Genomic DNA, 41,596 nt, shown 5'->3' on the forward strand with positions numbered 1-41,596 from the left:
TGGACAAGCCAAACCGGGCTCGAATCTCGTAGTAGCAAAGGGATTGCAGCTTGACCGCGTTGACGATCTTCTCCGGCGTGTTCTGGTTGACCCAATTCAAGGCTTGGCCAAAAGCCTCCAAAGTCGCGTCCAATTTGGCGGCTTGCGACTGGGACACCTTGAGCTTGCAGGAGACGGTCAGGACTTGGGTCATGGTTCTATTGTAACCTCGCATTCCTCCCGGCACTGACCCTACGGGTACAGTGCGGGGCTCCTGCGATTTTTAGCTGAGAAGGCAAAGGCGAATTATACAGCTTGAGCTCTGAGATGCGGCTGAAGAGATACCCAACCTGCCAAAACCTGGCCAGACAACTCCACAGACAACGGGCAGACAAGGGAGCCTCCAACTTTGCGCACTGCTTCCTACACAATACTTAACCTAGACTTACCCAAGCTGACTCTCTAACTGGATCCTACAGGATGAAAACTATGATAGAACTATGATAGCATTTAGTGGTCCTCGGAAAGACTGTGGCTGCGGTTCCCTCATGTTGGTGAGAGTGGTGAGTTTATATGTTCAAAGATGATACTCATTCGGAATAGTTCCGGCACAGTTCTTATGTAATGAAGATTTCCCCAGACATAGGTTTTGGATCCAGACATAGGTTTTGGATCAAGAAAAATTTGAGCCTGCTCAGCAATGATTAAGGTGATTAGATGGCGAAGTCAAGAGCTCTTACCGGTACCTATTTTAGGTGGTCTAATCCTGTCCAGACTCTGAGTTAAATCTAGGTATAGAGAATGGTAGCTACATCTTTCGAAACAGGCTCAACCTGGAACACCCTTGGGATTAATCAAATTCGCATAGCGGCGACAGCTCCCACGTCCAAGGAAAGAAGAAATGCTTGGTCAGTAGCGCTTTACTACTGGAACCAAGGCGCTGACGTTGAACCAAATCATCTGCCTTGCTTATTAAATAGACTCCATTCGCTTTGGGTTCTAGGGGTCTCTTTCACTGTTATGGAAGAAGCAGTAAAGCTTCTGAACCAGCTAGAGCTAGACCCAGAGAAGTGGAGAGATATTCCCCCTCCCAACACAGAAGGTTACGAACTAGCATGGCGGATTGATTCTCCTTACTTTCAGCTAGAAGACGATTTTGGTCTGGCTCTTCCGTCTGTAGATCAGTACCTGTACTACCTAGCTCGTTGGATAGCTGAAAGGATAGCATTATACTACCAACCTCAGGCGATGCCCTTCTGGCGCATTGCCGCAGCCATTTACCCAAAGGATTTACAAGCCCAAGCAGTCGTAGGTCTTGGATTATCCAAAAGTTTGCAGGTCGAAGGTATACATTACCTGAGGCAAAATCAAGCCCAAGCAACCACAAAAGCCATTAGAAAGTGGACTGAGGCTTGCTTTCAAGTATCTGTGAGTTTCTTTCGAAGAAAAACGGATAATCCAAAGCTATCAAGTCAAAAGAACTCAATAGAAGTTATTGATGTGCCATATGAAAACCACATCATGAGTCTGGAAGGCAGTCTGGATTCGGTCGTTACCCATTGTCATTTGGCCCAAGGAAGATGGTTTGAGGCGGAGATTGACTTTGTCAAGTCTTACCTAAAACCGGGAATGACATTTATAGATGTGGGGGCAAACGTAGGTTCATACACTCTTGTTGCGGCTCAGGCAGTAGGTTCTGAAGGAAAGGTAGTTGCATTTGAGCCGACTCAGGCTTGTGTGGAAATACTGAAACGCAATGCAAAGATGAATCAGCTACCACAAGTTACAGTAATCCCTTGTGCGCTGGATAGTGAGTCAGGAAAGGCATACTTCCTAGAAAGTGATGATAGCGCGTGTAATCGAGTAGTAAAAAGTCTAGTTGGAATAACTCATCCTGTAAAAACCGTTCAAAAAGTTACACTAGACGAATGGTGGCGCTCTATGGAATGCCCCTCAGTTGATATGATCAAGGTGGATGTTTTTACCGACTCCTTTGACGTTATACGAGGTGGCCGAGAACTCATAAAGAGTTGTAGCCCCATCATTCAAGTAGAGGCAAAAGGTGATTTAGGATCTGCATCACGAGAAGTTTCTTCTTACTTATCAGAGCTAGGATATACTTTCTTTGCATATAACCCCGCTTTGAATGAGTTATCAATGGCTCGCAAACAAGCTCGCAACCTCTCGACTGTAAACTTAGTGGCGGTGCCGGAAGCTCGCTACGTGAACCTTAAGAGAGAGGGTATCTTAGAAAAAGGCTCATTCCCCTCCAAAGAGCTTGATCCAAGCCTGTCTTCTTTACTTTGATCCAAGCCTGTCTTCTTTACTTTGGGATCTGGTTGAGGAAAAGCAATGATCGTTGTTGATGGTGTTGCCCTACAGCCTAATTTAGAGACTCCACCCTCTATTACAAGTTTCTGGTGCAACGTCATAGGTGAGTGGGTAAGGCTTGGATATACTCGAGACTTTATAGTCTTAGTGAGAGAAAGCCAACGTATAGGTTTTCCAGGCGACACTGTTGTGGCCCTAATCCCTGATTACAGCTATGAGAATGCTGAGTCTGATCATATAGGTCTGCAAAGTGTCTGTGATCAAGTCAATGCATCCATTTTTATCTCAACTTTGTATACGTATCCCCTCAAAACCTCAAGCGTAGCTATGGTTTATAGTATGGACGAAGTCCAAGAGTTCTTACCAAGCTTAGCAGCACAGGAGAAACATAATACCATTTTGGCTGCATCGGCATTTATATGTCCTTCCAAGTGGGTGTCATCAGATTTAATGAGGAAATATCCAGGTATTTCTAGTGAAGATATTGAGGTTATCTACCCAGGTCTGCACAGTGACTTGATGCCATCGCCCCCTCTAAAGGTAAGAAAGTTTCGGGAAGAAAAAGACCTAACTCGTCCCTATATCATTTTTAGAGCGGGAACGGGGGAACGAAGAAAGATAGCTCTATTTGCTCTCTTGGATAGTGTAAGCGAATTAGTATCTGGACAAGTCCCTGAGCTTGTTTACCTATCAGTTGATGGAAGTAAAGTTGATGTGCCACTAGAATCTGTTATGGATTTATCCAAGCCAATTCGATCTCGAATCCATAACCTTAGGCTTTGTTCTGATGATTTACCACTGCTTTACACAGGAGCTGTTGGATTGTTTGAGATTGAACCTGAACTTGGAATGGGCAATTACGCTTTCGAGGCAATGAGATGCGGTTGCCCGGTCATTATCTTGAGAGAATCTGAAGATCATCAATTAAGGCAGCCTACAGAAACTGACCCTTGGATTGAGATATCCATGCAGCCGCATGTCATATCGCAGACTATTGATCAGCTAAGAGATACAAGGTATAGAAATACCATACTCTCACGAGGATTAGATTATACGAAAAGCATGACCTGGGAACAGGCCGCTAAGCGAATGTGGTCTTTCCTCAAATCAAAGGCAAAAAGTCTAAGATCCTAGAGCTTTGAAATGTAGATGTCGTAAAATGAAGTACCTTCTATCTCATCATGAGTTCTGAGAACGTGAGAGCATAAGTCATAAGAACGATAGACCTCATGGAGGATCGTGGCAAGCGCTAGCCGCTTTCTTGATGTCAGCTCTCCCAATCGCGTAAAGTCTTTTGCATAAATAAAGTCTGTCCAAGATGCCTGAGTGCGCAAAGACGTAAGTCTCTTCGGAAATGACTTCATAAGTGGACAGAAAATCCCGGTTAAGCTATGAATTAGAAAGCCGCATTCTCTCAGAGCGATATCTATATCAGAGAACAACGGCTGGCCGATGTAGTGAGGGATAAATAGAACCTCAGTTTGAACTACTACAATGCTCTCCTCTAGGAGACGTCTAGCTCCGCGAATAATATTTAGCTCACTGCCTTGAGTATCCATAACAAGCCAGTCAGCGTCTCTGAGACAACTTGGTAAAGCTCAGCCAGATCGTGAAACTTTTCCAACAGATGATAATTGGGTCTAAACAGAAAGGATGTCATTCCGCTGTTGGTCAGGTAAAGGGTGGATTCAGAACCATCGCCAACCGCCATAGGAAGGTATAAGACGTTAGAACTGCCATCACCTTGTCGAATTCTCTCAATTAAGCGGTTGTAAGCCTCAGGATCAGGCTCGAATCCAATTAACTCTCCATAGTCCTTCCGAATGATTTCGGCATATATCTCAGGAGCTCCAACATCAGATGCCCCTACGGCAATTACTTTAATCCGAGGCATTGAGGTTCCCAAAACAGAGGCTATGGACAGCTCAGACATGGTTCCCCTCACTCTTTGTGGGCAATTACATTTAGGCTGATAAGTTCGTTGCAGTAGACAATTGTGCTTGCATCTCTAAACATGCCAAATTGGTCTACTTGAATGATAAAGTCAAAACCAACGGTCTTAAGCAGGTGAGTCAGGTTTTCAATGGTATAGCCGTATTTATGGAAGTCATACTGGTCAATTTGACCGCCGTAAATCATGCTAATAACACCTATCAATTCGTCGTACGAGAGATCATCTCTTAGTATAAGCTTGGACAGCGTCTTTAGATTAGGTACAGAAACAAATAACTTTCCTCCTTTCTTGAGGACTCGATACCACTCTGTTAAGGCCACACCTGCTTCTTGACAACTAAGATGCTCAAGAACATGAGAGGCATATATTTGATCTACGCTCTCGTTCTCAAACATACTGAGATCTATTGCGTTTGCAACATAGTCAACCTCAGGAGAGGGCGAAATATTAAGTATTTTCCAGTCAGGATGTGGTTCTTTACCACCGATGTGTAGATTAAGCATTCTCGTCGTCTGCTCCTACTAGCTAACTTACTTTCTGAGTTGAGCTAAGTTTGGGTGCTTGCGAAACTTGAACGGCAAGTCTGTAAACCTAATTCTAGCTTTTCTATCTTGGCAATACTGTTCCCACATTAGGATGTAAGCCTTCTCTAAGAAAGCTGTAAAAGTTTTGCCGTTAAGAAGTGGTGATTGCGAGAGTCGCTCCCGCATGGTTCTCCTTATCCAGACCAAAAGATCTATGTCTTCAGACAGCCTTGAGGCAATGCGAATGTAGTCTTGCTCCGTCTGTGCGATTAATTCCGGCAAGTCCACTGTTCTCAAGATAGATACTCCAACTCTGGAAACATGTGCTAGACCTTCCAGAGTGATTACCGGAACTCCCATCCATAATGTTTCGCAGGTTGTCGTTGTTCCGTTGTAAGGGAAGGGATCCAGAGCAATATCCACTTCTCCATAGGCTGCGTAATGCTCGGCAAAGCCCTGTCTATCATATTCTAGCTTGACTCTCTCCTCTGGAATGCCGTGTCTTCCAATTCTTTCCAAAAAGAGTTTACGGGTGCTTTCATCTCTATATCGCTGATTTTTCAGGCGCAGAACTGAATGGGGCACTGCCTTCAATACATCTGCCCATAACTTAATGACTCTGGGAGTGATCTTGGAAGGATTGTTGCAGCATCCAAACGTGATAAAGCCGTTTCTAACCACAGGAGGATCCACAATCTCCGGTGCCTCACAAGAGGGCTTGTAACAAAGAAAGCTATGAGGCATCCTTATCAATTTCTCTGTGTGCAGACTATCGGTTACATCATAAGGATCGGCAAAGCTATCTGTTATCCTGTAGTCCACGACGGTCATACCTGTGGTGTCGGGGTAGCCAAGGTACGTAACTTGTACAGGGGCCGGACGCAAAGCCATTAAGTGTACTCTTGTGCCGCCGGTATGGCCACTTAGATCCACCAGAATATCAATCTGATCTTCTCTGATTAACTTTGCAGCTTTCTCGTCACTTAGCTTGTGAATATCTCGCCATCCCGTTGCCCATTTGGAGAGCTGCTCAGTTACTGTGTCAGGTTGATCAACATTTGAGTAGCAGTAGATTTGGAATTTTTCCTGGTTGTGGCAATCGTAGATTGAGCTCATGAAAAAATGTACCGAGTGCAATCGAAAATCACCCGATAGATAGCCAATCTTGAGGGGACGCTGGGTAGTTCGCGAGTTTGCATAAGGTCTCCAGTGGCTTTGATACTGGCTTTGGTAGGAAATACCCCACTTTTGATGCTCTATAAATGTTTCCACAGGGTCAAACTTCTCAGAATAATGTGAAGCCATTAGGATACACGACATTGCAGCTGCGAAGCCAGGAGCAACTTCCAGGGCTTTCCTGTAGTTCTCTAGAGCTTCGTCCAGTCTGCATTGCTCTAGATAAGCACCACCCAAACTCTGATATGCAGCAGCAAAGTTTGGCTTCCTCTCGATAGCTAGCAAATAACTATCTATCGCGTCTTGAGTCCGGGATTGCTTGCTAAGGGTTAAGCCCTTGTAAAAATAGGCATCGGCTAGCTCAGGCTTAAGTCTTATCGCTTCCTGGAAGTGCTCCAGAGCATCATCGTACTTTTGCTGCTCGAAGAGTCTGACTCCGATATTGCAATAAGCTTCTGCAAAGTCCGGCGAAAGCTCTGCAGCTCTGTGAAAAGCGAACTCTGCTTCCTCTCTATTTTGCAGTAGTCGATGAGCAAGACCCAAGTTGTTATATGCTCGAGCAGATGTTGGATCTAAGTCGATCGCTCGCTCAAAACATCTAACTGCCTTGTCGGCTATGGACAAGTCTAAGTAGCAGCATCCTAAGCTGTGCCAGTAATCTGATTCTTCTGGGTTGATCTCAATAGCAAGGCATATATGATATCTGGCTAGATCTAGCCGCTTTTCTGCCCTGTAGAGAATACCTAGGTTGTGATGAGCTTCAGCGTATTCCGAATCTAGAGAAATAGCAATCTGAAAGCAGTCTCTTGCAGCTTGAATAATTTGGCATTGACTTTCAAGATCTTTTTTACCTCCCAAGCTTAGTTCCTGTGCAGCTATCTCTGTTGCAGTTTGGTGTCGTATCTTTCGGCTTAGTGCCGCCCCCAAGTTATTGTAGGCTTTCGCATAGGTTGGATTGATTGCTATAGCTTTTTTGTAGTGCGCTATTTCCTTATCTTCTTGACCAATTTCGCCATAGATTTTCCCAAGATTTAGATGAATAACAGCAGAAGACTTGATCATCAAGGCTTTCTCTAGGGCAACAATCGCATCTTCATACTGCATCGACTCTGCCAGCAATAAACCTAGCTTAAGCTGTAAATCAGCACTAGCCGGAAATTGCGGTTCTGCTTGTCTCGCGTGTTGAATTGCCTCTTCTTTGTTTCCAGCTAAAGAGAGGGCATCAATCAACTGAAGATGAGCCTCAACGTAATCCGGCTTGTCCTTTACTGCTTTTTTTAGGATGCTGATGGCACTATTGACCTGACCTAACTTCAGCAAGACTTGCCCAAGAAAATAAGCTGCCTCATACTCTTGAGGGTTCAACTCTAAAACTTTTAGAAAGGCTTTCTGGGCTTCTTCCCACTGCTCGAGTTGAATTAGAGCCAGACCTAAGTTAAAGTTTGCGTTGAGACTTTCTGGATCTATTTGGGTAGCTTGTCGGTAGCATTCTAGGGCCTTTTCTAGCTGATCTAGCTTCTCGTAGACTGCACCTAAGTTGACATACAACGATGCCGACCTTTGACCAAGACCTATACACCGTTCTAAGTATTCTACAGATTTGACATACTGTTGTTGTTGGTAGGCCAGTATACCCAAATACTGAGTAGCATCAAGATGGTTGGGTTCTAGCTTTAAGATTTCTAGGTAGCATTCCTCGGCCTGATCCCACTCGCCCGACTGATGATGGCCAAATGCTTGCTTAAGGAGCTTTTGAATTTCGGTTCCCATATCCCTGAGTCTCAACTTAGACAATTCTATCAAACGAATAGTGCTTCACCTGCCTTTGGTAGGCTTAACAGCCTAGAAAAGTGGGTAGGCACTTAAGACCCACCCACCTTTTCCATCTGAACGTCTGCTGCCTAAAAGTCAACAGACCCAGCCCTAAAGCCAGATAGAGTGTATGGACTACCGCGGGACAGTGAAGGTGATGTCCAGCCGTGGCCCGCGAGCCGTGGTGATGGGGGCAGCACCCGTGCCTGTAGCCGGCTCTTTGTCGAACTCGGCGCGGCAGGTGCCCGTAGCCCCCTGGCTGATCTCAAAACCAACCGTGTCAGCTGGCGCTTCTGCCGTTGACGTGGACGTGGCTGCGATGACGTCGCTGACGGTGAAGCTAGTCGAGACGCTGGCCGTGTAGGAGAAGGTCTGGGAGAACGGGTTGGCACCTGCTAAAGGGCCTGCTGTGAGGGTTGTTGAGGCGGCAGTAGGAAGTGGTTGGTCGGTGACCGAAAAAGAAATAGTCTGTCCAAAAAACTGGCTAAATGCCAGGCCAGTTTGGCTAATGGTCGTGCTGGTGGTGGGCAAGAAGGCCGAGAAGGTTCTGCCCTCCGCACTGAAGCTCACCGTGATGGAGGTGATGGGAAAAAAGGCAATCGTGACCGTAACAGGGTTGGTCGAAGCAACTTGGTAGGTAGTTTGGTTCTCGGCTCGAGACCCTGTAACCCCAACCGTGACGGGACCCACCCCCTGGAAGAAAAGAGATCCACTGACCGTGCCACTGACCGAGTTGGTGACGGTGATGGAGGAGGTGAAGGCGAAGGTGGTGACGAAGGTGGAGCCACTGGGGAACACAGGGGTAGCCTGGTTGTTCCACACCTCCTTGGCACACTGCAGCCGCACCTGGTAGAAGCGGGAGCCCGACACCGCCCGCTGCACCCCAGGTCGCACATCTGCTGTACGCGGCCCAGCCGATACATCGTTGCCCAGCACGTTGCCGCTGATGCTCAGAGCCACAAAGGTGGGGCTGGAAGCCGGCGCAAAGAAGTCGCTGGACACCACGTTGTTGGGCGCACCCAAGGTCACTTCCTGGAACACCACGTTGTTGGACGGCAGGTTGTGCGGTGTCGGATCCAGGAAGAAGAAGCCCCGCCCCCGGTTGCCAAAACCAGGAATGGTGGCTGAGTCGTTGGAGGGCAACTGCACCAGCGTCAACTGGGCTGCCTGCACCACGGCGTTGGACGGAATGCTGGCCGGGATCGCAAACGACAGCACCGCGCGGTAATCGGTGTAAACCCCCACCGGCGTGTTCTCTGCTACTCCGCTGCGGCGAATGCCATGCCCCACCGGAATCACGTTGGGGTTGGAGAACACTTGCCCATTGGGCGTCACCGCCGCCAGTTGCGTCGGCAGCAGGCTAATCGGGTCGCTCGAAACGGCCACGTTGCCGGTGGTAAAGGTGGCCACAAAGTCTTCGGCCAGGCTGCGGCCCGAGGCAAACAAGTCTGGCACCGCCCGCGAGATGGTGACCCGATAAACAGAGTCGTTGCTTAGCGGCGTGCGGAAGGTGATGGTGACTTGGGTGCGGTCGGCGTTGAAGGTAAGATCCCGAGCCGGCACAGCTCCAGCCTGGGGCGCCACCGAGGTGATGCTCAAAGCCTGCGTCAGAGGAGCCTCACGCACCGGCTCGCTGAAACGGATGACAATCGAGGTGTTGATGGAAACGTTGGTAGAGCCGTCCGAGGGGCTGATGCTGATGACGCGGCCTACGGGTGTGGGAGTGGGAGTCGGCGTGGGGGTAGGAGTCGGCGTGGGGGTAGGAGTCGGGGGAGCTGGCGGCGGGGGCGGGGGCGGTACGGGCACCGCAGTGCCGGAGCTATCTTCGCCGCAACCGGTGAGCAGCATGGGCAGCAGCACCACCGTCGAAGCCAGAGACAGAGACCCGAGTGACTTGAGCAGCCACTTGTGCATTGTTCCGTTCATGTTTCTCCTCTTAACCAAAAAGCAGGGTTTGGCTGAACACTTCCCTTAACTTACTCGATCGGCTTACCCAGGGCAACCTATGCCCTTTGGGGAGTGGCCAATCGAGGGGAGACGCAGACACGCCGCTTGGCGGTTGGTCTGCTTCTCCGTCAATCATACAGGTAGATTTGTCGGTTTTGGCAAGGGTTTTCTCCTTTTCGCAGGCTGAAATGAGAGTGATCTGGGTCACAGACGGAGAACACGAGCTTGCTCGTGGCTCACGATCCGGTGGCTGCTGCTTCGGAGAGCCCTGGTTCAAGGGTGCTGGATTGCAGCAGGGCAGGCGAGGTGGGACATGGCCGGGATCTTTGTCTGGCAAGGCTTTCCCGGATCCAAGTGCCCAAAACCCGAAGATTTGCCTATTTCCTGGCCCAAGAGGGCTTGATCCGGGGCAGAAGGGTGGCAGGATGAGGAGTGGATGTTTTTTCTGGAGATCCAACCAGGATGGCTGTCTACAAAGTTCGGTTGATCAACGAAGAGCGGGGCTTGGACGTCACCATCGATGTGCCGGACGACGAGTACATTTTGGATGTGGCGGAGGAGCAAGGGATCGAGCTGCCCTATTCCTGCCGTGCCGGGGCCTGTTCGACCTGTGCCGGCAAGCTGGTGAGCGGCACGGTGGATCAAAGCGATCAATCCTTCCTGGATGACGATCAGATCGAGCAGGGCTATGTGCTGACTTGCGTGGCCTACCCCACCTCCGACTGCACCATCATCACCCACCAAGAAGAAGCGCTGTACTGAGCCCTCACCTCCGATCCCTCACCCCTGGCCCCTCTCCCATGGGGAGAGGGGTTTTTGTTTTGGGTGGTTCTTTCCGGCAGCCTCAAGCGCTGTGCGCCGCCGGCGGCCCTCACCCCCAGCCCCTCTCCCAGCCCAAGCGCTCCGCGCCGCTAACGCGACCACCCCCAGCCCCTCTCCCTGAGGGAGAGGGGAGTAGGATTTTTTTATCCTCTGTAGAACTTTTTGACGATGACCCCAGAACAAGAAGAGTGGTTAATCCGAGCTGTCCAGGAGCTGCAGGCTGCCCAAAAAGAGCTGCAAGCTGCCCAGCAGGAGCTGCGCCTTGTCCAGCAAAACCAGGAGGTTTTGATTCGAGAGCTGCAAGCGGGCCAGCAAAATCAACAGGTTCTGATTCAGGAAGTGCGCGAGGGGCAGGCGATGCTGGCGCAGTTTTTCCGCGAGGCGCTAGATCGCTTTGACGAGCGCACCCGCGCTATTGAACGCCGCACCGAAGCCCTGGAACGGCGCACAGAAGCCTTGGAACGGCGCACGGAAGCCCTAGAGCGCCGCACTGATGAGATGGCAGCGGAGATGAGGGATCTGCGCCGCGATTTTTTGGAACGGCGGTAGCAGCCTCAAGTGCTCCGCGCCGGCCCTCACCCCCAGCCCCTCTCCCTGAGGGAGAGGGGGGTTAGGATGGCAGCAGAGCAGCCTTTGGAGGTGGCTGTGGCTTTGACGATCGGATCCGTTTCTGCTTCTGGATCGACAACGGCTCGCCTGAGTTTGGCAGAGTACCTCAAGTATTCCGATGGCGGCGATACCCGCTATGAGTTGGTGGCGGGGGAGTTGGTGCCCATGGCCCTTCCAACCGGACGGCATGTCCAGATCCAAAAGTTTCTCAGCCAGGTTTTTGAGGCGGAGATCGCCAGACGGCAGTTGCCTTGGACAACAATCCAGGGCGGCCTGGGGATCCAGTCGCCGCGGGGCAACCGCTGGGAAACGGTGCGGATCCCGGATGTGGTGGTGCTGCCTTTGGAGCAGTGGCAGGAGATGGGATCCCGAGAGGCTTTGATTCGCTTGGAGGATCCGCCGCCGCTATTGGTGGTGGAGGTGGTGAGCGAATCCAGCCGGGCGGCGGACTACCGGGCCAAGCAAGCAGAGTATTGCGTTTTGGGGATCGGCGAGTATTGGGTTGTGGATCCCTTGGAGGAGAAGGTGAGCCTGCTGCTGCTTCATGAAGGCTGGTACGATGTGCTGGAGCTGAAGGGATCCGATCCGGTATCCTCAAAGGTCTTTCCCAAGCTGGAGTTGCAGGCGGGGGAGATCTTGGCTGCGGATTCGGGTTATTCTGGTAAAGCTACGGGGAGTTAGCTCAGTTGGTAGAGCGCTGCGATCGCACCGCAGAGGTCAGGGATTCGAGTTCCCTACTCTCCATCGCCCTCACCCCTGGCCCCTCTCCCAGCAGGAGAGGGGTGGTAGGATTTCCTTATTCCGTAGTGCTTCAGTAACCATGACGCCCGAGCAAGAACAGTGGCTGATTCAAGCCATCCAAGAGTTGCAAGCCTCCCAAAGAGAGCTGCAAGCCTCCCAAAAAGAATTGCAAGCTGCCCAGCAGGAGCTGCGTCTTGTCCAGCAAAACCAGCAGGTTTTGATTCAAGAGCTGCGGGAGGGACAGGCGATGCTGGCGCAGTTCTTTCGCGAGTCAATGGATCGGTTTGACGAGCGTACTCGGGCCATCGAACGCCGCACAGAAGCACTGGAACGGCGCACTGACGAGATGGCCCGAGAGATGCGGGAGATGCGGCAAGAGATTCGGGATCTGCGCCGCGACTTTTTGGAACGGCGGTAACTTGGGCCCAAGCGCTCTGCGTTGCTAATGTAACCATCCCCGGATCCTTCTCCCAGGAGTAGCATGACTCTAGTCAATAATAAGCTCAACTATACTGAAAATAATGTATAATATGTTCAGTACGGATTACTACCAGTTGATCTTTCTGTTTACTTTCGAGTCTGCCAACATGGTAGCCAAAGCAAAGCAGAAAATTGGTAGTAAGACGACACGGAAACTGCGCTTTGGGTATTCTACTCAAAGCTTTGCGGGATACCGCCATTCTGTTTGGAAACAAACAGAATGCTATCGCTGCATAGTTGAACAGTGATGTTCAGCAATGTTCGGCGTAAATGTATCAGATTTAGGGTGGTAGGATTTCCTTGTTCTGTAGCGCCTTGGTAACCATGACACCTGAGCAAGAGCAGTGGCTGATTCGGGCCGTCCAGGAGTTGCAAGCTGCCCAGCAAAACCAGCAGGTTTTGATCCAAGAGCTGCGGGAAGGGCAGGCGATGCTGGCGCAGTTTTTCCGGGAGGCGCTGGATCGGTTTGATGCGCGCACCCGGGCTATTGAGCGCCGCACCGAGGCGCTGGAGCGCCGCACCGAAGCGCTGGAACGGCGCACTGACGAGATGGCTCAAGAGATGAGGGAAATGCGGCAGGAGATCCGGGATCTGCGCCGCGATTTTCGCGATTTTTTAGAACGACGGTAGCCCCTCACCCCCGGCCCCTCTCCCTCAGGGAGAGGGGAGTTAGTAGGGAGCCGCGCTGGATTACTCTAGAGGGAACTTTCACTGAGCTGGATCAGCCTTTTCCCTTCCTTGCGAGTTTGTCTATGTCTGTTATCCGTGCCCTGCATACCCAGTTGGTGAACAAGGAGCGCTCTGCTGAGGAGATCGCGCGCGAATACCTGGAGCGCCTGCAGCAACTGGAGCCGCAGCTGAGGAGCTTTATTACCGTGACCGAAGAGCTGGCCCTGCAGCAGGCTAGAGCGGTGGACGCCCGCATTCGCGCCGGGGAGACGATCGGCCCCTTGGCCGGGATCCCGTTGGCGGTGAAAGATAACCTTTGCACCCAAGGGATCCGCACCACCTGCGCTTCCCGGATGCTGGAGGGGTTCATCCCGCCCTACGAGTCGACGGTGACGGCGCGGCTGGCGGCTGCCGGCATGGTGACGGTGGGCAAGACCAACCTGGACGAGTTTGCCATGGGCAGTTCTACGGAAAACTCGGCCTTTCAGCGCACCGCCAACCCCTGGGACCTGACGCGGGTGCCGGGGGGATCCTCAGGCGGGTCGGCGGCGGCGGTGGCGGCAGACCAGGCGGTGGTGGCCCTGGGATCGGATACGGGGGGATCGATCCGCCAGCCGGCGGCCTTCTGTGGCGTGGTCGGCCTCAAGCCCACCTATGGGCTGGTCTCCCGCTATGGGCTGGTGGCTTTTGCCTCCTCTTTGGATCAAGTGGGGCCCTTTGGGCGCACGGTGGAGGACGTGGCCCTGCTGCTGCAGGGGATTGCCGGCCATGACCCCCTGGATTCCACCAGCCTCAAGGTGGAGATCCCGGACTATAGCCAGGCCCTGATCCCCGAGATCAAAGGCTTCAAGATTGGAGTCATCCGCGACCTGCTGGGAGAGGGGTGTGGGGAAGAGACCCGCGCTGCCGTGCAAGCAGCCATCCAACACCTAGAGGAGCTGGGGGCGGAGATCCTGGAGATCGACTGCCCCAGCTTTCGCTACGGCCTGGCCACCTACTACATCATCGCCCCTTCGGAAGCTTCTTCCAATCTGGCCCGCTACGACGGCGTCAAGTACGGCCTGCGGGAACCCGCCGACTCGCTCTTGGCTATGTACGGCAAAACGCGCGCCCGCGGCTTTGGGCCGGAGGTGAAGCGGCGCATCATGATCGGCACCTATGCCCTCTCTGCCGGCTACTACGACGCCTACTACCTCAAAGCCCAGAAGGTGCGCACCCTGATCAAGCAGGATTTCCTCAGGGCCTTCGAGAAGGTGGATGTGCTGGTCAGCCCCACCACCCCCACGCCGGCCTTCAAGGCGGGGGAGCGGGAGGATCCCTTGAGTATGTACCTGTGCGACCTGATGACGATCCCGGTCAATTTGGCGGGCCTGCCGGGGCTGAGCCTGCCCTGTGGCTTTGCCAACGGTCTGCCCATTGGCCTGCAGATCATAGGCAACGTCTTGCAGGAGAGCAAGGTGCTGCGGGTGGCCTATGCCTATGAGCAGAGCACCGACTGGCACAAGCGGCGACCTCCCCTGGGACAGCCCCCCCTTGAGCAGGCCCAGGGAACCGCTCAACAGCCCAAAGCCAAGAGCAAGTCCACCAAGGGGAGCAAAAAATCCAAAAGCTGAGCCCACTAGGCCATGCCCATCTGGTTGGCTGCCGAGAAGCGCTCCATGAAGCGCAGGAAGCGCTCCCATTCTGCTTCTGTTTCCATGTCGTAGATCACTTCCAAGGCCTTGAATTCCCCGTTCAAGAACTTGGCTTTGATGTTGCGGGTGGTCAGCTCCCCTTCCTCGTCGATCATCCGCATGCCAAGGATGCTTTGCGTGTCGGACTTCAGCTCCTCAAAGCGAAAAATGGCGGATCCCCGCTTGCCGGTTTTGGATTTCAGCAACCGCACCTGCGTTGGCACTTCTGGAATACCGGGAGAAAACTCAATAGTGGCCATAATTTTTAAAAAAACTCATTCAAGTCATTATAGTTGTTCCAAACACGATGATTAAGACACTTTGTCGCTGACCCAAGCGATCCCCGCCCCTAGCGGCCCTCACCCCCAGCCCCTCTCCCAAGGGGAGAGGGGAGCTGGAGATCGATGGATAAGCTGTTTCCCAGCCATTTGCTAGGTGGGGATCGGATCCCCGGCCAGAAACTTTTTCAACTCCCAAGCGGCCATCTGCTCCAGGTGGTAACCGGCCTGGCGCTGCGCCTCGGCCACATCCGGGATCCGGTCACAGAGGGCAGCAACTCTAATGGGAAGGGGTCGGGCGGCCAAGTCGGCCCGGGCTGCCGGGGTGGCCTGGCCACAGAGAATCAGCAGGGGCTTCTGGGCCACCATGGCCTGCTCCAGCACCGCCCCCACTACCTTGCCCATGCTGCTCTGTTCGTCAAGGCGGCCCTCGCCAGTTACCACCAGATCGCAGCGGCGGAGACGCTCCGGCAGGGCCAAGTGCTGGGCCAAGAGCTGGATCCCGGACTCCAGGGTGGCGCCCAAAAAAGCCACCAATCCTGCCCCCAGCCCGCCGGCGGCGCCGGCCCCTGGGATCCCCTCCACGGCCCGGCCCAGATCCCGCTCCACCACCCTGGCCCACTGCTGCAGTGCCTGCTCCAATTGCCGCACTTGCTGGGGAGTGGCGCCCTTCTGGGGGGCAAAGACGGCAGCCGCCCCCAACGGGCCAGTGAGGGCGTTCTGCACATCGCAGAGGCCGCGGATGCGCTTGCCTTGCCAAATGCGCTGTTTAGGTGGCTCGATGCGCGCCAGGCGGGCCAGCTCCCCTCCCCCCCAGCCGATGGGATCCCCGGCCCCATCCAAGAGGCGATAGCCCAAGGCCTGCGCCATCCCCGCACCCGCATCGACGGTGGCGGATCCGCCCAGCGCTATCCAAATCTCGGCGATGGGATCCCGGCAGACGGCCCGCAACAGCTCCCCCAGGCCATAGGTGGTGGTGCGGGTGGGATCCCGCTGCTCAGGGGGCACCAAGGTCAGGCCGGCCACCTGGGCTACTTCCAGCAGCGCCCGCTCGCCTGCCACCCCGTACTCGGCCCAGACGGGATCCCCCAGCGGGCCAGTGACCCACAGCCCTCGTTTCTCTCCCCCCAGCGCCGGCAACAAGGTCTCCAGCGTGCCCTCGCCCCCATCGGCCAGGGGGAGTAGCTCCACCTTGGCCTTCGGCAAGACCTGGCGGATGCCCCGGGAGATGCTCTCCGCTGCTGCCTTGGCTGTCAGGGATCCTTTGAAGCTATCCGGGCAGATCAAAACCCGCCGAGGTGGGCGGCTGAACTCAGATCCCTGGTCTGGTGAACCCATACCCAGCATCAGCCCTAAAACGTCCTCGGCGGCAACAGAGAGGATGGATTGAACTTGGCTGCGGGCCCGCAAGGCTGAGCCCGGAGCTATTGGGCACTGCCCCCCTCCGCTGTTGGAGGTTGATCCGGTGTTGAAGGTTGGGGAGAGGGGACGGCGGCGGATGAGTTGCCCAAAGACTGCTCCAGGGCCAGACGCTGCTCCATCACCCGCAGAAAGTAGCCACCCATCATCGCCCCGGAGAGCATTTTTGCCAAGCTCTCGCGGTTGGTGATGATTTGAACGCCAAATTGGTCTGGCGGCAAACTGCCCACCAAGCTGCGAATGTTGTGGCCCAAGATCTCCAGCACCTCCGGCGACGAGTTGCGGGCGATGTCTTGAAAAACGCTGGGATCCTGAGACTGCAGATATTGCCAGAGCCGGTTGTTGGGGCTGGGTGTTTGCGCGGCCTCAAAACCAGGAATGAAATTGATCGGGCTCGACATGGAGTCACCAAGCTCCCCAAACACAGCAAATCTAGCCCAACTCGGAGCTGTTGGCCCCATTCCTTAGGCCTTCGCAGCTCCGCCAATTGGGCTATGTCAAACCTAACACCCGAGCCTCGCCGCCTTCGGTACGGGATCCCACCCCTTTGAGGCGGCAAATGCCGTACCTCGGGAGGCGCCGCCTCGGAGATCAACCGTCGGCCTCGGGGATCCCCTCTGCCGGCTCCTCTTCAGCTTCCGCCGGATCCCTGATAAACGAAGCGGGCACCACCGTCACTCCTACAATGCTGTCCTCCGGATCCAAGCGCTGCACCAGCACCCCTGTCGCCTCGCGAGACTGAGTGGGGATGGCCTTGGCCAACTGGCGCATGACAATGCCTCTGGCAGTTACCAACAGGATCTCGTCCTCGGCATTGACGATGCGCAGGGCAGCCAGCTCATCCGACTCCTGGCGGAACTTAGTGGCGATCACCCCCTTGCCGCCCCGGTTTTGCCGGCGGAAGTGGTCGATGGCCGAGCGCTTGCCCCGCCCTTCTTTGGTAATCACCAGCACCCAGGGGTTGGCCAGCCTCTCCCCCTCTCGCTCAGCGGCCATCACCGACTCGGCAAAGATGATGTCCATGCTGACGATGTCGTCGCCGGGGTTGAGGGTGATGGCCCGCACGCCGCGGGTGGCTCGCCCCAGGGGGCGCAGTTGCTCGTCATCTGCCCGGAAGCGGATGCACATGCCCTGGCGGGTCGCCATAACCACATCGTCGCTGGAGCGGGCGCGGCGCACCCAGCGCAGCTCATCGTTTTCCTCCAGAGAGATGGCAATCAGGCCGTTGGAACGCACATTGGCAAAGGCGCTGAGGGCCGTTTTTTTGATGTAGCCCGCTCGGGTGAGCATCACCAAGTATTCGTCGTCGCTGAACTCGCTCACGGGCACCATCGAGGTAACCCGCTCTTCCCGAGTGATGGGCAGCAACTGGACGATGGCGCTGCCGCGGGCGGTGCGGCTCCCCTGCGGGATCTCGTAGGCGGGCAGGGTATAGACCATCCCCCGATCCGTGAAAAAGAGGATAGTGTCGTGGCTGCGACAGGCAAAAAACTGCTCGATGGCATCGTCGTCTTTGATGCGGGCGCCGGCCTTGCCGCGGGTGGCCCGCCCCTGCACCTGGAACTCTTCAAGGTCCATGCGCTTGATGTAGCCCTGCTCGGTGAGGAAGATGACCGTCTCGCGGTTCTCGATCAGATCGGCAACCTTGAGCTCACAGTCTTCCAGGCAGAGGCGGGAGCGGCGCGGGCTGGCAAAGCGGCTCTTGAGCTGCTGCAGCTCTTCGCTGATGATCTGCATCACCCGCTCCCGGCGGGCCAAAATATCCCGCAAATCGGCAATTTGCCTCACCAAGTCTTCGTGTTCGGCCTGGATTTTCTCCGCTTCTAGGGCGGTGAGGCGGCGCAGTTGCATCTGTAAAATGCCATCGGCTTGCGCTTCGCTCAGGCCCAACGTTGCCTGCAACTCAGCTCGGGCTGTGGCGGCATCGGCGGCTCCGCGGATGAGGGCGATCACCCGATCCAACTGCCCCAAAGCCAAAAGGTAGCCCTGCAACAGGTGATCCCGCTCTTCGGCTTTCTGCAGCTCGTAGCGGGTGCGCCGCTCGATCACCTCTGCCCGAAAATCCAAGAAAGCCTGCAGTGCGTCCCGCAGCGTCAGGGTGCGCGGCTCGCCGTTGAGGATGGCCAGCATGTTGACCCCGAAGTTGCTCTGCAGGGGGGTTTGCTTGTAGAGGTTGTTGAGCACCACCTGAGGCTGAGCATCCCGCTTCAGCTCGATCACCACCCGCATGCCCTCGCGGTCGCTTTCGTCGCGGATGTCGGCAATGCCCTCCAGTTTTTTCTCGTTGACCAGCTCGGCAATTTTTTCAATCATGGCTGCCTTGTTGGTTTGGTAGGGCAGCTCGGTGATGATGATGGCCTCCCGCGTCGGTCGGCCCCGCTGCTCGATGGTCTCCACCGTGGCCACCCCCCGCAAGGTGATGGAGCCGCGCCCGGTGGTGTAGGCTTCGCGGATGCCCTCTTGGCCCATGATCAGCGCCCCGGTGGGGAAGTCGGGGGCCGGGATCCACTGCATCAACTCCAGGCTGGTCAGGTTGGGGTTGTGGATGAGGGCAATCAGGCCGTCCACCAATTCGCCCAAGTTGTGAGGCGGGATGTTGGTGGCCATGCCCACGGCGATGCCGGAAGAGCCGTTCAGGAGCAGTTGCGGGATCCGCGCCGGCAGTACCAGGGGTTCTTGCTGGGATCCGTCGTAGTTGCCGACAAAATCGACAGTGTTGGCGTCAATATCTTGGAGCAGGGCTTCTTGGGCAAAGGCAGTCAGCCGACACTCGGTATAGCGCATGGCTGCCGGCGGATCGTTGTCCACAGAGCCGAAGTTGCCGTGCCCATCCACCAGCCGCTCCCGCATGGAGAAATCTTGAGCCATGCGCACCAGCGCATCATAGACGGCCTGATCCCCATGGGGATGGTATTTCCCGATCACATCCCCCACCACGCGGGCACACTTGCGGAAGGGGCGATCCGCCGTCAGGCCCAACTCGTGCATAGCGTAGAGAATGCGGCGGTGCACCGGCTTCAGGCCATCCCGCGCATCTGGCAAAGCCCTCCCGACGATCACGCTCATGGCGTATTCCAGGTAGGACTGCGACATCTCCCGCTGCAGGTCGGTGGAGATGATGCGCGCCGTCGATTCGTTGTCGCTCATGGGGTTGGGTTATCCGTAAGGGATCCCAGTCGGCCTTGGCGCAGTGGGTTCATGGAAGTTTATCGAGAAGCCAACCTTGGCCGTGGCAGAGTAAACTACCCGACCCTGACTGCTTCGCAGTACGGGGCGGGCTTTCGGTAGCCCTGCAGTTAGTAAACTAACCACGAGCCTCTGGGCTGGTTTACGGGCAGCCCCAATCGACCGTTACCAGTGCCCTAAACAGCCGTTTCTGGTGTCCGCAGAATTATTATAGCATTCCTCCCGACACTGACCCTACGGGTACAGTGCGGGGCTCCTGCGCTAGTAAGCTGAAGGTGATTGAATTGAGCAGAAAGCTTTTGTATTCCCAGTCTACCATTCGCCCTTTGTGAAGGCTGGCTGACTTCCAGTAGGAGAGGCTCGGTGGTTCATCGGCGGCCCTCTCTACAGCCTCATGGATCGAGATTTACAGGTGGGCCAAGCGGAGCTGATCATTACCTTGACCGGCATCGACGACACCTTATTCCCAAACCATCCATGCTCGCCACTCCTACTTGGCCGATGAGATTCTCTGGAACCACCGATTTGCCGATATTCTCCACCTGGACAGCAATGGGCATCGCTATGTGGACTACTCTCACTTTCACACAACTCTACCGGCTCAAGCCCCATGCCCTCGCTTGGAGGGGAATCCTTGAGGGAAACTATAGAAGAAAATCTATTCTCTAGCATGATCTCTATAGTAACGTTCAATGATAGGCTGCCCATAGCGTGGAGGGCTTTGGGGCATGCTGAGCCAAGCGAAAGAACAACAGTCCGGCGGCAAGAGATTTCTGGATTGGCACCGACGTCTGAGCCTAGACAACTGGCGCGGGGATCTCTTCGGCGGGCTGACGACAGCGATTGTTTCCTTGCCGATGGCCTTGGCCTTTGGGGTGGCTTCGGGGGCAGGGCCGGTGGCGGGCTTGTACGGAGCAGTATGCGTGGGCTTTTTTGCGGCTCTGTTTGGGGGTACGCCCACGCTCATCTCCGAACCCACCGGGCCGATGACTGTGATGATGACAGCGGTGGTTGCTAATGTTACAGCTCGTTACCCGGAGCAGGGGCTAGGGCCGGCCTTCACCGTGGTGATGCTGGGGGGCTTATTTCAGATCCTGTTTGGATCCCTGAAACTGGGCAAGTACATCACCCTCATGCCCTACAGCGTTATTTCCGGCTTTATGTCCGGGATCGGCTGGATCATGATTTTGCTGCAGATCCCGCCGCTTTTGGGCCACGCCAGCCAGGGGGGAGTGATCGGGGCGGTGCAGAACCTGCCGACCTACCTGCTCAACCTCAAGATGCCAGAGCTGGGGCTGGGGCTGCTGACGCTTGCCATCCTTTTTGGCTATCCCAAGCCCTGGCGACGGGTGGTGCCGCCGCAGTTGGTGGCTTTGGTGTTGGGAACGCTGGTGGCCAGCTTGTTCATGGCCGATTGGGATTTGCGGCGCATTGGCCCTATCCCCACCGGTTTGCCGCAGTTGCAGTGGCCGCAGTTGCCCTTTGCTTCCCTGGCCAACTTGGTGCTGGATGGGGTGGTGCTGGGGATGCTGGGCTGCATCGACACCCTCTTGACGGCGGTGATTGCCGACAACCTCACCCGCACCCGCCACGACTCCGACCAAGAGCTGATCGGGCAGGGGATCGCTAACTTGGTGTCCGGCTTCATGGGAGGGCTGCCGGGAGCAGGGGCAACCATGGGCACGGTGGTGAACATCCAGTCGGGCGGACGTACCCCTCTAGCCGGCATTACCCGAGCGTTAATCCTGCTGATGGTGGTGCTGTTTGCCGCTCCCCTCACGCAAGGGATCCCAATGGCGGTGCTGGCAGGGATCGCCTTTAAGGTGGGGGTGGATATCCTCGACTGGAGCTTCCTCAAGCGGGCCCACCGCCTTTCCCTCAAAGGGGCAGCCATCATGTACGGGGTGATGTTCATGACGGTATTTGTGGATCTCATCGCTGCCGTGGGGGTGGGGGTGTTTGTGGCCAACTTGCTCACTATCCAACGCCTCAGCGAGATCCACTCCGAAGAGGTGAAAGCCATTACCGATGCCGATGATGCGGTGGATCTCACTCCCCGTGAGAGGGAATTGCTGCGCCAGGGATGCGGGCAGGTGTTGCTGTTTTACCTGAGCGGGCCGATGATCTTCGGGGTTTCCCAAGCCATTTCCCGCCAACATCAGGCGGTGGCCTCCTGCCAAGCCTTGGTGCTGGATTTGTCGGATGTGCCGATGCTGGGCGTTTCCGCAACGCTATCCCTGGAAAATGCCATTCGCGAGGCCCTGGATCGGGGCAAACAGGTGTGGATTGCTGGGGCCAAGGGCCGGATCCGGCAGCGCCTGGAAAACCTACATTTGCCGCTGCCCCCAGAGCGGTTTGTGGACAGCCGTGAGGTGGCTTTGGCCGAGGCTGTTGCCCAGTTGGGCTTGCCGACAGAGGCCAGTCCCCTGGTTTGAGTAACCCCAATTGGCCTGAGCCACAAAGCTGCGGGATCCGTTTGCCAGATCTAGGTTAAGTCTGAGTCTATGCAATGGAAGGGTCGGGTCGCCTACTTGGCAACCATGCATCGCAAAGAGCAGGTCATCGGCCCTCTCTTGGCCGAACATTTGGGGATTCAAGTCCAAGTAGCAACTTTTGACACCGACCAACTGGGCACCTTCTCGCGGGAGCGGCCCCGACCGGGGGATCCCATCCACACTCTGCGCCTGAAGATTGCAAGGGCTTTGCAGGATCATCCTGAAGCTCTGGGCTTGGCCAGCGAGGGATCCTTTGGCCCCCACCCCCAGATCCCTTGGATCCCTTGGAATCAGGAGTGGGTCATGCTCAGGGTTTTTGAACCCGGCGCGGAGCCCTTGGAGCTGGTCGGCTATGCAGAGAGCACCCAAACCAATTTCAGCCATCGCTGGGTGCAGAGCTGGGCAGAAGCGCTGGACTTTGCCCAAAGGGCGGGTTTTCCCCAGCACGCCCTGATCGCCCTCGACCAGCCAGAAAAGCCCCAGGTTATCCACAAAGGAATCCAAGACGAAGCAACCCTGAAGCAGGTGGTGGGGGAGCTGCTGGCTCGGCAGGGTGGCCTGCATCTGGAAACCGACATGCGGGCCCTGTACAACCCAACCCGGCTCCAAGTCATCGCAGCCGCCACCCAAAACCTAATCGCCAAAGCCCAAAGCCTGTGCCCGGCCTGCGGCACTCCCGGCTACTGGCAGATCCGCTCGGTCTCTGGACTGCCCTGCGGCCAATGTGGCGCCCCCACCCCCGTGGCCAAGGCTTGGGTATATGGCTGTTCCCGCTGTTCTCACACCCACACCGAGCCTGTGGCAGAGCCCTGGGCAGATCCCGCTCAGTGTGCTTTCTGTAATCCCTAGCCTTGTCTTGAGCCCGACCTCAGGCTCTCCAGAGCCGGCATTGTCATCCCCGCAGAGGAGTTGTAGTCGTTTCAGGTTAGGGTGAGACACCTGGGCTATAGAGAAAAAGCCCTTCGCTGTATGCACTCAACGTTTCAGACGTGGGTGCAGTGTCCTAGTCTGAATCGAAATGACCATAAAGGAAGGTTTGAACCAAAAAAGGGATCCACTGCAGTGGATCCCCTAACCAGCTATGAACCTGCAAAAGAGGTCAACTCATCAGAAGTTGAACACAGCCCGCAGAGCACCTACACCAATGGTTGGGTCGTTGTCCCCAGGTAGAGCACCATTGGGGTTGCTCACAAAGTAGGCCGCCGGGGTAAGGGTGAGGTACTCGTTCACCGGGAAGCTGTAGTAAACATCCACAATGAACGGGCGGGTATCCCAAACTCCTTCATTTTTGGTGGTCACAATTGGCTGGCCAAAAACCACACCCCCTTGAGCACCCTCAATGAACAGATCTGGGAAGGCGAAGCCAAACAGGAATCCGTTAAAATCTTCATCACCCGGATCGATGGTGCCAGCCGGTACCACATTGGGCAAGTTGTAATCCACATTGCCAGCAGTAAACCAGCCAGATACGATGACGCGGGGGGTAATCTCCCAGTTGGCAGCCACAGAAAAGGCGTTCACCCGTGCAGAGGTGGACACATTGGTTACTCTCAGAGGGCCACGGAAAAGAGCTGTACCGTTGGCTAAGAACTCAGGGCCATCGTTTGCCGTCTGCAGATAGGTACTGGCAAACTGCAGGTAAATCTCTAGATTTTCATTCGGCAGGAAGCCCAGCTCCACCGCGTGGGCACTGTCGCTACCGGTTATACCGCTGTCGCCGAAGCCGTTGCCCAAGGCTTGAGCGTTCCTGCTGCTGTAGCTGTAGGCCAAGCGCAGTTGATCGGAGAGGCGGTAGCGGAAGCCAAACAGAGCTCCACCTGGCACATCCGCCGTGGAGTTGGGAGCATCAGCAAAGTCGGAGAGAGCTTCGAAGGGTGTGCTGTAGTTGAATACATCGAACACACCTGAGCCAACGATACCCGTGTAGATGGTAGCTGCTCGGTTGAAAGCTGGGAATTGGTAGATCAGCTTGGCCAGGGTGAAAGTGCCGCCGCCACGGCCGCCAAACTCAAGGCCGGGATCCCCATCAAAGAACTCAGTCACAGCATCGCGAGCTTGGAGACGAATGCGCAGGCGATCGCGACCCACAAAAGAAGCATCGAAGTTCAAGCGTACCCGATAGGGAAGAGTCATGTTGGCTTGGTTTTGCTCTGCCACTACCTTCCCATCAACAACTCTGTCTTCCGTGAGAGCGCTGCCTACAACAGCGGCGATGACTTGGGCATTCAACTTGGTAACCGGGTTGAAGACCTTCCCTTTCAAATCAGTAACATCGGCCTCCAGGGCATCCACCCGCCCGCGTAGGGCTGCCAGCTCAGCAGCAAATTCCTCTTGCAAGCGCTGCAGAGTGGCCAAGTCTTCCTTGGAGACTTTGTCGGCCAAACCGGCTGCAATCAACTCATTGATGCGATCCAAGCAGGCGTTCATACCGGCGGCAAACTCAAAGCGAGTCATGGCCCGGTTGCCGCGGAAGGTGCGGTCAGGGTAGCCGGCAATACAACCGTAGCGCTCCACCAAGGATTGCAGGGCTTGGAAGGCCCAGTCGGTGGGCTGCACATCCGAAAGCTCAGAGATGGAGGTGACCGGCCCGGTAGCTTGGGCATAAGCCACTCCAGGGGTCAGGATCGCTGCTGCACCCAGAGTGCCGGCCAGCAGCGTTTTCCAGTAGTTCGCGTGTTTCACGGGCATGTTTCTCTCCTTGTTCTTTTCCTCACACCTTTTTGGCTGTAGGGATGTCTTCTAGAGGTAACCAATTGCCTAACTCAAGAACAAGTCTGGCAACTGCGGACTTCGGTGAAGACATGATGTGGAGATTATGATACAGCCGAAGTCCACATCCTCTTGCTGTCCGGCCTGCCCTACAGTTAATGCGGTGTCCCCACATCTGTGGCCAAGACATGGGTATCTGTTCCCGCCATTCTCACACCTACACCGAGCCTGTGGCAAAGACCTGGGCAGATCTCACGCAGTGCGCTTTTTGTAGCCCATGGCCTCGTCTTAAGCTCAACCTCAAGCTCTTCAATGTCAGCATCCTTATCCCCACAGAGGAGTTGATTATTCTTATTCAATGAAGGGATCCAACCCAGTGGATCCCTACTTAGCAACTTGGATGTCAGCGCAGGGATTTTAAGAACTAGAAAGTAAACACAGCTCGCAAAGCCCCCACGCCGATGGTTGGGTCGTTGTCTCCGGGTCTGCCGCCATTGGGGTTGCTCACAAAGTAGGCAGCAGGCGTTAGAGTAATGTACTCGTTGACCGGGAAGCTGTAGTAGACGTCCACAACGAAGGGGCGAGTATCCCACACTCCGTCGTTGTCTGTGGTCACGATTGGCTGCCCAAATACAATCCCGCCTTTGGCACCCTCCACAAAGAGGTCAGGGAAAACAAAGCCAAAGAGGAAACCATTAAAGTCTTCCTCTCCCGGATCAACAGTACCAGCCGGTACCACATTGGGCAGGTTGTAATCCACATTGCCAGCCGTAAACCAGCCAGACAAGGTAATGCGAGGGCTGATTTCCCAGTTGGCTGCGACTGTAAAGGCGTTTACCCGCGCAGAGACATTGACCTGCGTTCTTCTTACCGGTCCACGGAAGAGACTTTTACCCGTGGCCAGGAAGGTGGGGCCGTCGTTCGCCTGCTGCAGGTAGGTGGAAGCAAATTGGAGGTAGAACTCCAGACCCTTTGTCGGCAAGAAGCCCAGCTCGACGGTGTGAGCGCTATCATCACCTGTCAAGCCACTGTCGCCAAAGCCTCTCCCCAGAGCTTGACCTCTTCTGGTGCTGTAGGCGTAGGCTAAACGAAACTGGTCGCTCAAACGGTAGCGAAAACCAAATAGGGTTCCGCTGGGCACATCTGCCGTAGAGTTGGGAGCATCGGCAAAGTCCGACAGGGCATCAAAGGGCGTGCTGTACTGCAGAACGCTCGACACTCCCGTACCCGTAATGCCCGTGTAGATAGTAGCAGCGCGGTCGAAAGCAGGGAATTGATAAACCAGCTGGGCAAGGGTGAAGGTACCACCTGCACCCCCCTGGAAGCCAACGCCTGGGTCACCCTCAAAGAAGGTAGTAACCGCATCGCGAGCTTGTAGGCGGATACGCAAGCGATCCCGGCCAACAAAGGAGGCATCGAAGTTCAGGCGTACCCGATAGGGAAGAGTCATGTTTGCCTGATTTTGCTCGGCTACCACTCTTCCTTGTACGACCCGGTCTTCTGTAAGAGCGCTACCAAGAATTGCGGTAATGACCTGAGCGTTAAGCTTGGTAACTGGGTTGAAGATCTTCCCTTTCAGATCGTTAATCTCAGCCTCTGCCGCATCCACCCGCCCGCGCAGGGCTGCCAGCTCAGCAGCAAATTCCTCTTGCAAGCGCTGCAGAGTGGCCACGTCTTCCTTGGAGACTTTGTCGGCCAAACCGGCTGCAATCAACTCATTGATGCGATCCAAGCAGGCGTTCATACCGGCGGCAAACTCAAAGCGAGTCATAGCCCGGTTGCCGCGGAAGGTGCGGTCAGGGTAGCCGGCAATACAGCCGTAACGCTCGACCAGCGATTGCAGTGCTTGGAAAGCCCAGTCAGTGGGCTGCACATCAGAAAGTTCAGAGATGGAGGTGACGGGCCCAGTAGCTTGGGCATAGGCCACTCCAGGGGTCAAGACTGCTGCTGCACCCAGGGTGCCGGCCAGCAACGTTTTCCAGTAGTTCGCGTGTTTCGCGGGCATGTTTCTCTCCTTGTTCTGTGTCCTCACACCTGTCTCGGCTGTGGCGATGTCTTCTAGAGGTAGTCAACTGTCTAACTCAAGCACGAGTCTGACAACTGCGGACCCTCGAAAAACATGGTACAGCCCTGTTTCACATCGTCTACCACTTTACACACTTTTTCTTTTTGAATGAGACTCAACGTGAGGCTCAACGGCGGCAGACGCTCCAGGCCCCATACCCATTACTTTACCTCAGGGATCCGACCCTGACTAGCGGGTGCACGCCAAAGCCGAGACAGAGCTCCTAAGTCGCGGGCTGAAGCGGGGATGGGCGGTACCGGACTCGAACCAGTGACATCCTGCTTGTAAGGCAGGCGCTCTACCGCTGAGCTAACCGCCCTGGGGGATCCCAGTCCACCGAGTTTAGCATTCCCAAAGAACTATTTCCCCATGCCCAGGCTTTGCGCCTTCTGGTACACCTTCCCCTCGGTCAGGAGGGAGGGGGCGATGCAGATCTCCACCTGCTGCATTTCTCGGAGATTGGCAGCCCCCAGGGTGGCCATGCTGGTGCGCAGGGCGCCCCAGAGGTTGTGGGTGCCGTCGTCCAGGCGGGCGGGGCCGCGCAAGATTTCTTCCAAGGTGCCGGTGGATCCCACGCGGATGCGGGTGCCGCGGGGCAAAACGGGGCTGGGGGTGGCCATGCCCCAGTGAAAGCCGCGACCCGGCGCCTCCTGAGCACGGGCCAAGGGAGATCCGATCATCACGGCGTCGGCTCCGCAGGCGATGGCCTTGCAAATATCCCCGCCGGTTACCAAGCCGCCGTCGGCAATGATGGGAACGTAGGTGCCACTTTCCGTCAAGAACTGGTCGCGGGCGGCTGCACAGTCGGCGATGGCGGTAGCCTGAGGTACTCCCACCCCCAGCACGCCGCGGGAGGTGCAGGCAGCGCCGGGGCCGATGCCCACCAGGACTCCTGCGGCTCCCGCTTGCATCAGCTCCAGGGCGACATCATAGGTGACGCAGTTGCCGACCACCACGGGAATGGGCATGGAGCGGCAGAAGGCGGCCAGATCCAGCTTTTGCATGCCTTCAGGCACCTTGTGGTGGACGGAAACCACGGTGGCCTGGACGAAGAACAGATCCCCGCCTGCTTCCGCCACCAGGGGGCCATATTCAGCTGCGTGGGCGGGCACACAGCTAGCGGCCGCGATGGCGCCGGCCGCTTTGATTTGGCGGATGCGCTCTTGGATTAGCTGTGGCTTCACCGGCTCGCTGTAGAGGCGCTGCATTAGGGGCACAAACTCGTCTTTGCCCACCGACGCAATCTGATCCAACACCTCATCGGGATCAGCATAGCGGGTTTGGATCCCATCCAGGTTCAGCACCCCGAAGGCCCCCAGCTCCGAGAGCAAAATGGCCACTCGCACATCCACCACGCCATCCATGGCGCTGGCAATGATGGGGATTGGCCTTTGGATCCCTCCCAGGGTGAAGTGGGTGTCCACCAAGCTGGGATCCAGGGTTCGCCTGCCCGGCACCAGCGCGATCTCATCCAGCCCGTAAGCGCGTCTTGCCTGCCGATTGCGCCCCAGTTGTGCGTTCATTTCCCTCCCCTCTGACAGGATCCCTTCTTCCTATCATGCCGCCAACGTGTGATTTGAGACTAGCAAGAGCCGGGTTTTCCCTCCGGTTTAGCTTCGCTTGTCTCTGCCTCAACGGAAGTCTGGCCGGTCTGGCAGAAGCCATACCCTCGCCCGAGTTAAAGCCCTTGTGGAGTTTCCGGCGAGGAAACAGGGCTCTTCCCTTGCAATGAGGGGGGCAGGGGAGTGAAAATGTGGCCTTCTTGCAGGTTGCCGAAGCTGTGGCAGCGCTCGGATCCCCAGCGGAAGCCGTAGAGGGCGATGTAGGCGCACATTAAGGCATCGACTTGGTCTTCGTAGTTTTTGAGTTGGCGGCCCCTAAGGGATCCCACCTCCACTTGGAGCAGGGGCTCGTGGCCTTGCAGAGACGGATCGGCGCTGGCCAAGGCGCGCAGATGTTGCTGGTACAGCCGCCACGCCTGTTCTCGTTGCAGCCAGGTGCGGCGGGGACGCGCTTTGTAGGGGAGGCTGCGGCTGAGGCCAAACAGGCTCACCATGGCGCTGTGGGGGAAGACTTCGGTGATCTGCCGGGCCAGGGATCCCTGCTCGATGCTGGCCTGCTCGCGAAAGCCATAACGGGAGAGAGCTTGCACCAGGGCCTCCCCTCGCACCTGGCCGTTTTTGGCCAAGAGGCGGCGGTTGGCCGGGTGGGCGCCAGCGGCATAGGCGCGAAACACCCGGTTCAGCTCGGCTTCCGCCCGCCGCTGGCCGCTGGGGTTGGGGACGCGCAGGGGGGCATCCACCGCCACCAGGCAGGGATCCCCTCCCGCTTGGGCTTGGATGTAGTCCACAATCTCCTGGTCGGTTTGCAAGAGGCGGTTGTCCCGCAGGTGGCCCGTCAGGTTCGGGGCTTGGGGATCCCCGCTCTCAACCTCCAGCGTTGCCACGCCAGAGGGGTTGCGGGCCGACCAGGCCAGGTCTAGGCCAATGCAGATTAACCGTGCCACGCCGCCTTCTCCTTCCGTTAGTAGGATGGCTCGCCCTCACCCCCCGGACGCCTGGGAGAGGGAAATGCCCAAGAATAAAGGGATCCCAGCCGGGATCCCGGAAGATGGTTGCTCTGACAAGGCAGCAGACTTTCCGCTAGCTGGCGAAGCCTCTGCCTCTTCCTGCCCGAAGATTAGTAGTCGTAGTCATCCACGCCGCCGCCACCGCCAGCGGGCTTGTTGCTCTTGGGCTCCGGCTTGTCTACCACGATGGCCTCGGTGGTGAGCACCATGCTGGCAATCGAGGCAGCGTTTTGCAGGGCAGAGCGGGTGACTTTGGCCGGGTCAACGATGCCCGCCTCAAACATATCCACATAGGCGTCGTTCTGGGCGTCGTAACCCACCGTGAAGGGTTTCTCTTTCACCCGCTCCAGCACGATCGAGCCGTTCTGGCCGGCATTCTCGGCAATGCGGCGCAGCGGAGCGCCCAGCGCGCGGGCAACCAGCATGGCCCCTACCAGCTCATCGCCGGACAAGTTGGCCTGCGCCCACTCCGTTACCGCCGGCATCAGGTGCGCCAGGGTAGTGCCGCCGCCGGGGACGATCCCCTCTTCCACCGCCGCCTTGGTGGCGTTGATGGCGTCCTCCAGGCGCAGCTTGCGATCCTTCATCTCAGTTTCGGTGGCCGCGCCCACTTTGATCACCGCCACACCGCCGGAGAGCTTGGCCAGGCGCTCTTGCAGTTTTTCTTTGTCGTAGGTGGAGTCGGTTTCTTCAATTTGGCGACGGATTTGCTCACAGCGGGCTTTGACAGCCGCTTCGTTGCCTTCCGCCACGATGGTGGTGTGGTCTTTGGTTACCGTGACGCGACGGGCCGAGCCGAAGGAGTCGAGACGGGCGTTCTCCAGCTTCAGGCCGCGCTCTTCGCTGATGACCTCACCGCCAGTGAGGATGGCGATGTCTTCCAGCATGGCCTTACGGCGATCCCCAAAGCCAGGCGCTTTCACCGCCACCACGCTCAGCACGCCCCGCAGCTTGTTCACCACCAGAGTGGCCAGGGCTTCTTTCTCGATGTCTTCGGCGATGATCAGCAGCGGACGACCGGCGCGGGCCACTTGCTCCAGCACCGGCACCAGGTCTTGTACCAGGGTGATTTTCTTATCGGTAATCAGGATGTAGGGGTTTTCCAGAACCGCCTCCATCCGCTCCGTGTCGGTGACGAAGTAGGGGGAGATGTAGCCTTTGTCAAAGCGCATCCCCTCCGTCACTTCCAGCTCAGTGGTCATGGACTTGCCTTCTTCCAGGGAGATCACCCCTTCGCGGCCCACTTTGTCCATGGCCTCGGCGATCATGCGGCCCACTTCCTCATCGTTGCCGGCGGAAATGGCCGCCACCTGGGCAATGGCTTTGGAGTCTTCCACCGGGCGGGCATGTTCGGCGATCTTGTCCACCAGGAACTTCACGGCTTTGTCGATGCCGCGCTTGAGGGCAATCGGGTTGGCGCCGGCGGCCACGTTTTTCAGCCCTTCTTTAACCATGGCGTGGGCCAGGACGGTGGCGGTGGTGGTGCCGTCCCCAGCCGTGTCATTGGTCTTGGAAGCCGCCTGACGGATCAAGGAGACGCCAGTGTTTTCAATGTGGTCTTCCAGCTCGATCTCTTTGGCGATGGTTACCCCATCGTTAACAATTTGGGGTGCGCCAAACTTCTTCTCCAGGACGACGTTGCGCCCTTTGGGGCCGAGAGTAACGGCTACAGCTTCCGCCAAAATGTCCATGCCGTGTTCAAGGGCACGACGGGCTTCTTCGCTAAAAATGATCGACTTGGCCATACTCAACCTCTCAGACGTGAATTGAATGAACTAAGGGCGATGTAGAGGATCGATCGCTGAAGGACTGAAAATTACTGAACGATAGCGAGAATATCCCGCTCGGCCAGCAGCACGTACTCATCGCTGCCCAGCTTCACTTCCGTGCCGGCGTACTTGGAGTAGAGCACTCTGTCGCCGGCTTTCAGTTCCATCGGGATCAGCTTGCCCTCGTCATTGCGCTTGCCAGGCCCAACTGCGACCACCTCCCCCACTTGGGGTTTTTCTTTGGCGGTATCGGGCAAAAAGATGCCACCCGCCGTCTTCTCGTCCTGCTGGGCAATCTTGACCAGCACGCGGTCGCCTAGCGGCTTCAGCGTAGAGACGTTGAGAGTTACTGCAGCCATGACAAATATCCTCCGTGATGCCTAAAACGCGAGGCTGAAGGGTTGTATCGAGCGCAAACCTAAGCTTGCGTAGTCGAGGTTTTAGCACTCTCAGCTTACGAGTGCTAGTCTATCAGCCGGCTCTCCAGCCTGACAATAGCCCCTTTTGGCGGGATCTCCCTTTTTGTCGGGTACGGTTGGGTGCGGATCCCCCTACTTCTGGGCCTGTTGTGGGATCATGGCCTGAGGTAGGTTGGGCAAGCAGGTGCGGATCCCGTTGTTTCAAGTGGATGCGTTTACGGCAGTGCCTTTTAAGGGCAATCCGGCAGCGGTGTGTTTGCTGCCTCAGGAGCTGCCGGCAGCTTTGATGCGAGCAATTGCGGCGGAGAACAATCTGTCGGAAACGGCTTTTTTGCTGCCCCAGGGATCCGAAGGCGAGGTTCCCCACTATGGGCTGCGCTGGTTTACTCCCACCACGGAGGTAGAACTCTGTGGCCATGCCACGTTGGGCAGCGCCTATGTGCTCTTGACCGAGATTCACCCGGAAGCTCAGGGGGTGGCCTTTTCCACCCGCAGTGGCCGGCTGCAGGTGCGGCGGCAGGGGGAGCGGCTGGCGATGGATTTTCCCGCCCAGTTCCCGCAACCCTGGCCGGAAGGCCAAGAGCAGGTGGCTGCGGCATTGGGGATCCCTCCTCTGGAGTTGTACCGCGGCAGCATGGGGGTAGCGGTGCTGACTTCGGCCCAGCAGGTGCAGCAGCTGCAGCCGGATTGGGAGCGGGTTCAGGCACTGCCTGTTTCTGGGTTGATCGTCACTGCCTCGGGAGGGGATCTAGAAGACCAGCCAGATTTTGTCTGTCGTGTTTTTGCCCCCCAGTTGGGGATCCCGGAGGATCCGGTGACCGGGTCTGCCCAGTGCCTGTTGACACCCTATTGGTCGCAGCGCCTGGGCCGGACTGAGCTCAAAGCCCGCCAGCTCTCGGCGCGGGGAGGCGAGCTGTGGTGTCGCGATCTCGGCACTCGGGTGGAGATTGCCGGGCAGGCGGTGCTGGTGATAGCGGGAGAGCTGAGGATTCCCTAAAAAAACACCCCGGCTGGCTCCGAGGTGCTGGGAAGACTCTCGCGAAGAATAAGTGCGCAAGCTAGCCCAAAAGTTCTGCCGCCTGGATGAGCTCCACTTGCTTTTTCTTGAGCACTAGCAGAAGCTGGGTGATGGCCACCGCTGCCAGGAAGGCCACCAACCACTTCACCCGTTCCGGGTTCTGCAGCACCAGATCCCGCTCCACTTGGCCAAAGCCGCCCACGTTGGGGTTGTTGGTAACCGGATCCCCTTCTTGGACGCTGTCGCCAATGTTAACCACCAACTCCGGCCCCGGCGGCACCACCAAGTGCTTCAGTCCGCCTTCAGTCTCGAAGCTGAGCACCCGCGTGCCCGGCAACTCGTATTCGGGCGGCACCAGGGCGGCCAGCTCAGGCGGCAGATCGCTGAGGTCAGATTCGATGGTGGCGATGCTTGTCAGACGACCCGTGGCAGGAGCGCGGAAGACGTTGTTGTTGCTGAGGCTGCCATCGGGGTTGATCTGGCCACGACCGCGGTTGGCGCCAATGTAAACCCGATATTTCATGAAGGCCACGGAGGGATCCTCCTTCGGGTCAGGGGCGACCACCGGGAAGACGATTTCCTGGTGCTGCTCGCCGGGCAGGGGACCCACCAGGAGAATGTTGGGCTTCTCGTCGCTGTAGGGAGTGATGTAGGTCTCAGCGGTTTCCTGGCGCTGCTCCTCCGTCATCTCCTCCTCGGTGGCCAGGCGGAAGCCTTCTGGCAACACCACCACAGCGCCAACGTTCAAGCCGCCCTTGCTGCCATCCGCCAACACCTGTTGCTTGCTCAAGTCATAGGGGATCCCGACCTTGATGGTGAACACCTGGCCCGGGGTAACTGCCTGCGGCACTTCGGCACGGGCAGGCATGGCGTTCAGGTGGCAGTTGGCACAGACGATTTTCCCGGTGGCCTCGCGCGGGTTGTCGTAGGCCATCTGGGCGTAGTACGGATAGGCTGCTGCCGGACGGGATCCCGTCCCCAGCAACAGCAGCAGCGCACACAAGGCCAAGTAAATTCGCTTCATAAGTTAGCTCAGAATCTCAATCAAAATTCTCGCAAGCCCTTTGGGGCAATCTGATACATTTACGCTGAACACTGCTGAACATCACTGTTCAACTATGCAGCGATAGCATTCTGCTTGTTTCCATTCGCGTTAGCGGGACGGAGTCCAAACAGAATGGCGGTATCCCGCAAAGCTTTGAGTAGAATACCCAAAGCGCAGTTTCCGTGTCGTCTTACTACCAATTTTCTGCTTTGCTTTGGCTACCATGTTGGCAGACTCGAAAGTAAACAGAAAGATCAACTGGTAGTAATCCGTACTGAACATATTATACATTATTTTCAGTATAGTTGAGCTTATTATTGACTAGAGTCATGCTCCTCAAAGCTCACAACTCATGCTCTAGCCAGGACTAGCGCAGCAACCTCTCTGGCCTTTTCCCCCACTTCTGACCCGGCTGTGGCCCCTTACAGGGGTCTCTCTGGAGCCTATCGTAACGCCTCAGGCCTCGCGGAAATCGGGGCCTTGCCAGGGGCTGAAGCGAACGTTGTCGCCGTCCACCGTGGCGCTCACCAGCTCCAGGGAGCGGGGAGCCGGCCCCCGGATGACCTTGCCGTTGGCCGCGTACTGGGATCCGTGGCAGGGGCACTTGAACAGGTTTTCCCCCGCGTTCCAGGGCACCACACAGCCGAGGTGGGTGCAAACCGCGTTGAGGCCGTAGTTGGCCACCGCCCCGTTGTCGATCACAATGTAGGTGGGATCCCCCTTCAAGCCTTGGGCCAGCACGCGATCCGTGGCGGCGTGAGTGGCCAACAGCTCACTGACGCTGATGGGCTTGCCGAGAGCATCTTGAGCTATCACACCTTCTCCTGCCCCACCGGAAGAGGGCGGAATAAAATACTTCACCACCGGGTAGAGGGTGCCCACCACCACCACCCCCACCGAGCTGCTGAGGAGGGCATTCAGAAAAACCCGCCGGCTCATGGGGGGTGCCTCGAAGTTGCTAACCGCTTCCGTCATAATGGCCAGTACAAACCTGAGAAGTTTTAATGTTCGTTGACAAACGACATCATCCTAACCGAGCTCCTTGGCTAATATCATTAAGAAATGCAAAGCTAAAGGAAGTGCAAGGGAAGAGGCGGCGGTTTTTCTGCTGCGGCCCAGCTCAGTCCCAACCCAATCCGAGCCAGACCATGACGGGATCCGACTTTCAAGCTTTGCTGCGGGAGAAGTGGGGCTATTCCTACGACGTGCAACTGCGCCGCATGGGGGGCAGGGTGGTTCTGTTGGTGATGTGGCGCTACCTGGAGCAGCCCTCTTTCCCCTTGAGCGAAGCCGAGTATCTGGCTCGCCTGGAGTCTGTCATGGCCCATTTGCAGGCGTGGGGCGTGTGGGAAGCGGTGCAGCGAGAAATTGAGGCTACCCGTCAGAAACCCCGCATAGGCAAGGCGGTGGCCATTCCTTTGAATTTGCAAGGGGTGGGAGAGCGCGCCTCCGAGTGGCTGCTGTAGTCTTCCTCGCCCCCGGCTCTTCCCTGAAGGGGAGTTTGCAATTGCAGCAACCGACAGGTTCGTCCCTATGACGAAAACTCCAGACCTCAGCCGGCCTGCGGCTATCCAACTTCCACCAGGCCGGCCTGCAAGGCATGCAGGAACTGGCGGGCGGTGCGACCGGAAAAGCCGTTCTGCTGTTGCGCCCAGAGGAGGGCTTGGCGGCGCAAGGTATCTAAAGGGTGCGGGAGGCCCAGCCGTTGCGCCAGGTGTTCTACCGTGGCCAGGTAGTCAGCTTGGCTAAAAGGGGTGAAGGTAAGGGTAAGGCCGAAGCGATCCCGCAGCGACAGCTTTTCCTGCACCGTATCCCAGGCGTGGACCTCTTGATCTTGGGGACTGGGACGATCGCCAAAAAACTCGCGGATAAGGTGGCGGCGGTTGCTGGTGGCGTAGAGACGGACGTTGGGCGGTGGTGGAACAAGATCTCCTTCCAGGAGCACCTTGAGCTGCTTAAACTCAGTTTCGTCGGCCTCAAAGGAGAGATCGTCCACAAACAGGACAAAGGGCAGCCCCCACCCTCCCAGATCTGCCAAGATCTGAGGCAATTGACCCAAATCTCCCCGTCTCAGCTCCAAAAGGCGCAGCCCCTGGGAACCGTAGCGGCGCAGCAACGCCTTCACCAGCGAAGACTTGCCGGTGCCCCGCGCCCCATAGAGCAGCACATGCAACGCCGGATCCCCCCGCAGCAGGGCTTCGGTGTTGGCAGCCAACTGCCGTTTCTGCCGTTCATAGCCGTAGATCTCTTCCCAGTCGGGCAAGTCGGGAGTGGGGATCCCCTCTAGCCCTGCCGGCCCCCAGCGAAAGGCCCAATAGCGGCCACAGAGCCCCACCCCCGCTCGGCGGTAGTGGGCGATCAGCGCCTCCAGGCTCAGGCCCCAGTCGGCAAAAGAGCGCGGATCCCAGCCAGGGCTCTCCCCTTCCCCATCCGGCCAAGGGATCCCCAGGCCCAGCGCCCGCATCTGCTCGGCAATGGTCTCCTGGCTATCGGCCAGGATCTGCAGGCAGCGGAGATCGTGGCGGGCCGCTTGCACAAGGGGGGCTGGGATCCCTTGGGGTCGAAGCGCCGCCCGCGAGAAAGGGTTATCGGCCCAGCGGATCTCTCGGATTAGCCACTCCCGCCAGCTCAAGCCCTCCTGGGCCAAAAGCTCAAACCAGCGTCCGTAGGCTCTCCAGCAGGGCAAGGGATCCCCGCTCATCAACTCCTGGGTGAGCTCCTGCCAGGTCAGGGCCAAGGGGTGGGCGCAGATTTCCCGAAACACCAGCAGCTTAGCCGCCGCTTCCGCCGCTTCTTCGAGGGGGGTCATCGCTTCAAGTCGCTCTAACTTGGCGTTGTCAAAGAGGCTGGGGGTGAGGGCCGGCCCAGAGCGCTTAGCGGGCATTGTCCCGCCGGCCCAGCTCGTAGAGGCCACCGCCAACGCAGGCAATCAGACCCCAGGAGACGGCCCAGCTGTTGCCCAAAGAGAGTTCGGTGAGGGCCACCACCACCGCTGCTGCCAGCAAGAAAGGAAGGACGCTGAGCAAAGAGGCCAGAGCTCCGCTGGGATCCCAGGCCAACTGTTTTTCCCAACCCTCCTGCAGGCGGCGGTGCAGCGGCGACAAGCCCCACATCAGCCCCAGACTCCACAGGGCTGTGGCCGCCCACAACGAAGGGCGGATCGCCTCCAGTCCCCCCAGTTCAACCCCCATAGCATCCATCGGCCAGCTCCCAACCTTGCCTTTCTAGGCTAGCGAGATTGGGCCCACTCAGTGGCGGTGATGGTGGTGCCGGGAAATTGGATGGGATTGCCCAGGCTCTGGATCTGGGCCTGGAGAGCCGGCAACAGCCGCAAGTCCAGCAGCGGCTCGCGCAGGATCTCCGCCGGGATCAGATCCCGCTCCAGGGCAAAGTGGGCCGTGTGGCCGGCGGCTGTGCCGATGGCCCATTCCACCGGGTGCACCCGATAGGAGGCGCTGGCAATGCGGCTGGTGGCAATGTTCTTGTTGCCGGCCAAGAGGTTGTCGATGCGCTGGGGGATCAAAGCCCGCAGTGGGATCTGGTAGGGGTAGCTGGGGGCCTGGGCATCCTGGTTGTGGCTGGGGGGCAGGGAAAAATCCGGCAATAGACAATCGTGAAAGTCGATGGGGTACTGGCCCACCCCCACCGAGTCGTAGAAAATAAAGGGCCGCCCGCGATTGAGCTCCGATTCTCGCGTGGTGATATCCGACTCGTAGATGGTAAATCCCTGCGGGTAGGCAGGGCTGGGCCGACCGATGATGCGCCGCGACTCGCGAATGTAGGGGTACTTGGAAAGGCCGCTGGCAGTTCCCATGGGGCTATCGGGCCCCCGCAGGTAGGCATAGCGCAGGTAGAAGTCTTTTTGAAAGTCGGGATCCGCCTGCTGCAACAGAAAATCCGTCCGCCCCGCCACCAGCCAGTAGAAAAAGCCCTTGGCATGCTGCTCGGCCCGCCGCAGCGCCTCCACCCGCAAGCCCCCCATCCAGCCGCCGGGATCCAGTTGGCCTGAGGCTTGCAGTTGCTCGTGGGTGAGAATCAGGTTCATCTCCGGCCCGGTGATGCGCCAGTCGTTGCCCCAGGTCCAGTTTTGCATGGATTGATCCCCCACCCGGATGGCCTCTTCCCCAAAGCCAAACACCTGGCCGCGGATGCGGCGGTAGGTAAAGACCATCCCAAAGTTAAAGCGTGGATGTTCAAAGCTGTAGTAGGGGCCGTGCAGCGGGTCGTTGTAGAACTTGGGCTTGATGGGCACCTGCGGCACAGCAGAGCGCTCCATAACAAAGGTGTAGGTAAACCCCTGGGTGCAGTAGGGATCCCTGTAGGGCTTGGAGCTGGGCTCCCAGCGGCTTTCCCCATCCGTGCCGAGGCGGTAGGGCACCCGCGCCAGCGGCAGCAGCTCGCCGGTTTCGGTAGCATCGATAACTACCCAGGGCAGGGTTTTGCCTTGGCGTTCTGGCGGCGGCTCAAAGCGCAGGATCTCTTTGTCCCAATCCTCGGTGGGCTCTAGGCGGTAAAAATCCAGAAAGTAGCTGGAGAGATCCCCCCGATTCTCCGGCTGGACGCCGGCGTGTTTGGGGATGTTGCGGATGGCCTGCACGCTGCGGATTTGGTAATCCTCGATCTGCAAGTCCTTGACCACCGTCTCGGTAAACAGCCGCAACTGCCCCGACTGCAGATAGGGATCCACCATCTCCCGCAGGACCTGGTGGCCCACCTGGGGCGAGAAGCAGAGCACACTCACCCAGCACTTGCCGGGATTGGGATCACCGCCGTACTTTTCCCGCACCCGGCGGCGAAACTCTCTATAGCCCTGGGGAAAGATCTCGTTTTCCCGCTGCAAGGGCCGCTCATCCAAAGCCGAGACCCCCTGGGCGCTCACCTGGCCGCCAATCCAGTCGGTGATCTCGGTCATGCACACCTGTCGGCCCAGTTGCAGAGCCTCGTAGGCCGCTGCCACCCCCCCCAGCCCGCCCCCGGCGATGAAGATCTCACAGGGGATGCGGGTTTCCGACAAGGGCTGGGCCAGAGCCGCCCCGGCGCCCAGGATCCCGGCCCCCACAAGGCCGCCGCCCCATCCCTTGAGGTTGAACAGAAGTTTCATCCCACCTCCGCCCCGTAACTGGGCCTGTCGGACTTTCCGGCAACTTTTATCATGGGGGAAAGCGCTGCGAGTGCTCATGCCGAATTCCACCTTCGTCATCACCACGCCGATCTACTACGTCAACGCTGCCCCCCACATCGGCAGCGCCTACACCACCCTGGCGGCGGATGCCATCGCCCGTTACCATCGCCTGCGGGGCAAGGATGTGCTGATGGTAACGGGAACCGACGAGCACGGCCAGAAGATCCAGCGCACCGCCGAAGAGCGCGGCCTTCCCCCGCAGCAGCACTGCGACGAGATCGCGGCCCAGTTTGCCCAGCTTTGGCAGTTGCTGGACATCCGCTACGACCGCTTTATCCGCACCACCGACCCTCGCCACAAAGCCATTGTGCGGGAGTTTTTCCAGCGAGTGTGGGATCGGGGGGATATTTTCGTTGGCCGGCAGCAGGGCTGGTACTGTGTTGCCTGCGAGGAGTTCAAGGACGAGTCAGAGCTCTTAGAAGGCGGATTTTGCCCGCTTCACCCCAACAAAAAAGTGGAGTGGAAAGACGAAGAAAACTACTTTTTTCGCCTCTCTCGCTACCAGGAAAAACTGGAAGCCCTCTATGCGGAGCACCCGGAGTTCATTCAACCAGAAAGCCGCCGCAATGAGGTGATCAACTTTGTCAAGCAGGGCCTGCGGGACTTCTCCATCTCTCGCCCCAGCGTCTCCTGGGGGATCCCTTTTCCGGCGGATCCCGGCCAAACCCTTTACGTCTGGTTTGATGCCCTCATCAACTACCTCAGCGCCGCCGTGGATCCCGAGGACGAGCCGACGCTGGAAAACGCCTTGCGCCGCTACTGGCCCGCCGATGTGCACCTAGTGGGCAAAGACATTGTCCGCTTCCACGCCATCTACTGGCCGGCCATGCTCATGTCGGCAGGGCTGCCGCTGCCCAGACAGATCTTTGGCCACGGCTTTCTCACCAAAGATGGCCTCAAGATGGGCAAAAGCCTGGGCAACACGCTGGATCCCTTTGAGCTGGTGCAGCGCTACGGTGCCGATGCCGTGCGCTACTATTTCTTGACTGAAATTGAGCTGGGCAAGGATGGAGACTTTAGTGAGGGCCGCTTCATCGAGGTTCTCAACGCTGACCTAGCCAACGACCTGGGGAACCTGCTCAACCGCACCCTCAATATGCTCAAAAAATACCAGCCCGACTACCGCATCCCCGCCGTCGAGATCCCTGCGGATCACCCCCTCAAAACCCTGGCCGAGCGCCTGGCCCCGACAGTGGCCGACGCCTACGAGCGGCTGGATCCCAGCTCTGCCGCCCGCAAAGCTCTCAGCTTGGCCCAGGCCAGCAACAAATACCTCGACGAGCAGGCCCCCTGGACGTTGCACAAACAAGGGCAAAGCGAGCAGGTGGCCCAGATCCTCTACGCCGTTTTGGAAAGCGTGCGCTGGGTGGCCGTGGCCCTTTCGCCCATCATTCCCAACCTCAGCCTCAAGATCCTGCAGCAGATGGGGTTTCCTTTTCAGGATGTAGCACAACTGCGCTGGGATCCCGATGCCCGTTGGGGCCGGCTTCCGCCTGGGCAAGAGCCCCAACCTCCTGTGCCCGTCTTCCAGAGAATACTCAAGTAGCTCCTAAGAATTGGCGGCATCGGGTTGGGAAGGCTGGGATCCCTCTGGTGTTGCCTTGCCGGCGGAAAGACCCATATCTCCCAAGGAAATGCTTGGCACAGCAGCAGAGAAAGAACGGCCAGCCTGGCCCGAGCGCAGCTGAGAGTTACCCATGGCGGTGGGGGGAGTCTCGCTGGACAGCGCCTGCCAGGCCGCCCGTACCCCTGCCCAAAAGCTGCGGACATTGACCTGAGCGCCGCGGGCTTGCTTGCGGGCCCCTTCCAGGGAGCGGTTCACCTGCTTCACCACCTGTCCGGCCCCCTTGACCCCTTCGTCGAGGCTGTCGGCGATCTCGCTCACTTCCAAGCTGGTCAGACGCAGAGCCTCCAGCGTGGGCGGTAACTCCCGCAGCAGCGTGTCGAAAAAGCGTTCCACGCTCTGGGCGGCTCGACCCAATTGAATGACGGCGGGCAACAGGGTCAGGATCACTGCCAAAATGGCCACTGCCACCAGACCTACCGAGAGGCCCAACCAAAATACCGGCTCGGTCATCGCGCCGCCTCCTCCCGACCTTGGGCTTCTGAGTCGGCTTCCTCCCGGGCGAGGGGACGCAGGTTTTGGGCTTGCATCAGCTCTTGCCGTTTCTGCAACATGGCTTCCCTGCCCACCGCCACTGCCTGCTGCAGCCGCAGCAGGGCCTCATCCAGACTTTTTTGGGCGGAGTCGAGCAGCTTTTCCGATTGGTATTGCAGGCTGGTGGTCACGTCTTCTGCCACTTCCGGCAGGGCCTCTGCCGATTTTTTCAGCAGTCGCCGCGTCTCCCGTCCGCTGCGGGGAGCCAAAAGCAGACCGATGACCGTGCCCACCGCCGTTCCCAACAGCAGCCCGCCGACAAACGCGCCAGTCCGGTTTTCCGCCATGCCTTGCCAGGGTTGAGGGGGGATACAGGTGGCCCCCAAACCAGACTATCAAATGATGCTGTGCTTTGCCGTGGAGGCGTCGAATTGGCTGAAATCTCAGGGGTAGGGGGGATTGGCTGCTGCGGCTGCTCTCCGGGATCCTTGGGGCTAAAGTAGAGCATGACTCTAGTCAATGATATGCTCGACTATACTGAAAATAATGTACAATATGTTCAGTATGGCTGCTTGGTATGGCTAGGTATGTAAAACCGAGAGAAGCGGCGGATTATTTTGGGGTGTG

At 57.4% G+C, this 41,596-nt stretch carries 34 protein-coding genes, 2 tRNA genes and 3 pseudogenes; 15 read left to right on the forward strand and 24 right to left on the reverse strand.

The window, feature by feature from the left end; genetic code table 11:
* Window positions 1-193, reverse strand: a pseudogene (locus tag SYN65AY6A5_RS14310) (RNA-guided endonuclease TnpB family protein); the annotation flags it as partial.
* A gap of 806 nt (window positions 194-999) precedes the next feature.
* On the opposite strand from SYN65AY6A5_RS14310, the gene SYN65AY6A5_RS04380 reads away from it, so the two are divergent.
* Window positions 1,000-2,286 carry an FkbM family methyltransferase gene (locus SYN65AY6A5_RS04380; RefSeq protein WP_168174237.1) on the forward strand — a complete coding sequence of 429 codons (1,287 nt, stop codon included), beginning with the start codon at window positions 1,000-1,002 and terminating at the stop codon, window positions 2,284-2,286.
* 45 nt (window positions 2,287-2,331) lie between these two features.
* A complete protein-coding gene (locus SYN65AY6A5_RS13810) occupies window positions 2,332-3,444 on the forward strand; it encodes a glycosyltransferase family 4 protein (protein WP_143597108.1) in 1,113 nt (370 codons plus the stop codon).
* A gap of 400 nt (window positions 3,445-3,844) precedes the next feature.
* On the opposite strand, the gene SYN65AY6A5_RS04390 is transcribed toward SYN65AY6A5_RS13810, so the two are convergent.
* The 4 genes from SYN65AY6A5_RS04390 to SYN65AY6A5_RS04405 form a co-directional block, all read right to left on the reverse strand.
* Window positions 3,845-4,243: a hypothetical protein gene (locus tag SYN65AY6A5_RS04390; protein ID WP_143597109.1), complete on the reverse strand. Its 399-nt coding sequence runs from the start codon at window positions 4,241-4,243 to the stop codon at window positions 3,845-3,847.
* 8 nt (window positions 4,244-4,251) lie between these two features.
* Window positions 4,252-4,767 carry a methyltransferase domain-containing protein gene (locus SYN65AY6A5_RS04395; protein WP_099883981.1) on the reverse strand — a complete coding sequence of 172 codons (516 nt, stop codon included), beginning with the start codon at window positions 4,765-4,767 and terminating at the stop codon, window positions 4,252-4,254.
* Between the two features lie 27 nt (window positions 4,768-4,794).
* Window positions 4,795-7,734 (reverse strand): tetratricopeptide repeat protein, encoded by a 2,940-nt coding sequence (locus tag SYN65AY6A5_RS04400; RefSeq protein WP_143597110.1) that lies wholly within the window; start codon window positions 7,732-7,734, stop codon window positions 4,795-4,797.
* A gap of 177 nt (window positions 7,735-7,911) precedes the next feature.
* The gene (locus tag SYN65AY6A5_RS04405) at window positions 7,912-9,702 is read right to left on the reverse strand and encodes an Ig-like domain-containing protein (RefSeq protein ID WP_143596962.1); all 1,791 of its coding nucleotides are present in this window, start codon (window positions 9,700-9,702) and stop codon (window positions 7,912-7,914) included.
* A gap of 483 nt (window positions 9,703-10,185) precedes the next feature.
* Between SYN65AY6A5_RS04405 and SYN65AY6A5_RS04410 the strand changes: the two genes are divergently transcribed.
* From SYN65AY6A5_RS04410 to gatA, 8 genes and pseudogenes are all read left to right on the forward strand, one after another.
* The gene (locus SYN65AY6A5_RS04410; RefSeq protein ID WP_099813185.1) at window positions 10,186-10,485 is read left to right on the forward strand and encodes a ferredoxin; all 300 of its coding nucleotides are present in this window, start codon (window positions 10,186-10,188) and stop codon (window positions 10,483-10,485) included.
* A gap of 228 nt (window positions 10,486-10,713) precedes the next feature.
* Window positions 10,714-11,094: a hypothetical protein gene (locus SYN65AY6A5_RS04415; RefSeq protein WP_011430270.1), complete on the forward strand. Its 381-nt coding sequence runs from the start codon at window positions 10,714-10,716 to the stop codon at window positions 11,092-11,094.
* Between the two features lie 66 nt (window positions 11,095-11,160).
* Window positions 11,161-11,835: a Uma2 family endonuclease gene (locus SYN65AY6A5_RS04420; protein WP_099883985.1), complete on the forward strand. Its 675-nt coding sequence runs from the start codon at window positions 11,161-11,163 to the stop codon at window positions 11,833-11,835.
* Window positions 11,826-11,898, forward strand: a tRNA-Ala gene (locus SYN65AY6A5_RS04425). The genes SYN65AY6A5_RS04420 and SYN65AY6A5_RS04425 overlap by 10 nt, the downstream gene beginning before the upstream one ends.
* Window positions 11,899-11,974: 76 nt before the next feature.
* Window positions 11,975-12,313, forward strand: a complete 339-nt coding sequence (locus SYN65AY6A5_RS04430; RefSeq protein ID WP_099812128.1) for a hypothetical protein — start codon at window positions 11,975-11,977, stop codon at window positions 12,311-12,313.
* A gap of 115 nt (window positions 12,314-12,428) precedes the next feature.
* Window positions 12,429-12,612, forward strand: a pseudogene (locus tag SYN65AY6A5_RS14750) (hypothetical protein); the annotation flags it as partial.
* Between the two features lie 87 nt (window positions 12,613-12,699).
* Entirely contained in the window at window positions 12,700-13,005 is a 306-nt protein-coding gene (locus tag SYN65AY6A5_RS04440; protein WP_099883987.1) for a hypothetical protein, read from the forward strand.
* A 122-nt stretch (window positions 13,006-13,127) separates the two neighbouring features.
* The gene (gene gatA / locus SYN65AY6A5_RS04445) at window positions 13,128-14,657 is read left to right on the forward strand and encodes an Asp-tRNA(Asn)/Glu-tRNA(Gln) amidotransferase subunit GatA (protein WP_099883989.1); all 1,530 of its coding nucleotides are present in this window, start codon (window positions 13,128-13,130) and stop codon (window positions 14,655-14,657) included.
* 5 nt (window positions 14,658-14,662) lie between these two features.
* Here gatA and psb28 read toward each other — a convergent pair whose 3' ends face one another.
* From psb28 to gyrA, 4 genes are all read right to left on the reverse strand, one after another.
* The gene (gene psb28 / locus SYN65AY6A5_RS04450) at window positions 14,663-14,977 is read right to left on the reverse strand and encodes a photosystem II reaction center protein Psb28 (RefSeq protein WP_011430265.1); all 315 of its coding nucleotides are present in this window, start codon (window positions 14,975-14,977) and stop codon (window positions 14,663-14,665) included.
* Window positions 14,978-15,148: 171 nt separating this feature from the next.
* Window positions 15,149-16,333: a glycerate kinase gene (locus SYN65AY6A5_RS04455; RefSeq protein ID WP_228375490.1), complete on the reverse strand. Its 1,185-nt coding sequence runs from the start codon at window positions 16,331-16,333 to the stop codon at window positions 15,149-15,151.
* A gap of 86 nt (window positions 16,334-16,419) precedes the next feature.
* Window positions 16,420-16,815, reverse strand: coding sequence for a DUF760 domain-containing protein (locus SYN65AY6A5_RS04460; protein ID WP_011430263.1), 396 nt, complete (start codon window positions 16,813-16,815; stop codon window positions 16,420-16,422).
* Window positions 16,816-17,005: 190 nt separating this feature from the next.
* The gene (gene gyrA, locus SYN65AY6A5_RS04465; protein ID WP_099883991.1) at window positions 17,006-19,561 is read right to left on the reverse strand and encodes a DNA gyrase subunit A; all 2,556 of its coding nucleotides are present in this window, start codon (window positions 19,559-19,561) and stop codon (window positions 17,006-17,008) included.
* A gap of 767 nt (window positions 19,562-20,328) precedes the next feature.
* Between gyrA and SYN65AY6A5_RS04475 the strand changes: the two genes are divergently transcribed.
* Together SYN65AY6A5_RS04475 and SYN65AY6A5_RS04480 are read left to right on the forward strand one after the other, a co-directional pair.
* Window positions 20,329-22,035, forward strand: coding sequence for a SulP family inorganic anion transporter (locus SYN65AY6A5_RS04475; protein WP_099883993.1), 1,707 nt, complete (start codon window positions 20,329-20,331; stop codon window positions 22,033-22,035).
* A gap of 105 nt (window positions 22,036-22,140) precedes the next feature.
* Window positions 22,141-22,944, forward strand: a complete 804-nt coding sequence (locus SYN65AY6A5_RS04480; RefSeq protein ID WP_240530981.1) for a DUF6671 family protein — start codon at window positions 22,141-22,143, stop codon at window positions 22,942-22,944.
* Window positions 22,945-23,202: 258 nt separating this feature from the next.
* On the opposite strand, the gene SYN65AY6A5_RS04485 is transcribed toward SYN65AY6A5_RS04480, so the two are convergent.
* The 7 genes from SYN65AY6A5_RS04485 to groES all read right to left on the reverse strand — a co-directional run bounded on the left by SYN65AY6A5_RS04485 (window position 23,203) and on the right by groES (window position 31,566).
* Window positions 23,203-24,783 carry an iron uptake porin gene (locus SYN65AY6A5_RS04485; RefSeq protein ID WP_099883997.1) on the reverse strand — a complete coding sequence of 527 codons (1,581 nt, stop codon included), beginning with the start codon at window positions 24,781-24,783 and terminating at the stop codon, window positions 23,203-23,205.
* A 445-nt stretch (window positions 24,784-25,228) separates the two neighbouring features.
* Window positions 25,229-26,809, reverse strand: coding sequence for an iron uptake porin (locus SYN65AY6A5_RS04490; RefSeq protein WP_099812134.1), 1,581 nt, complete (start codon window positions 26,807-26,809; stop codon window positions 25,229-25,231).
* 307 nt (window positions 26,810-27,116) lie between these two features.
* A tRNA-Val gene (locus SYN65AY6A5_RS04495) sits at window positions 27,117-27,188 on the reverse strand.
* A 40-nt stretch (window positions 27,189-27,228) separates the two neighbouring features.
* On the reverse strand, window positions 27,229-28,392 hold the full coding sequence (locus SYN65AY6A5_RS04500) for a GuaB3 family IMP dehydrogenase-related protein (RefSeq protein WP_099883999.1): 1,164 nt from the start codon (window positions 28,390-28,392) through the stop codon (window positions 27,229-27,231).
* 155 nt (window positions 28,393-28,547) lie between these two features.
* Complete coding sequence (locus SYN65AY6A5_RS04505; RefSeq protein ID WP_011430256.1) at window positions 28,548-29,375, reverse strand: DUF429 domain-containing protein; 828 nt, start codon at window positions 29,373-29,375, stop codon at window positions 28,548-28,550.
* Between the two features lie 173 nt (window positions 29,376-29,548).
* Window positions 29,549-31,183, reverse strand: a complete 1,635-nt coding sequence (groL, locus tag SYN65AY6A5_RS04510) for a chaperonin GroEL (protein WP_011430255.1) — start codon at window positions 31,181-31,183, stop codon at window positions 29,549-29,551.
* Between the two features lie 71 nt (window positions 31,184-31,254).
* Window positions 31,255-31,566, reverse strand: coding sequence for a co-chaperone GroES (groES, locus tag SYN65AY6A5_RS04515; protein WP_011430254.1), 312 nt, complete (start codon window positions 31,564-31,566; stop codon window positions 31,255-31,257).
* Between the two features lie 244 nt (window positions 31,567-31,810).
* On the opposite strand from groES, the gene SYN65AY6A5_RS04520 reads away from it, so the two are divergent.
* A complete protein-coding gene (locus tag SYN65AY6A5_RS04520; protein ID WP_011430253.1) occupies window positions 31,811-32,623 on the forward strand; it encodes a PhzF family phenazine biosynthesis protein in 813 nt (270 codons plus the stop codon).
* Window positions 32,624-32,684: 61 nt separating this feature from the next.
* Here the strand turns inward: SYN65AY6A5_RS04520 and SYN65AY6A5_RS04525 are convergent, their stop codons facing one another.
* From SYN65AY6A5_RS04525 to SYN65AY6A5_RS04535, 3 genes and pseudogenes are all read right to left on the reverse strand, one after another.
* Entirely contained in the window at window positions 32,685-33,668 is a 984-nt protein-coding gene (locus SYN65AY6A5_RS04525; protein ID WP_011430252.1) for an apocytochrome f, read from the reverse strand.
* 92 nt (window positions 33,669-33,760) lie between these two features.
* Window positions 33,761-33,968 (reverse strand): annotated as a pseudogene (locus tag SYN65AY6A5_RS14755) (hypothetical protein); the annotation flags it as partial.
* A gap of 177 nt (window positions 33,969-34,145) precedes the next feature.
* Window positions 34,146-34,664: a cytochrome b6-f complex iron-sulfur subunit gene (locus SYN65AY6A5_RS04535; RefSeq protein WP_011430251.1), complete on the reverse strand. Its 519-nt coding sequence runs from the start codon at window positions 34,662-34,664 to the stop codon at window positions 34,146-34,148.
* A 173-nt stretch (window positions 34,665-34,837) separates the two neighbouring features.
* Here SYN65AY6A5_RS04535 and SYN65AY6A5_RS04540 point away from each other — a divergent pair, with 173 nt between their 5' ends.
* A complete protein-coding gene (locus SYN65AY6A5_RS04540; RefSeq protein ID WP_041439037.1) occupies window positions 34,838-35,155 on the forward strand; it encodes a DUF3067 family protein in 318 nt (105 codons plus the stop codon).
* Between the two features lie 101 nt (window positions 35,156-35,256).
* Here SYN65AY6A5_RS04540 and SYN65AY6A5_RS04545 read toward each other — a convergent pair whose 3' ends face one another.
* Genes SYN65AY6A5_RS04545 through SYN65AY6A5_RS04555 form a run of 3 tightly spaced genes read right to left on the reverse strand, consistent with a single transcriptional unit; the run spans window position 35,257 to window position 38,790 of the window.
* Window positions 35,257-36,573, reverse strand: coding sequence for an ATP-binding protein (locus SYN65AY6A5_RS04545; protein ID WP_240530982.1), 1,317 nt, complete (start codon window positions 36,571-36,573; stop codon window positions 35,257-35,259).
* Window positions 36,563-36,889, reverse strand: a complete 327-nt coding sequence (locus SYN65AY6A5_RS04550) for a hypothetical protein (RefSeq protein ID WP_011430248.1) — start codon at window positions 36,887-36,889, stop codon at window positions 36,563-36,565. The genes SYN65AY6A5_RS04545 and SYN65AY6A5_RS04550 overlap by 11 nt, the downstream gene beginning before the upstream one ends.
* A gap of 29 nt (window positions 36,890-36,918) precedes the next feature.
* On the reverse strand, window positions 36,919-38,790 hold the full coding sequence (locus SYN65AY6A5_RS04555; protein WP_041438306.1) for an FAD-dependent oxidoreductase: 1,872 nt from the start codon (window positions 38,788-38,790) through the stop codon (window positions 36,919-36,921).
* Window positions 38,791-38,866: 76 nt separating this feature from the next.
* Here SYN65AY6A5_RS04555 and metG point away from each other — a divergent pair, with 76 nt between their 5' ends.
* The gene (metG, locus tag SYN65AY6A5_RS04560; protein WP_099884001.1) at window positions 38,867-40,417 is read left to right on the forward strand and encodes a methionine--tRNA ligase; all 1,551 of its coding nucleotides are present in this window, start codon (window positions 38,867-38,869) and stop codon (window positions 40,415-40,417) included.
* A gap of 3 nt (window positions 40,418-40,420) precedes the next feature.
* On the opposite strand, the gene SYN65AY6A5_RS04565 is transcribed toward metG, so the two are convergent.
* On the reverse strand, window positions 40,421-40,948 hold the full coding sequence (locus SYN65AY6A5_RS04565; RefSeq protein ID WP_011430245.1) for a hypothetical protein: 528 nt from the start codon (window positions 40,946-40,948) through the stop codon (window positions 40,421-40,423).
* Window positions 40,945-41,316: a YtxH domain-containing protein gene (locus SYN65AY6A5_RS04570; protein ID WP_011430244.1), complete on the reverse strand. Its 372-nt coding sequence runs from the start codon at window positions 41,314-41,316 to the stop codon at window positions 40,945-40,947. The genes SYN65AY6A5_RS04565 and SYN65AY6A5_RS04570 overlap by 4 nt, the downstream gene beginning before the upstream one ends.
* Window positions 41,317-41,596: the final 280 nt, after the last annotated feature.

The organism is Synechococcus sp. 65AY6A5 (assembly GCF_002760415.1).
Lineage (GTDB): Bacteria > Cyanobacteriota > Cyanobacteriia > Thermostichales > Thermostichaceae > Thermostichus.

Coding starts and splice junctions, on each gene's coding strand:
- SYN65AY6A5_RS04380 (WP_168174237.1), top strand. CDS start 1,000: ATGGAAGAAGCAGTAAAGCTTCTGAACCAGCTAGAGCTAGACCCAGAG.
- SYN65AY6A5_RS13810 (WP_143597108.1), top strand. CDS start 2,332: ATGATCGTTGTTGATGGTGTTGCCCTACAGCCTAATTTAGAGACTCCA.
- SYN65AY6A5_RS04390 (WP_143597109.1), bottom strand. CDS start 4,243: ATGTCTGAGCTGTCCATAGCCTCTGTTTTGGGAACCTCAATGCCTCGG.
- SYN65AY6A5_RS04395 (WP_099883981.1), bottom strand. CDS start 4,767: ATGCTTAATCTACACATCGGTGGTAAAGAACCACATCCTGACTGGAAA.
- SYN65AY6A5_RS04400 (WP_143597110.1), bottom strand. CDS start 7,734: ATGGGAACCGAAATTCAAAAGCTCCTTAAGCAAGCATTTGGCCATCAT.
- SYN65AY6A5_RS04405 (WP_143596962.1), bottom strand. CDS start 9,702: ATGAACGGAACAATGCACAAGTGGCTGCTCAAGTCACTCGGGTCTCTG.
- SYN65AY6A5_RS04410 (WP_099813185.1), top strand. CDS start 10,186: ATGGCTGTCTACAAAGTTCGGTTGATCAACGAAGAGCGGGGCTTGGAC.
- SYN65AY6A5_RS04415 (WP_011430270.1), top strand. CDS start 10,714: ATGACCCCAGAACAAGAAGAGTGGTTAATCCGAGCTGTCCAGGAGCTG.
- SYN65AY6A5_RS04420 (WP_099883985.1), top strand. CDS start 11,161: ATGGCAGCAGAGCAGCCTTTGGAGGTGGCTGTGGCTTTGACGATCGGA.
- SYN65AY6A5_RS04430 (WP_099812128.1), top strand. CDS start 11,975: ATGACGCCCGAGCAAGAACAGTGGCTGATTCAAGCCATCCAAGAGTTG.
- SYN65AY6A5_RS04440 (WP_099883987.1), top strand. CDS start 12,700: ATGACACCTGAGCAAGAGCAGTGGCTGATTCGGGCCGTCCAGGAGTTG.
- gatA (WP_099883989.1), top strand. CDS start 13,128: ATGTCTGTTATCCGTGCCCTGCATACCCAGTTGGTGAACAAGGAGCGC.
- psb28 (WP_011430265.1), bottom strand. CDS start 14,977: ATGGCCACTATTGAGTTTTCTCCCGGTATTCCAGAAGTGCCAACGCAG.
- SYN65AY6A5_RS04455 (WP_228375490.1), bottom strand. CDS start 16,333: ATGGGTTCACCAGACCAGGGATCTGAGTTCAGCCGCCCACCTCGGCGG.
- SYN65AY6A5_RS04460 (WP_011430263.1), bottom strand. CDS start 16,815: ATGTCGAGCCCGATCAATTTCATTCCTGGTTTTGAGGCCGCGCAAACA.
- gyrA (WP_099883991.1), bottom strand. CDS start 19,561: ATGAGCGACAACGAATCGACGGCGCGCATCATCTCCACCGACCTGCAG.
- SYN65AY6A5_RS04475 (WP_099883993.1), top strand. CDS start 20,329: ATGCTGAGCCAAGCGAAAGAACAACAGTCCGGCGGCAAGAGATTTCTG.
- SYN65AY6A5_RS04480 (WP_240530981.1), top strand. CDS start 22,141: ATGCATCGCAAAGAGCAGGTCATCGGCCCTCTCTTGGCCGAACATTTG.
- SYN65AY6A5_RS04485 (WP_099883997.1), bottom strand. CDS start 24,783: ATGCCCGTGAAACACGCGAACTACTGGAAAACGCTGCTGGCCGGCACT.
- SYN65AY6A5_RS04490 (WP_099812134.1), bottom strand. CDS start 26,809: ATGCCCGCGAAACACGCGAACTACTGGAAAACGTTGCTGGCCGGCACC.
- SYN65AY6A5_RS04500 (WP_099883999.1), bottom strand. CDS start 28,392: ATGAACGCACAACTGGGGCGCAATCGGCAGGCAAGACGCGCTTACGGG.
- groL (WP_011430255.1), bottom strand. CDS start 31,183: ATGGCCAAGTCGATCATTTTTAGCGAAGAAGCCCGTCGTGCCCTTGAA.
- groES (WP_011430254.1), bottom strand. CDS start 31,566: ATGGCTGCAGTAACTCTCAACGTCTCTACGCTGAAGCCGCTAGGCGAC.
- SYN65AY6A5_RS04525 (WP_011430252.1), bottom strand. CDS start 33,668: ATGAAGCGAATTTACTTGGCCTTGTGTGCGCTGCTGCTGTTGCTGGGG.
- SYN65AY6A5_RS04535 (WP_011430251.1), bottom strand. CDS start 34,664: ATGACGGAAGCGGTTAGCAACTTCGAGGCACCCCCCATGAGCCGGCGG.
- SYN65AY6A5_RS04540 (WP_041439037.1), top strand. CDS start 34,838: ATGACGGGATCCGACTTTCAAGCTTTGCTGCGGGAGAAGTGGGGCTAT.
- SYN65AY6A5_RS04545 (WP_240530982.1), bottom strand. CDS start 36,573: ATGCCCGCTAAGCGCTCTGGGCCGGCCCTCACCCCCAGCCTCTTTGAC.
- SYN65AY6A5_RS04550 (WP_011430248.1), bottom strand. CDS start 36,889: ATGGATGCTATGGGGGTTGAACTGGGGGGACTGGAGGCGATCCGCCCT.
- SYN65AY6A5_RS04555 (WP_041438306.1), bottom strand. CDS start 38,790: ATGAAACTTCTGTTCAACCTCAAGGGATGGGGCGGCGGCCTTGTGGGG.
- metG (WP_099884001.1), top strand. CDS start 38,867: ATGCCGAATTCCACCTTCGTCATCACCACGCCGATCTACTACGTCAAC.
- SYN65AY6A5_RS04565 (WP_011430245.1), bottom strand. CDS start 40,948: ATGACCGAGCCGGTATTTTGGTTGGGCCTCTCGGTAGGTCTGGTGGCA.
- SYN65AY6A5_RS04570 (WP_011430244.1), bottom strand. CDS start 41,316: ATGGCGGAAAACCGGACTGGCGCGTTTGTCGGCGGGCTGCTGTTGGGA.